45 protein-coding genes and 1 pseudogene (1 of these 46 running past the window's edge) are annotated in these 57,671 nt (G+C 63.6%); 27 read left to right on the top strand and 19 right to left on the bottom strand.

Annotated elements, in window-relative coordinates:
• Positions 1-807, bottom strand: partial view of an L-serine ammonia-lyase gene (locus tag ACW9H9_RS05865; protein WP_457342260.1) — the 5' portion only. 570 nt of this gene lie to the left of the window's left edge; the window shows 807 of its 1,377 coding nt (coding positions 1-807); its start codon is at positions 805-807; its stop codon lies beyond the left edge, outside the window.
• A 137-nt stretch (positions 808-944) separates the two neighbouring features.
• On the opposite strand from ACW9H9_RS05865, the gene ACW9H9_RS05860 reads away from it, so the two are divergent.
• The 7 genes from ACW9H9_RS05860 to ACW9H9_RS05830 all read left to right on the top strand — a co-directional run bounded on the left by ACW9H9_RS05860 (position 945) and on the right by ACW9H9_RS05830 (position 6,422).
• Positions 945-1,907, top strand: coding sequence for a LysR substrate-binding domain-containing protein (locus ACW9H9_RS05860; protein ID WP_457342261.1), 963 nt, complete (start codon positions 945-947; stop codon positions 1,905-1,907).
• Between the two features lie 195 nt (positions 1,908-2,102).
• Positions 2,103-2,513, top strand: a complete 411-nt coding sequence (locus ACW9H9_RS05855) for an HPF/RaiA family ribosome-associated protein (RefSeq protein ID WP_457342262.1) — start codon at positions 2,103-2,105, stop codon at positions 2,511-2,513.
• Between the two features lie 149 nt (positions 2,514-2,662).
• Positions 2,663-2,965, top strand: coding sequence for a DUF3649 domain-containing protein (locus ACW9H9_RS05850; RefSeq protein WP_457342263.1), 303 nt, complete (start codon positions 2,663-2,665; stop codon positions 2,963-2,965).
• Positions 2,962-4,536 (top strand): PepSY-associated TM helix domain-containing protein, encoded by a 1,575-nt coding sequence (locus tag ACW9H9_RS05845; protein WP_457342264.1) that lies wholly within the window; start codon positions 2,962-2,964, stop codon positions 4,534-4,536. The genes ACW9H9_RS05850 and ACW9H9_RS05845 overlap by 4 nt, the downstream gene beginning before the upstream one ends.
• Positions 4,537-4,863 (top strand): DUF3325 domain-containing protein, encoded by a 327-nt coding sequence (locus ACW9H9_RS05840; protein WP_457342265.1) that lies wholly within the window; start codon positions 4,537-4,539, stop codon positions 4,861-4,863.
• A gap of 12 nt (positions 4,864-4,875) precedes the next feature.
• Positions 4,876-5,448, top strand: a complete 573-nt coding sequence (locus ACW9H9_RS05835) for an RNA polymerase sigma factor (protein ID WP_457342304.1) — start codon at positions 4,876-4,878, stop codon at positions 5,446-5,448.
• On the top strand, positions 5,445-6,422 hold the full coding sequence (locus ACW9H9_RS05830; RefSeq protein ID WP_457342266.1) for a FecR family protein: 978 nt from the start codon (positions 5,445-5,447) through the stop codon (positions 6,420-6,422). Before ACW9H9_RS05835 ends, ACW9H9_RS05830 begins: the two co-directional genes overlap by 4 nt.
• A gap of 147 nt (positions 6,423-6,569) precedes the next feature.
• Here ACW9H9_RS05830 and ACW9H9_RS05825 read toward each other — a convergent pair whose 3' ends face one another.
• Both ACW9H9_RS05825 and yejK read right to left on the bottom strand, forming a co-directional pair.
• Positions 6,570-6,923 (bottom strand): glutaredoxin family protein, encoded by a 354-nt coding sequence (locus tag ACW9H9_RS05825; RefSeq protein ID WP_457342267.1) that lies wholly within the window; start codon positions 6,921-6,923, stop codon positions 6,570-6,572.
• Positions 6,923-7,927, bottom strand: coding sequence for a nucleoid-associated protein YejK (gene yejK, locus ACW9H9_RS05820; RefSeq protein WP_457342268.1), 1,005 nt, complete (start codon positions 7,925-7,927; stop codon positions 6,923-6,925). Before yejK ends, ACW9H9_RS05825 begins: the two co-directional genes overlap by 1 nt.
• A gap of 397 nt (positions 7,928-8,324) precedes the next feature.
• Between yejK and ACW9H9_RS05815 the strand changes: the two genes are divergently transcribed.
• Positions 8,325-8,606, top strand: coding sequence for an HU family DNA-binding protein (locus ACW9H9_RS05815; RefSeq protein ID WP_003188840.1), 282 nt, complete (start codon positions 8,325-8,327; stop codon positions 8,604-8,606).
• A gap of 64 nt (positions 8,607-8,670) precedes the next feature.
• Here ACW9H9_RS05815 and rlmF read toward each other — a convergent pair whose 3' ends face one another.
• The 5 genes from rlmF to ACW9H9_RS05790 form a co-directional block, all read right to left on the bottom strand.
• A complete protein-coding gene (gene rlmF / locus ACW9H9_RS05810) occupies positions 8,671-9,693 on the bottom strand; it encodes a 23S rRNA (adenine(1618)-N(6))-methyltransferase RlmF (protein WP_457342269.1) in 1,023 nt (340 codons plus the stop codon).
• A 127-nt stretch (positions 9,694-9,820) separates the two neighbouring features.
• Positions 9,821-12,667, bottom strand: a complete 2,847-nt coding sequence (locus ACW9H9_RS05805; RefSeq protein ID WP_457342270.1) for a valine--tRNA ligase — start codon at positions 12,665-12,667, stop codon at positions 9,821-9,823.
• Positions 12,668-12,797: 130 nt separating this feature from the next.
• A complete protein-coding gene (locus ACW9H9_RS05800; RefSeq protein WP_457342271.1) occupies positions 12,798-13,193 on the bottom strand; it encodes a DNA polymerase III subunit chi in 396 nt (131 codons plus the stop codon).
• A gap of 7 nt (positions 13,194-13,200) precedes the next feature.
• A complete protein-coding gene (locus ACW9H9_RS05795; RefSeq protein ID WP_457342272.1) occupies positions 13,201-13,629 on the bottom strand; it encodes a DNA polymerase III subunit chi in 429 nt (142 codons plus the stop codon).
• A gap of 54 nt (positions 13,630-13,683) precedes the next feature.
• Positions 13,684-15,174, bottom strand: coding sequence for a leucyl aminopeptidase (locus ACW9H9_RS05790; protein ID WP_457342273.1), 1,491 nt, complete (start codon positions 15,172-15,174; stop codon positions 13,684-13,686).
• A 283-nt stretch (positions 15,175-15,457) separates the two neighbouring features.
• Between ACW9H9_RS05790 and lptF the strand changes: the two genes are divergently transcribed.
• The 10 genes from lptF (at position 15,458) to tadA (ending at position 25,733) form a co-directional block, all read left to right on the top strand.
• On the top strand, positions 15,458-16,576 hold the full coding sequence (lptF, locus tag ACW9H9_RS05785) for an LPS export ABC transporter permease LptF (RefSeq protein ID WP_457342274.1): 1,119 nt from the start codon (positions 15,458-15,460) through the stop codon (positions 16,574-16,576).
• Positions 16,569-17,648, top strand: a complete 1,080-nt coding sequence (gene lptG / locus ACW9H9_RS05780) for an LPS export ABC transporter permease LptG (RefSeq protein WP_457342275.1) — start codon at positions 16,569-16,571, stop codon at positions 17,646-17,648. Before lptF ends, lptG begins: the two co-directional genes overlap by 8 nt.
• Positions 17,649-17,801: 153 nt before the next feature.
• Positions 17,802-19,601: a translation elongation factor 4 gene (lepA, locus tag ACW9H9_RS05775; RefSeq protein WP_457342276.1), complete on the top strand. Its 1,800-nt coding sequence runs from the start codon at positions 17,802-17,804 to the stop codon at positions 19,599-19,601.
• Between the two features lie 5 nt (positions 19,602-19,606).
• On the top strand, positions 19,607-20,461 hold the full coding sequence (lepB, locus tag ACW9H9_RS05770) for a signal peptidase I (RefSeq protein ID WP_457342277.1): 855 nt from the start codon (positions 19,607-19,609) through the stop codon (positions 20,459-20,461).
• 147 nt (positions 20,462-20,608) lie between these two features.
• On the top strand, positions 20,609-21,298 hold the full coding sequence (rnc, locus tag ACW9H9_RS05765; protein WP_457342278.1) for a ribonuclease III: 690 nt from the start codon (positions 20,609-20,611) through the stop codon (positions 21,296-21,298).
• The gene (era, locus tag ACW9H9_RS05760) at positions 21,291-22,193 is read left to right on the top strand and encodes a GTPase Era (protein WP_457342279.1); all 903 of its coding nucleotides are present in this window, start codon (positions 21,291-21,293) and stop codon (positions 22,191-22,193) included. The genes rnc and era overlap by 8 nt, the downstream gene beginning before the upstream one ends.
• Before the next feature lie 79 nt (positions 22,194-22,272).
• Entirely contained in the window at positions 22,273-22,959 is a 687-nt protein-coding gene (recO, locus tag ACW9H9_RS05755) for a DNA repair protein RecO (RefSeq protein WP_457342280.1), read from the top strand.
• Positions 22,960-23,009: 50 nt separating this feature from the next.
• The gene (pdxJ, locus tag ACW9H9_RS05750; protein WP_457342281.1) at positions 23,010-23,753 is read left to right on the top strand and encodes a pyridoxine 5'-phosphate synthase; all 744 of its coding nucleotides are present in this window, start codon (positions 23,010-23,012) and stop codon (positions 23,751-23,753) included.
• Between the two features lie 103 nt (positions 23,754-23,856).
• Positions 23,857-25,236, top strand: coding sequence for a multicopper oxidase family protein (locus ACW9H9_RS05745; protein ID WP_457342282.1), 1,380 nt, complete (start codon positions 23,857-23,859; stop codon positions 25,234-25,236).
• Complete coding sequence (gene tadA, locus ACW9H9_RS05740; protein WP_457342283.1) at positions 25,236-25,733, top strand: tRNA adenosine(34) deaminase TadA; 498 nt, start codon at positions 25,236-25,238, stop codon at positions 25,731-25,733. The genes ACW9H9_RS05745 and tadA overlap by 1 nt, the downstream gene beginning before the upstream one ends.
• A gap of 5 nt (positions 25,734-25,738) precedes the next feature.
• On the opposite strand, the gene cmoB is transcribed toward tadA, so the two are convergent.
• The 4 genes from cmoB to lon form a co-directional block, all read right to left on the bottom strand.
• A complete protein-coding gene (cmoB, locus tag ACW9H9_RS05735; RefSeq protein WP_457342284.1) occupies positions 25,739-26,695 on the bottom strand; it encodes a tRNA 5-methoxyuridine(34)/uridine 5-oxyacetic acid(34) synthase CmoB in 957 nt (318 codons plus the stop codon).
• Positions 26,692-27,435, bottom strand: coding sequence for a carboxy-S-adenosyl-L-methionine synthase CmoA (gene cmoA, locus ACW9H9_RS05730; RefSeq protein ID WP_457342285.1), 744 nt, complete (start codon positions 27,433-27,435; stop codon positions 26,692-26,694). Before cmoA ends, cmoB begins: the two co-directional genes overlap by 4 nt.
• Before the next feature lie 120 nt (positions 27,436-27,555).
• Positions 27,556-27,948 (bottom strand): protease inhibitor I42 family protein, encoded by a 393-nt coding sequence (locus ACW9H9_RS05725; protein ID WP_457342286.1) that lies wholly within the window; start codon positions 27,946-27,948, stop codon positions 27,556-27,558.
• Positions 27,949-28,097: 149 nt separating this feature from the next.
• On the bottom strand, positions 28,098-30,518 hold the full coding sequence (lon, locus tag ACW9H9_RS05720; RefSeq protein ID WP_457342287.1) for an endopeptidase La: 2,421 nt from the start codon (positions 30,516-30,518) through the stop codon (positions 28,098-28,100).
• Between the two features lie 353 nt (positions 30,519-30,871).
• Here lon and ACW9H9_RS05715 point away from each other — a divergent pair, with 353 nt between their 5' ends.
• The gene (locus tag ACW9H9_RS05715) at positions 30,872-33,208 is read left to right on the top strand and encodes a putative bifunctional diguanylate cyclase/phosphodiesterase (RefSeq protein WP_457342288.1); all 2,337 of its coding nucleotides are present in this window, start codon (positions 30,872-30,874) and stop codon (positions 33,206-33,208) included.
• A gap of 76 nt (positions 33,209-33,284) precedes the next feature.
• On the opposite strand, the gene ACW9H9_RS05710 is transcribed toward ACW9H9_RS05715, so the two are convergent.
• On the bottom strand, positions 33,285-35,699 hold the full coding sequence (locus tag ACW9H9_RS05710) for a glucose/quinate/shikimate family membrane-bound PQQ-dependent dehydrogenase (RefSeq protein ID WP_457342289.1): 2,415 nt from the start codon (positions 35,697-35,699) through the stop codon (positions 33,285-33,287).
• Between the two features lie 378 nt (positions 35,700-36,077).
• Entirely contained in the window at positions 36,078-38,102 is a 2,025-nt protein-coding gene (locus tag ACW9H9_RS05705; RefSeq protein ID WP_457342290.1) for a TonB-dependent receptor, read from the bottom strand.
• A gap of 225 nt (positions 38,103-38,327) precedes the next feature.
• Here ACW9H9_RS05705 and ACW9H9_RS05700 point away from each other — a divergent pair, with 225 nt between their 5' ends.
• Positions 38,328-38,561, top strand: a complete 234-nt coding sequence (locus ACW9H9_RS05700; protein ID WP_457342291.1) for a VF530 family protein — start codon at positions 38,328-38,330, stop codon at positions 38,559-38,561.
• Positions 38,562-38,565: 4 nt separating this feature from the next.
• Positions 38,566-39,195 (top strand): Pr6Pr family membrane protein, encoded by a 630-nt coding sequence (locus tag ACW9H9_RS05695; protein WP_457342292.1) that lies wholly within the window; start codon positions 38,566-38,568, stop codon positions 39,193-39,195.
• 39 nt (positions 39,196-39,234) lie between these two features.
• Here the strand turns inward: ACW9H9_RS05695 and ACW9H9_RS05690 are convergent, their stop codons facing one another.
• Complete coding sequence (locus tag ACW9H9_RS05690; protein WP_457342293.1) at positions 39,235-40,002, bottom strand: siderophore-interacting protein; 768 nt, start codon at positions 40,000-40,002, stop codon at positions 39,235-39,237.
• On the bottom strand, positions 39,999-40,574 hold the full coding sequence (locus ACW9H9_RS05685; RefSeq protein ID WP_457342294.1) for a PadR family transcriptional regulator: 576 nt from the start codon (positions 40,572-40,574) through the stop codon (positions 39,999-40,001). The genes ACW9H9_RS05690 and ACW9H9_RS05685 overlap by 4 nt, the downstream gene beginning before the upstream one ends.
• Before the next feature lie 468 nt (positions 40,575-41,042).
• Here ACW9H9_RS05685 and ACW9H9_RS05680 point away from each other — a divergent pair, with 468 nt between their 5' ends.
• The 5 genes from ACW9H9_RS05680 (at position 41,043) to ACW9H9_RS05660 (ending at position 46,710) form a co-directional block, all read left to right on the top strand.
• On the top strand, positions 41,043-41,543 hold the full coding sequence (locus tag ACW9H9_RS05680) for a CS1 type fimbrial major subunit (protein WP_457342295.1): 501 nt from the start codon (positions 41,043-41,045) through the stop codon (positions 41,541-41,543).
• A gap of 111 nt (positions 41,544-41,654) precedes the next feature.
• The gene (locus tag ACW9H9_RS05675; RefSeq protein ID WP_457342296.1) at positions 41,655-44,174 is read left to right on the top strand and encodes a CS1-pili formation C-terminal domain-containing protein; all 2,520 of its coding nucleotides are present in this window, start codon (positions 41,655-41,657) and stop codon (positions 44,172-44,174) included.
• Between the two features lie 58 nt (positions 44,175-44,232).
• The gene (locus ACW9H9_RS05670; RefSeq protein ID WP_457342297.1) at positions 44,233-44,973 is read left to right on the top strand and encodes a molecular chaperone; all 741 of its coding nucleotides are present in this window, start codon (positions 44,233-44,235) and stop codon (positions 44,971-44,973) included.
• Positions 44,974-44,996: 23 nt separating this feature from the next.
• Positions 44,997-45,485, top strand: coding sequence for a CS1 type fimbrial major subunit (locus ACW9H9_RS05665; RefSeq protein WP_457342298.1), 489 nt, complete (start codon positions 44,997-44,999; stop codon positions 45,483-45,485).
• A gap of 13 nt (positions 45,486-45,498) precedes the next feature.
• Positions 45,499-46,710, top strand: coding sequence for a hypothetical protein (locus ACW9H9_RS05660; protein WP_457342299.1), 1,212 nt, complete (start codon positions 45,499-45,501; stop codon positions 46,708-46,710).
• Between the two features lie 14 nt (positions 46,711-46,724).
• Here the strand turns inward: ACW9H9_RS05660 and ACW9H9_RS05655 are convergent, their stop codons facing one another.
• Both ACW9H9_RS05655 and ACW9H9_RS05650 read right to left on the bottom strand, forming a co-directional pair.
• Positions 46,725-51,539 (bottom strand): NEL-type E3 ubiquitin ligase domain-containing protein, encoded by a 4,815-nt coding sequence (locus ACW9H9_RS05655; protein ID WP_457342300.1) that lies wholly within the window; start codon positions 51,537-51,539, stop codon positions 46,725-46,727.
• Between the two features lie 69 nt (positions 51,540-51,608).
• Positions 51,609-52,544 carry a tyrosinase family protein gene (locus ACW9H9_RS05650; RefSeq protein ID WP_457342301.1) on the bottom strand — a complete coding sequence of 312 codons (936 nt, stop codon included), beginning with the start codon at positions 52,542-52,544 and terminating at the stop codon, positions 51,609-51,611.
• Between the two features lie 133 nt (positions 52,545-52,677).
• Between ACW9H9_RS05650 and ACW9H9_RS05645 the strand changes: the two genes are divergently transcribed.
• A complete protein-coding gene (locus ACW9H9_RS05645; RefSeq protein ID WP_457342302.1) occupies positions 52,678-57,069 on the top strand; it encodes a hypothetical protein in 4,392 nt (1,463 codons plus the stop codon).
• Between the two features lie 14 nt (positions 57,070-57,083).
• On the opposite strand, the pseudogene ACW9H9_RS05640 reads toward ACW9H9_RS05645, so the two are convergent.
• A pseudogene (locus ACW9H9_RS05640) lies at positions 57,084-57,344 on the bottom strand (transposase); the annotation flags it as partial.
• Positions 57,345-57,671: the final 327 nt, after the last annotated feature.

Genomic DNA, 57,671 nt, shown 5'->3' with positions numbered 1-57,671 from the left:
GTTCACCCATTCCATCGCCGACAAGGTCGATGTGATGACGTTGGGCTTGCCGATTTCCAACAGGTTACGGTGCAGTTTCGCCGCCCGGCGCGGCACATCCAGGCCACCCGGCAAGGTGCCCTCATGGCGCAGCCCTTGGTCCACGCAGTCGCGCATCACCGACCATATGTGCAATAGGCCGCTGCGAATCTCGGCATCGCTGCGCCACGCCCGTTCGTTGGCCATCATCAATTCGCCAACTCGCAGGCCATGGGTGTTGCACAGGGCCAGCAGTTCGGCGGCGCTGCCGAAGTCATACGGCAATTGCACGTCGTGGGTTGCCGAGGTACCGACCGCCGCTTGGTCGGCGTCGAGGATGAAACCGCCGCCCACCGAGTAGTACGTTTGCTCGCTCAGCAGGCCGTTTTCACCGTAAGCGTGCAGGGACATGGCGTTGGGATGGTAGGGCAGGCTCTCGTCCAGCAGCAGGAGATCGTGCTGCCAGTGGAAGGAGATGTCTGTGGTGCCGGCGAGCAGCAGTCGGCCCGATTCGCGCACCTGTTGGATTCGCGGGCCGATGCAGGTGGGGTCGATGCGGTCGGGCCATTCGCCCATCAAGCCCATGACGCACGCACGATCGGTGGCATGGCCCACGCCGGTGGCGGACAGCGAGCCGTACAGGCGCACCTGCACGCGGCGGGTTTCACCCAGCAGATGCAGCTCGTGCAGCCGTTGAGCGAAGGTGGCCGCTGCCCGCATCGGGCCGACGGTGTGGGAGCTGGACGGGCCGATACCCACTTTGAAAAGATCGAAAACACTGATAGCCATACTAAAGCCTTACAAGCAATGGTGTAGGAATCGCTGCCATTTTTTGTAGGACAAGCGCAATCGGCGTGATACTGAGCCTCTGGCACGGGGCTGACCAACGAATTATCCTAAGACACCCTTTAGCAGGACTAAACCCTATGGCCCGTCCCCTTCATGGCCAGATGCACGTTTGGCTGCACGTCTTTGCCTGTGCTGCGCGGCATTTGTCGTTTACCCGGTGCGCCGAGGAACTGCACATCACGCCGGGCGCGGTGAGTCAGCAAATCCGGCAACTGGAGGAGCGCCTGGGCTATCGCCTGTTTCATCGACTGGCCCGCGGTGTGGAACTGAGCGCGCAGGGGCAGCGGCTCGCGGTCACCGTCACCGAGGCCTATGGCAGCATTGACGCCGAATTGCAGCGCCTCGATGCAGGCATGATCAGCGGCACCTTGCGCCTGCGCTCCATTCCCTCATTTCTGAGCAAGTGGCTCACCCCGCGCCTGCCGCGTTTGCAGCAGCGGTTTGCGCAGATCCAGTTGCGCCTGGTGGCCGAGGACAGCAGCGTGGCGCTGCACGAGGGCGATTTTGACCTGGCCATCGACCTGAACGACGGCAGTTACCCGGGCTTGTTGTCCACCGCGTTGCTCGACGAACAGATATTCCCGGTATGTGCCCCCGGCCTGTTGCGCGGGCGACCGCCGCTGCATGGTCCGGCTGACCTGGTGCATTTCCCGTTGCTGCACGACATCACCGCCTGGCGTGGGAGTTATGAATACGCCGAGTGGGAGTTTTACCTGAACGCTATCGGCTACGAGAACGCCGACGTACGACGCGGGCACACGTTCAATCGTAATCACCTGACCATCGAGGCGGCGATTGCCGGCATGGGCGTGGCGATCGCCCGACGCACCTTGCTCAACGACGAGCTGGAGCGCGGCACGCTGATCGTGCCGTTTGGCCTGGCGGTGCCCAATCACAAACGCTACGTATTGATGTACGCGCCGGGTGCGCTGAGCCATCCGGGCGTGCGGGCGGTGCATGACTGGCTGGTGGAAGAGGCGGGGATTTTTCGCGGGCTGCACCCGGTGGGAGGGGGCCAATTGCAAGAAAATCAGGCATAAGAAGATGTAACCAACTCCCCACCCTAACAGCGTTTTTGGTTGTAGTCAGGGTTAATTTGCGATGTGGGAATTTTCTTTTTTTAGGGGTTGAAATGTTTCTGCGTCTGCTCAATCTTGTCATCAAGAGGTCATGGTTTTACCGCCCGGTAAAGCAGGTGTGACCTCCCGCGAGCTAGCTGAAATAAGGGATGAACTATGCAAATCCAAGTCAATAGCGATAACCATATTGAAAGCAGCATCCGACTGGAGGAGTGGGTACGCACCACCATTGAGAGCACGCTCGACCGTTACGACGAACACCTGACCCGCGTCGAGGTTTACCTGCGCGACGAGAACGGTGACAAGCCCGGCCCTCATGATTTGAGCTGCCGCCTGGAAGCCCGGCCAAAAGGCCATCAACCCGTGTCGGTGAGCCACAAGGCCGATAGCCTGGAACTGGCGATCGACGGCGCGGCCACCAAGCTCGAACATGCCCTGGAGCATCTGTTCGGCAAACTGCAAGGCAAGCCTCGCGCTGCAGGCCGCGCTACACCGGACCGCAAGGTGGACGATAACGGGTTGGAAGAGGAGTTTTTGGAGAACGAACAGGCTGCCCTCAACAGCTGACCGTTTTTTGAACCCCATCGAAACGGGCCTGCCAATGCAGGCCCGTTTTCATTTGCGGCGCCGCCAGCGCAGGGCGTTTCATCCGCTGCTTTTGCTTATGAGAATATTTATCATTAATATTGCGCGCCTATAATCTTGGCGGCGCGTGCATGAAACACCAGACCTCACTTGCGGTTTCCTACCGTCTTGCCGTCGCCTCGCGCGTGCTGGCGGCGGTGGCTGGTGGTTATCTGTTGGCGTCGCTGGCCAGTGTGTGCATGGCTTTCTGGCTGCCCGTCAGCCGTGCCGACGCTGTGATCAGCGGGATGTTGAGTTCATTTGTGTTCTACCTGCTGGCGGTGATCTGGTGTTTCGCCTGCCGCAGTGCCTGGCGCGCCTGGTGGGGCGTGTTGCTGCCCAGCGCGCTGCTGGCCGCGTTGGCGGGTGCGGGCTATTGGATGACGCGTCCATGAAGGAAGGTTTTCGCCAGGCGATGGCCTGGTTGCACACATGGGCGGGGCTGACCTTTGGCTGGCTGTTGTTTGCGATTTTTCTGACCGGCACCTTGTCGTATTTCAAGGACGAAATCACCCACTGGATGCAGCCCGAAGTGCAGGCTTATCCCCTGGATGACACCCGCAGCCTGGGCGTGGCCCAGGCCTGGTTGCAGGCCCAGGCGCCCGACGCCGTGCGTTGGTTCATCAACCTGCCAAACAGCCGCGAGCCGGGTTTGCAGGTGAGCTGGCAAGAAAAACCCGCGCCAGGCCAGCGTGGCTCCTTCAGCCGCCAGGTGCTCGACGCCACGACCGGCCAGCCCGTGCAGGCCCGGCAAAGTATGGGCGGCGAGTTTTTCTACCGTTTCCACTTCCAGTTGCAAATGCCTTATCCCTGGGGCCGCTGGCTGTCGACCATTGCGGCCATGGTGATGTTTGTGGCCTTGATCACCGGGATCATCACCCACAAGAAAATCTTCAAGGACTTTTTCACCTTCCGACCGCGCAAGGGCCAGCGCTCCTGGCTCGACGGGCATAACGCGGTCGGCGTGCTGGTGTTGCCGTTTCACTTGATGATCACTTACAGCAGCCTGGTGATTTTCATGAGCATGGTCATGCCAGCGAGCATCCTCGCCTCTTATGGCAACGACACCCAGGCGTTTTTCAACGAGGTATTCCCGGCCACCAACAACGCCCCGGCACTAGGGCAGCCTGCGCCCTTGCTGGCGTTGCAGCCCCTGTATGCAAAGGCCCGTGAGCAGTGGGCGGGGGGGCAGGTCGGGCGGCTGGTGGTCAATAATCCGGGCGATGTGAACGCGTCGGTCAATGTGTACCGCTCAGGCTCCGACCGGGTGGTGCACGATTTCTCCAGCGTGGTTTCCTTCAATGGCAGCACGGGCGAGCGGTTGCGTGTCAGTAGCGAGCTGTCCGTGCCAGCGGTCATCAGTGGCAGCTTTTACGGTTTGCACATGGGCCATTTCGCCAGCCCGGTGCTGCGCTGGTTGTATTTCATCTGCGGGCTGGCCGGAACGGCGATGATCGGCACGGGCCTGGTGATCTGGCTGGGCAAGCGTCAACTCAAACACGCCAAAACCTTGGTGATGCCCTTTGAGTTGCGCCTGGTGGAGGTGCTGAACGTCACCAGCATGGCGGGGCTGGTGATCGCCATTGCGGTGTTTTTCTGGGCCAACCGCTTGTTGCCGCTCGGGGTTGCCGAGCGCCCTGACTGGGAAGTGAACGCCTTCTTTATCGCCTGGGGCCTGAGCGGTTTACACGCGATGGTACGTCGTGGTCGCCGTGGCTGGGTGGAGCAGTTGAGCCTGGGGGCCTTGTTGCTGGGCGGTGTGCCGCTGCTTAACGCGCTGACCACCTCGCACCCTTTGTGGGTGTCCTTGGCGAGTGGCGACTGGGCCATGGCGGGTTTTGACCTGACGTGCCTGGGCAGCGGGGCTTTTCTCGCGTGGGCCGCGTGGAAAATGCAGCGTCGCAGCCTCGCCCGTCCACAGGTCCAGCGCGCTCGCACACACGCATTAAGCGGCGGGGTGCACTGAATGTTGTTGGCGCTGTTGCTGTGTTACGCGGGGTTCACCGCGCTGTGCTTGTCCATGGACCGCCACCATGGCGAACTGCTGCGCGGCAAACCCTCGCCTCACCGGCGGCTGGGCCTGCGGGCGGGGGGCTGGGTGCTGCTGACGCTATCGGTGTGGCCTGCGGTGCAGGTCGCCGGTTGGAGCCAGGGGTTGGTGCAGTGGTGCGCAGTCCTGATGCTCAGCGCGCTGCTGTTGGTGTTGCTGTTGCCGTATCGGCCAAGGCTGGCCTTGATCCTGGCGGGCCTTGGCCTGCTGACCAGCCCGGTTGCGGCGTTCGCGACCCTTTGAGCCCATCGCATGATGATCACCACGCCTCCCGACGCTGACGAACAGCCCGCAGAAACCGCCCACGACCGGGCGCATTTTCTTCAGGTGTTTTTGTCCCAACGCTCGCAGATGGAGGCGTTGGTGAGCCGTCGCGTGGGGTGCCGGGCGACGGCGGCAGACCTGGTGCAGGACCTGTTCCTGCGCTTCTGGCGCCGGCCGCTGGTGCAAGTGGAAGAACTGAGCACCTACCTGTTGCGCTGCGCCGGCAACATCGCGATCGATCACCTGCGCAGCGAAGGCGCGCGGGTGCGCAGCAGCGAAGGGTGGTTGCCGGACCAGCAACCCGGCCAGCACTGCGAGCCCCAGGCCGCGCTGGAAGCGGGTAATGACTTGCGCCACGTCGAGGCTGCGTTGCGCAGCCTGCCCGAGCGTACCCGGCATATTTTCCTGCTTAACCGCATTCATGGCCGCACCTACGCCGACATCGCCAAGGCCATGGGCGTGTCCCAAAGTGCCGTAGAAAAACATATGATGCGGGCCCTCGAAGCCTGCAAGGCCAGCCTTCGCGAGCCGCCCTCTTTACGCACGCCAGGGAAAGCACCGTGATCGCCATTCCGACCCCCGCCCAGGAGCAAGCCGCATTGACTTGGCTGAGCCTGTTGCACGATCAACCCAGCCGTGGCGACCAGGCGCGGTTCAGCCTCTGGCTGCGGGCCGATCCCGCCCACGTCGAGGCCTATGCCCGGGCGCAGGTGGTGTGGGAAATGAGCGAAGTGCCTGCGGGCACATTGGCGCAGGAAGACGCGCTGGCATTACAGGGTTATCTCAACGCCATGGACACCTCGCGACGTTCCCGCGCGCGCCGCTGGTCGGGCGGGCTGGCCATGGCCGCGTGCCTGCTGGTGATGCTGGCCATGGGCGCAGGTTGGCAACCCTCGCGGTGGGTCGATGACCTGGGCGCCGATTATGTGAGTGCGCCCGGCGAGGTAAAGACCGTCACCCTGGCCGATCAAAGCCAGGTGACGCTGGACGCCGACAGTGCGATTGCCGTGGATTTCAGCCGCGGCGAACGGCACGTCCAACTGCGCCGTGGCGCCGGTTTTTTCAGCGTGACCCACACCGGGGATGCGTTCGTGGTACAGGCCGGCAGCGGCGAGGCCCGGGTGTTAGGGACGCAATTTGAAGTGCGCCTGCAACCGGCGGGGGCCCAAGTGACGGTGCTGTCCGGGCGGGTCGGTGTCACGCCGTCGAAAACCGGCCGACAGCAAATCCTTACGGCGGGCCAGCAAGTGGCCTACGCAGACGGGATCGCCGATGACCTGCACACCGTCGACAGCGAATCGCGCCTGGCCTGGCGCGACGGCTGGCTCAATTACTACAAGGCGCCGCTGGCAGAGGTGGTGCAAGACCTGCGTCGTTATTACCCCGGGCGCATCGTGCTGCTCAACGATGAAATGGGCGCCCGCCGGGTCAGCGGCAGCTTCCCAAGCAAAGACCCGCAAGCCGTGTTGCAGGCCTTGCAAGCGGTGCTGGGGTTTGAACAACACCGTTTGGTGGGGCGGATGATTGTGCTGCGCTGAACCGCAGGCTTTGGAATACGGTGGTTCGTTTGACTGCAATGAGGCCGCCCCGATCCCGAGTGGGTGGCCGAGAACAGCGGTGCACTGGTTCACCCTCGAGTGCTTGTGTTCGCCCATACGGGTGCAACCATCTGCAATGACGCCGCGCTAGCGGGAGAGGGCGCGGGTGATCGCGTTGGGGTCGAAGTCGCGAATCAACGTGCCGTTCACGTCCACGAACGGAATTCCGCCGCCGCCCAGGGCCTGGTAAGCCTTGCGGGCGGTGGCGTCTTTTTCGATATCCATGGCCTGGTAGGGAATGCCTTTCTGGTCCAGGAACCGGCGGATCTGTTTACAGTACCCGCACCACTCGGTGGCATACAGCACGACACGGGCGTTGGTCCGCACCTGTTCGGGCGCCACTTGCGAGGGGTTGAATACGCGCTCGATCTTGCCCCAGTGCTGGGCGACCACCACCACCAGCAACACCAGTGCGACTTTTTTCAGTACCCCGCCGAGCATCAGTTGCGGCGCTTGAGCTGGTCGGTCAGTTGAGTCGGCAGGCCCTTGATGATCAGGGTGCCAGCGGCTTCGTCGTACTCGATCTTGTCGCCCAGCAGGTGCGCTTCAAAGCTGATGGACAAGCCTTCGGCGCGCCCGGTGAAGCGGCGGAACTGGTTGAGGGTGCGTTTGTCTGCCGGAATTTCCGGCGACAGGCCGTAATCCTTGTTGCGGATGTGATCGTAGAAGGCCTTTGGCCGGTCTTCATCGATCAGCCCCGACAACTCCTCCAGGCCCATCGGCTCGCCGAGCTTGGCCTGGCTGCTGGCGTAGTCCACCAGGGTCTTGGTTTTTTCGCGGGCCGACTCGTCCGGCAGGTCTTCGCTTTCCACAAAGTCGCTGAACGCCTTGAGCAGGGTACGGGTTTCGCCCGGGCCGTCGACGCCTTCCTGGCAGCCGATAAAGTCGCGGAAATACTCCGAAACCTTTTTGCCGTTCTTGCCTTTGATAAACGAGATGTATTGCTTGGACTGCTTGTTGTTGCGCCATTCGGACACGTTGATCCGTGCCGCCAGGTGCAACTGGCCCAGGTCCAGGTGGCGCGAGGGGGTCACGTCCAGTTCGTCGGTCACTGCCACGCCTTCGCTGTGGTGCAGCAGGGCGATGGCCAGGTAGTCGGTCATGCCTTGTTGGTAGTGGGCAAATAGCACGTGGCCGCCGGTGGAGAGGTTGGACTCCTCCATCAGCTTTTGCAGGTGTTCCACCGCCACCCGGCTAAACGCGGTGAAGTCCATGCCCTCGTCAAAATACTCCTTCAACCAGCCGCTGAACGGGTGCGCACCAGACTCGGCATGGAAAAACCCCCAGGCCTTGCCTTGCTTGGCGTTATAGCTCTCGTTGAGGTCGGCGAGCATGTTCTCGATCGCGGCCGACTCGGCAAGTTCCGAGTCGCGGGCGTGCAGAACTGCGGGGGTGCCGTCGGGTTTTTTGTCGATCAGGTGGACGATGCAGTGACGGATCGGCATGGGCTTCTCGGCTGGTTGAGTGCGAGGCGGGGGCCTTGCGCAAAAAGTCGTCAGTGTACCGTAACCACGGGCCCCGGCGCTGTTTGAAGGGCGGTTGGGCGGGTATCTGACGGGCTATATGTCTTTTTTTCACGGTTTAGAGCGATAAAGCTGACCAAATGGGCATGTAGAGGCGGATATTTCCCCGTCTCTGTGCTAGCTTTGCCCGGTCTTACGCGATGTATTGGCGTTAAGCGTGCATTCAGCATCTGTCAGGTCGAACCAAACCCCGTTTCAGGCATCTATAACCCCGATCTCTCGCGGTTATGCCCGGGGATGCCAGGCCTTGACGGTCGGGCTCGACGGCTGACACTGCACTCTGCAATCCATATGAATTTGATAGGGAAGGAACACCACAATGGCTATTACTAAAGACCAACTGATCGCTGACCTGGCTGAAGCGGTAGACGCACCGAAAACCACCGTGCGCGCACTGCTGGACCAACTGAGCCAGGTTGTTGCTGATCAGCTGGAAAACGGCGGCGAAATCACTCTGCCAGGCGTTGGCAAACTGAAAGTGACCGAGCGTCCTGCCCGTACTGGCCGTAACCCTTCGACTGGCGCCGCCATCGAAATCGCTGCCAAGAAAGTTATCAAGCTGGTTGTGGCCAAAGGCCTGACCGACGCTGTTAACAAGTAAGACGCAGTAAAAAAAACCGTGCACCGGAGCGATCCGGGCACGGTTTTTTGTTGCCCGGGATTTATCAGGCCTTGCGCGCCCAGCCTTGGCGCCACACCTGTTGTTCGTTTTGGGTCTGAAAGGTCCAGGCCACAAAACGGCTCTGTTTCTGCCCCTGGGACATCTCCACCACCTGGCTTTGCAGCACCCCGGCCTTTTTAAGCGCGGTTTCGATGGCGGGCAGGTTGGAGGCTTTGGACACCAGCGTGCTGAACCACAGCACCCGGTGGCCGATCTGGGCGCTCTCGGCGATCAGTTGCGTGACAAACCGCGCCTCGCCCCCTTCGCACCACAACTCCGCCGCCTGGCCGCCAAAGTTCAGCACCGGCAACTTGCGTTTCGGGTCGGCCTTGCCCAGGGCGCGCCATTTGCGCTCGCTGCCGCGCGTGGCCTCGTCCAGGGAGGCGTGGAAGGGCGGGTTGCACATCGTCAGGTCAAAGCGCTCGCCGGTTTCCAGCAGGCCCAGCAGGATCTGTTTGGGGTTGGGTTGCTGGCGCAGTTGGATGAACTTGCTCAAGCCGTTGGACTGCACGATGGCCTTGGCGGCGGCCAGGGCCGTGGTGTCGATTTCCGAACCGACGAAGTGCCAGCGGTAGTCGCTGTAGCCGATCAGCGGGTAGACGCAGTTGGCGCCCATGCCGATGTCCAGCACCTTGACCGGCGCGCCCCGCGGGATCTGGCCGTCGTTGACGCTGGCCAGCAGGTCGGCCAGAAAGTGCACGTAGTCTGCCCGGCCGGGCACGGGCGGGCACAGGTAGTCGGCGGGGATGTCCCAGTGCTGGATGCCGTAAAACGCTTTGAGCAAGGCCCGGTTGAACACCCGCACCGCGTCGGGGCTGGCGAAGTCGATGCTTTCCTTGCCGTACGGGTTGATGATCACGAATTTGGCCAGTTCCGGCGTGGTCTTGATCAGCGCTGGGAAGTCATAGCGGCCCTGATGGCGGTTGCGCGGGTGCAAGCTGGCTTTTTCCCGGGGGGCCGCAGGGGTGGCCGGCGTTGCGGGTTTGGGCTTCTTGCGCGGCGGTTTTGGCGAGGTTGGGGCGGTCATGGCAATGGTCAATTCTGGGGTTGCTGCAAAAGTGGCGGGCATTGTCCCACATTCGCGCGGTGTGCTTGGCCAAATGTGCGGGCAAAAAAAAGAGACCCGAAGGTCTCTTTATTACGCGGGGCTGGCCTTACAGGCTGGAGATCCGTGCATGTTGCTCCGCTAGCTTGCCCAGGGCCTGTTCGGCCTCGGCCAGTTTGGCGCGTTCTTTTTCGATGACTTCAGCCGGGGCCTTGTCGATGAAAGCGGCGTTGGACAGCTTGCCGCCCACGCGCTGCACTTCGCCTTGCAGGCGCAGCAGTTCTTTGTCCAGGCGAGCCAGTTCAGCGTCCTTGTCGATCAGGCCCGCCATCGGCACCAGCACTTCCATCTCGCCGACCAGTGCGGTGGCGGACAGCGGCGCTTCGGCACCGGCTGCCAGGACGGTGATCGACTCCAGCTTGGCCAGCTTTTTCAGCAGTGCCTGGTTTTCAGTCAGGCGACGCTGGTCTTCAGCGTTGGCGTTCTTCACGAAAATCGCCAACGGCTTGCCCGGGCCGATGTTCATCTCGGCGCGGATGTTGCGCGTGCCGAGCATCAGGGTCTTGAGCCACTCGATATCGTCTTCGGCGGCCGCATCGATGCGTGCTTCGTTGGCCACCGGCCACGGTTGCAACATGATGGTCTTGCCCTGGATACCGGCCAGCGGCGCCAGGCGCTGCCAGATTTCTTCAGTGATGAACGGCATGAACGGATGCGCCAGGCGCAGCGCCGATTCCAGCACGCGCACCAGGGTGCGACGGGTGCCGCGCTGACGTTCGATCGGCGCGTTTTCGTCCCACAGCACAGGTTTGGACAGTTCCAAGTACCAGTCGCAGTACTGGTTCCAGATGAACTCGTACAGGGCCTGCGCGGCGAGGTCGAAGCGGAACTGGTCGAGTTGACGGGTCACTTCGGCTTCGGTGCGCTGCAACTGCGAGATGATCCAGCGGTCCGCCAGGGACAGCTCGACCGCTTCGCCGTTCTGGCCGCAGTCCTCGCCCTTGTCCAGCACGTAGCGGGCGGCGTTCCAGATCTTGTTGCAGAAGTTGCGATAGCCTTCGACGCGGCCCATGTCGAACTTGATGTCGCGGCCGGTGGACGCCAGCGAGCAGAAGGTGAAGCGCAGGGCGTCGGTGCCGTAGCTGGCGATGCCGTCGGCGAACTCGTCGCGGGTCTGCTTTTCGATCTTCTTCGCCATTTTCGGCTGCATCATGCCCGAGGTGCGTTTTTGCACCAGGGTTTCCAGGTCGATGCCGTCGATGATGTCCAGCGGGTCCAGGACGTTGCCTTTGGACTTGGACATCTTCTGGCCCTGGCTGTCACGCACCAGGCCGTGCACGTACACGGTCTTGAACGGGACTTGCGGGGTGCCGTCGTCGTTTTTCACCAAGTGCATGGTGAGCATGATCATCCGGGCGACCCAGAAGAAAATGATGTCGAAGCCGGTGACCAGCACGTCGGTGGGGTGGAAGGTCTTGAGGAACTCGGTCTTTTCCGGCCAGCCCAGGGTGGAGAAGGTCCACAGGCCCGCACTGAACCAGGTGTCGAGCACGTCGTTGTCCTGGTGCAGCGCCAGGTCGGCCGGCAGGTTGTGCTTGGCGCGCACCTCGGCTTCGTCGCGGCCGACGTAGACCTTGCCCGCTTCGTCGTACCAGGCCGGAATGCGGTGGCCCCACCACAGCTGGCGGCTGATGCACCAGTCCTGGATGTCGCGCATCCAGGAGAAGTACATGTTTTCGTACTGCTTGGGCACGAACGCGATGCGCCCGTCTTCCACGGCGGCAATGGCCGGCTCGGCCAGTGGCTGGGTGGACACGTACCACTGGTCGGTCAGCCACGGCTCGATGACGGTGCCGGAACGGTCGCCCTTCGGCACTTTCAGGCCGTGGTCGTCGACGCTCACCAGAAGGCCGGCGGCGTCGAAGGCGGCGACGATCTGCTTGCGTGCTTCAAAGCGGTCCAGGCCCGCGAACTCGGCCGGGATCTTGCCGTCGATGCTGTCGTTCAGCGTGCCGTCCAGGTTGAACACCTGGCAGGCCGGCAATACCACGGCGTTTTTGTCGAAGATGTTCAGCAGCGCCAGGCCGTGGCGCTTGCCCACTTCGTAGTCGTTGAAGTCGTGGGCCGGGGTGATTTTCACGCAGCCGGTGCCGAATTCAGGGTCGCAGTAGTCGTCTGCGATGATCGGAATGCGGCGGCCCACCAGGGGCAGTTCGACGAATTTGCCGATCAGGGCCTTGTAGCGCTCGTCTTCGGGGTTCACGGCGACAGCGGCGTCACCGAGCATGGTTTCGGGGCGCGTGGTGGCCACGATCAGGTAGTCGTTGCCCTCGGCGGTCTTGGCGCCGTCGGCCAGCGGGTACTTCAGGTTCCACAGGAAACCGTTCTCGTCGTGGTTTTCCACTTCGAGGTCGGAAATCGCCGTGTGCAGTTTGGTGTCCCAGTTGACCAGGCGCTTGCCGCGGTAGATCAGGCCGTCTTCATGCAGGCGCACGAACGCTTCTTTCACGGCTTCCGACAGGCCGTCGTCCATGGTGAAGCGCTCGCGGGTCCAGTCGACGGACGAGCCCAGGCGACGGATCTGACGGCTGATGTTGCCGCCGGAGTGGTCCTTCCATTCCCAGATTTTTTCCAGGAATTTCTCGCGGCCCAGGTCGTGGCGGTTCTGGCCGGTGGCTTCCAGCTGACGTTCCACCAGCATCTGCGTGGCGATACCGGCGTGGTCGGTGCCCGGCTGCCATAGGGTGTTGCGACCCTGCATGCGGCGAAAACGGATCAGGGCGTCCATGATCGCGTTGTTGAAACCGTGACCCATGTGCAGGCTGCCGGTGACGTTCGGCGGCGGGATCATGATGGTGTAGGAATCACCTGCGCCTTGCGGAGCGAAATAATTCTCGGACTCCCAGGTCTGGTACCAGGAAGTTTCGATGGCGTGCGGCTGGTAGGTCTTATCCATGCGCGGCGGGACCCTAATTGGCATTAATTCAGGAAAGCCGACAAGTATAGCGGGGAGGGAGGGGGGCAAGCTAGGCGTGGCGAACTGCAAGCCGTCAGCAACGCTGGCGGCCTTTTCTTGCAGCGTGCGGCTAGTTGCTGGTCGCGGCGGCGATCAGTCGTTCCATCCTCGCCTCCAGGCGGCGTTTGATCTCGGTTTCGATGTGGGGGGCGAAATCGTTGATGACGTCTTGCAGGATCAGTTGCGCGGCGGCGCGCAGTTCGTTGTCCAGGTGCAGCAGCAGGGCGTCGGGCGCTTTTTCGGTGGCGGGGGCGGCCACCGGGGCAGGTTCCGCCGGGGTTTCGACGGGCTGGGGGGCGACCGGCTTGGCACCGACCATGTCGAACAGCAGCGGGATCTGCACCTCGCCATTGACCGGGTCGGTCAGCAGGGGCGGTTGCAGGTCATCATCACCGAGCAGCTTGCGGATCGACTCCAGGTCGTCCAGCAAATGATCAGGGTCTTTTAGCGGGTTTGAAGTGTCCATCGTGTGCTCAAAGTCGTTGTAGCCGGTGATCTTGCAAAGAATAGCCCTGTTCGCGGTAGAAGCGGAAACTCTCCCGCGCGGCCTGACGAATCGCCGGGTCTTCCACCACCACCTCCGCCACGCGGGCGAATGCCTGCGCAAAGGCCGGGACTTTCAGGTCCAGGTTGACCAACAGGTCGGTATGGTTGCCGCAGGTGTCGCCCAGCCCCAGCACCACCAGGCCGTCTGGCTCGGACTCGGCAGGGCCGTGGGGCACGAAGCTTTCGCCCTTGAACCGCCACAGGCGGGCGTCGAGGTCGTCGCGTTGGGCGCTGTCGCTGCAATGCAGGTAGATGCGGTGGCCCATGCGCCAGGCTTTTTCGGTGAGTTTGCAGGCAAAGTCCAGGCGTGCCGAAGGGTCGGCGCTGGGCAATATATAAAAGTCGACTTGGGTCATTGCGGTTCCTGAGCCCGGGGCGGCCTGGTCGCTGCCGCCCCGGAGTCTTCAGTGTCAGGCCTTGGCGCGGTCCAGCAGGTACTGGGTCAGCAGAGGCACCGGACGGCCGGTGGCGCCTTTGTCTTTGCCGCCGCTGGTCCAGGCGGTGCCGGCGATGTCCAGGTGCGCCCAGTTGAAGTTCTTGGCAAAACGCGACAGGAAGCACGCGGCGGTGATGGTGCCGGCTTTCGGGCCGCCGATGTTGGCGATGTCGGCGAACGGGCTGTCCAGCTGTTCCTGGTACTCATCGAACAGCGGCAGTTGCCAGGCACGGTCGTCGGCAGCCTGGCCAGCGCTGAGCAGTTGCCCGATCAGCTCGTCGTTGTTGCCCAGCAGGCCCGAGGTGTGGGCGCCCAGGGCGACCACGCAGGCGCCGGTCAGGGTGGCGATGTCGATCACCGCCTGTGGCTTGAAGCGTTCGGCGTAGGTCAGGGCGTCGCACAGCACCAGGCGGCCTTCGGCGTCGGTGTTGAGGATTTCCACGGTCTGGCCGCTCAGGGTGGTGACGATGTCGCCCGGACGGGTCGCGCCGCCGCTCGGCATGTTTTCGGCGCAGGCCAGGATGCACACCAGGTTGATCGGCAGCTGGAGTTCCAGCACCGCACGCAGGGTGCCGAAGACACTGGCGGCGCCGCCCATGTCGTATTTCATCTCGTCCATGCCCAGGCCCGGCTTGAGGCTGATGCCGCCGGTGTCGAAGGTGATGCCTTTGCCGACGAGGGCGTAGGGTTTTTCGGTTTTCTTGCCGCCGTTGTACTGCATCACGATCAGGCGGGGCGGCTGGTCGCTGCCCTGGCCTACGGCATAGAACGAGCCCATGCCCAGTTCTTTGATTTTTTTCTCGTCCAGGACTTCGACTTTCAGGCCCTTGAACGCTTTGCCCAGGGCTTTGGCTTGCTCGCCCAGGTACGTAGGGTGGCAGATGTTCGGCGGCAGGTTGCCCAGGTCGCGGGTAAAGGACATGCCGTGGGCGATGGCCTGTGCGTGGGTCACGGCACGCTCGACTTCAGCCTGGGCGGCCTTGATGGTCAGCAGGGTGATTTTCTTCAGGGTCCGAGGTTCGGCTTTCTGGCTCTTGAACTGGTCAAAAATGTAGCCGCTGTCTACCAGGGTTTCGGCCAGCAGGCGGGTCTTGCCGTAGCTGTCGCGGCCTTTGACCACGACGTCGTCCAGCGCCAGCGCTGCCTCGCTGCCGCCCAGGCCCTTGAGGGTGTTGAAGAGGGCGCTGATGATCTTGCGAAACGGGCGGTCGCCCAGCTCGGCGTCTTTGCCCACGCCCACCAGCAGCACGCGCTCGGCCTTGAGGTTGGGCAGGCTGTGCAGCAGCAGGCTCTGACCGACTTTGCCCGCCAGGTCGCCGCGCTTGAGGACGGCACTGATGGCGCCGCCGCTCAGTTCGTCCAGTTGTTTGGCGGCAACGCCCAGCTTGCGGCCTTCGCCGACAGCGACCACGAGGGTGGCGGTTTTCAACGTTTCGGGGCTAACGCTTTTTACAACCAATTCCATTTTCGGGTCCCTTATTAAAGGTCAGTGAGCACGAGGTCTGTACCCCGGCCTTAAAGCTCGGCGGCCTGTGGGCCGCCTGCGACAAAGCCCGCAGTTTGAACCTCGCCGCCCGAGCCTGACAACCCTTGGCGCACGCTTTGTGCACGCGTGTGAGCAAGCGCAGTGACAGGCGCGATCAATCACATGATAATGCCCAATCTTTTTAGGCGACCTGTGCCAACAGGTCGACTCGATATGCTTGCTTGTTTGGCCGCCTTAGCCTGACAACCCTGGAGTGTCTGGTTTGATCGTCTTCCGTTATCTGTCCCGCGAAGTCCTGTTGACCCTGAGTGCCGTGAGTGCGGTGCTGCTGGTTATCATCATGAGCGGTCGCTTCGTCAAATACCTCGCCCAGGCCGCCTCGGGCGCCCTGGATCCGGGCTCCCTGTTCCTGATCATGGGCTTTCGCCTGCCGGGCTTCTTGCAGCTGATCCTGCCGCTTGGCCTGTTTCTGGGGATTTTGCTCGCCTATGGCCGGCTGTACCTCGAAAGCGAAATGACCGTGTTGTCGGCCACCGGCATGAGCCAGCAGCGCCTGCTGGCCATGACCATGATCCCGGCCACCGGCATCGCCCTGATCGTGGCCTGGCTGAGCCTGAGCCTGGCGCCTCAGGGCGCGTTGCAGTTTCAGCTGGTGCTCAACAAGCAGGACGCCCTGACCGAGTTTGACACGTTGGAGCCCGGTCGCTTCCAGGCCCTCAACGATGGCTCGCGGGTGACGTACACCGAGCAACTGTCGGATGACCGTGCCAACCTCGGCGGCGTGTTCATCTCCCAGAAAAACCTCGGCCAGAACCAGAAAGATCGCGGCATTTCGATCCTGGTGGCCGACACCGGCCGCCAGGAAGTGCGCCTGGACGGCAGCCGTTACCTGATCCTGGAAAACGGCTATCGCTATGACGGCAGCCCCGGCCAGGCCGACTACCGGGCGATCAAGTACGACACTTATGGCGTGATGCTGGCCCGGCCCGACGTGAGCGACGAGGTCACCGACCGCGACGCCATCCCCACCCCGGACCTTATCGGCAGCAAGGAACTGCGCTCCATCGCCGAACTGCAATGGCGTATTTCCCTGCCGCTGCTGGTGTTTATCGTGACCTTGATGGCGGTGCCGCTGTCGCGCGTCAACCCGCGCCAGGGCCGCTTCCTCAAGTTGCTGCCGGCCATCTTGTTGTACATGGCTTACCTCACCATCCTGATTTCCGCCCGTGGCTCCCTGGAGAAGGGCAAGCTCTCGCCGGTCCTGGGCCTGTGGTGGGTTCACGGGGTTTTCCTGCTGATCGGGCTGGGGCTGCTTTATTGGGAACCGTTGCGTTTGAAGATGCAGAGTCGTCGCAGCATGAAGGAGATGGCTCGTGGTTAAGCTCGACCGCTACATTGGCAGCAGCGTACTGATCGCAATCCTTGCGGTATTGGGGATCATCCTGGGCCTGGCCTCGTTGTTCGCCTTTATTGATGAAGTGGGCAACGTCACCGACACCTACACCGTCACAGACGTATTGAGCTATGTCGCCCTGACGGCGCCGCGTCGTCTCTACGACATGATGCCGATGGCCGCGCTGATCGGCTGCCTGATCGGCCTGGGCAGCCTGGCCAGCAACAGCGAATTGACCATCATGCGGGCGGCGGGTGTTTCCGTTGGCCGTATCGTCTGGGCGGTGATGAAACCCATGCTGCTGCTGATGCTGGCCAGTGTGCTGGTGGGCGAGTACGTGGCACCGCCTGCCGAAACCACGGCTCAGGCCAACCGCGCCCTGGCCCAGGGTTCCGGTGATGCGCAGAGCTCCAAGCACGGCCTGTGGCACCGCCAGGGCGACGAATTCATCCACATCAACGCCGTTCAGCCGGGCGGGCTGTTGGTGGGGGTCACCCGTTACCACTTCGACAAGGAGCGGCACCTGTTGTCGTCCAGCTTCGCCAAACGTGCGCAATATGGCGATGAAAAGTGGCTATTGAGCGATGTCACCACCACGTACTTCCGTGATATCGGCAAGGGCCCGCAGTCCAGCACCGAAGTGATCAATGTGCCGACCGAGCAATGGGACGTGTCCCTCAAGCCGCAATTGCTCAGCACGGTGGTGATGATCCCGGAAAGCCTGCCTATTTCGGGGTTGTGGAGCTACATCCACTACCTCAAGGACCAAGGCTTGAGCAACGGCCGCTACTGGCTGGCGTTTTGGGTCAAGGTGTTGCAGCCGGTGGTAACGGCCGCGCTGGTGCTCATGGCCATTTCGTTCATCTTTGGGCCGCTGCGTTCGGTGACGCTGGGCCAGCGGGTGTTTACCGGCGTGCTGGTGGGCTTCACGTTCCGTATCGCCCAGGATCTGTTGGGCCCGTCGAGCCTGGTATTTGGCTTCTCGCCGCTGTTCGCGGTGCTGGTGCCCACGGCCATTTGCGCCCTGGCCGGGTTCTGGCTGCTGCGCCGGGCCGGTTGAGCCTGCGCTTATGAACAAACAATGCCCCGCTCGCAAGACCGGGGCATTTTTTGTTCTCTGACACCATGGATGACGTCTGGCCTGAGCATCAGGTACAATTCCCGGCTATTTTTCGGCGGGCAATCAGCCTGCAGCCTTTTTGAGTGTTGACCCGTGAGTGATTTGAGTCATATCCGCAATTTCTCCATCATCGCCCACATTGACCATGGCAAGTCGACGCTGGCCGATCGATTCATCCAGATGTGCGGCGGCCTCGCCGAGCGTGAAATGGAAGCCCAGGTGCTGGACTCCATGGACCTCGAGCGCGAGCGCGGGATCACCATCAAGGCCCATAGCGTTACCCTGTATTACAAAGCAAAAGACGGCATCACCTACCAGCTCAACTTCATTGACACCCCGGGCCACGTCGACTTCACCTACGAAGTCAGCCGTTCCCTGGCGGCCTGTGAAGGCGCCTTGCTGGTGGTCGACGCCGGTCAAGGCGTCGAGGCGCAATCGGTTGCCAACTGCTACACGGCGATCGAGCAAGGCCTTGAAGTGATGCCCGTGCTGAACAAGATCGACCTGCCACAGGCCGAGCCCGAGCGCGTCAAGGACGAGATCGAGAAGATCATCGGCATCGACGCCACGGACGCCGTCACCTGCAGCGCCAAGACCGGCCTGGGTGTCGACGAAGTGCTTGAGCGCCTGGTGCAGACCATTCCCGCGCCGACCGGCGACATCGAAGGCCCGCTGCAAGCGCTGATCATCGACTCCTGGTTCGACAACTACCTGGGCGTCGTGTCTCTGGTACGCGTGCGCAATGGCCGTGTGAAGAAGGGCGACAAGATCCTCGTCAAGTCCACCGGCAAGGTGCACCTGGTAGACAGCGTGGGCGTGTTCAACCCCAAGCACACCGCCACCGTTGATCTGAAAGCCGGTGAAGTGGGCTTCATCATCGCCAGCATCAAGGACATTCACGGGGCGCCGGTAGGTGACACCCTGACCTTGAGCGCCACCCCGGACGTGGAAGTGCTGCCGGGCTTCAAGCGCATCCAGCCGCAGGTGTACGCCGGTCTGTTCCCGGTCAGCTCCGACGACTTCGAGGACTTTCGCGAGGCGCTGCAAAAGCTGACCCTCAACGACTCCTCCCTGCAATACACCCCGGAAAGTTCCGACGCGTTGGGCTTTGGCTTCCGTTGCGGCTTCCTGGGCATGTTGCACATGGAAATCATCCAGGAGCGCCTTGAGCGCGAATACGACCTGGACCTGATCACCACCGCGCCAACGGTTATTTTTGAGCTGTTGCTGAAAACCGGTGAAACGATTTACGTGGACAACCCGTCCAAGCTTCCGGATATTTCCGCTGTCGACGACATGCGTGAGCCGATTGTACGGGCCAATATCCTGGTGCCACAGGAACACCTGGGCAACGTCATTACCCTGTGCATCGAGAAGCGTGGCGTGCAGCACGACATGCTGTTCCTGGGTAACCAGGTGCAAGTGACCTACGATTTGCCGATGAACGAAGTGGTCCTGGACTTCTTCGACCGTCTCAAATCCACCAGTCGCGGCTATGCTTCGCTGGACTACCATTTCGATCGCTACCAATCAGCTAATCTGGTCAAGCTGGATGTACTGATCAACGGCGACAAGGTCGATGCCCTGGCGCTGATCGTGCACAAGGACAACGCGCACTACAAAGGTCGGCAACTGACCGAGAAGATGAAAGAACTGATTCCGCGCCAGATGTTCGACGTCGCGATCCAGGCCGCCATTGGCGGGCAGATCATTGCGCGGACCTCCGTCAAGGCACTCAGAAAGAACGTACTGGCTAAATGCTACGGCGGTGACGTGAGTCGTAAGCGCAAACTGCTCGAGAAGCAAAAGGCCGGTAAAAAACGCATGAAGCAAGTAGGCAACGTGGAAGTTCCACAAGAAGCCTTCCTTGCGGTGCTCAGGTTGGATAGTTAGGTCCTATGTCACTAAATTTCCCGCTGTTGCTGGTCATCGCCGTTGCCGTTTGCGGTCTCTTGGCGTTGCTCGATCTGGTGTTCTTCGCCCCGCGTCGGCGGGCGGCCATTGCGTCTTATCAGGGCAGCGTCAGCCAGCCCGATGCCGTGGTGGTCGAGAAGCTCAACAAAGAGCCCTTGCTGGTTGAATACGGCAAGTCGTTCTTCCCGGTGCTGTTCATCGTGCTGGTGCTGCGTTCGTTTCTAGTGGAGCCGTTTCAGATCCCGTCGGGGTCGATGAAACCTACCCTGGACGTGGGCGACTTCATCCTGGTGAACAAGTTTTCCTATGGCATCCGCCTGCCGGTGATCGACAAAAAAGTCATCCCGGTCGGTGATCCGCAGCGCGGCGATGTGATGGTGTTCCGCTACCCGAGCGACCCGAACGTCAACTACATCAAGCGTGTCGTGGGCCTGCCGGGCGACGTGATTCGCTACACCAGCGACAAACACCTGTACGTCAATGGTGAGCTGGTGGCTGAAAAGCTGCTGGGCGCCGAGCCGAACACCCTGGGCAGCGCCGAGCTGTACCAGGAGAAACTCGGCGAGGTCGAGCACGAAATCCGTAAGGAAATGAGCCGTTACCGTTCGCCGCCCGACACGGAATGGAAGGTGCCCGCCGGGCACTACTTCATGATGGGCGACAACCGCGACAACTCCAACGACAGCCGCTACTGGGATGACCCCAACATTCCCAAGGACTTGCTGGGCATGGTCCCCGACGAAAATATCGTCGGCAAGGCCTTCGCGGTCTGGATGAGCTGGCCGGAACCCAAGCTCAGCCACCTGCCGAACTTCTCGCGGGTCGGGCTGATCAAGTAAGACAGGCGGCGCTGTTGATACAGCGCCGAATGCTTTTCTGGGGTGCAGACAATCGTCTGGCCCCCAGCAGCACAACCAGGATTTGAATTTGAACACAGCGTTAATCGTCGATGGCCTTTGGCGCCACGTACTGAATGTGGGTAAACCGTGAGCGTTTCTTTGAGCCGTCTCGAGCGTCAGCTCGGCTACACCTTCAAGGACCAGGAATTGATGGTCCTTGCCCTGACACACCGCAGCTTTGCCGGGCGTAACAACGAGCGCCTGGAATTTCTCGGTGATGCCATCCTCAACTTTGCCGCTGGCGAAGCCCTGTTCAACCGTTTCCCCCAGGCCCGCGAAGGCCAGCTGTCGCGCCTGCGTGCGCGTCTGGTCAAGGGCGAGACGCTGGCGGTGCTGGCCCGTGGCTTTGGCTTGGGCGAGTACCTGCGCCTGGGCTCGGGTGAATTGAAAAGCGGTGGTTTTCGTCGCGAATCGATTCTGGCCGATGCCCTGGAAGCCTTGATCGGCGCCATCTACCTGGACGCCGGCATGGAAGCGGCCAAAGCGCGAGTCATCGCCTGGCTGACGTCCGAAATCGACAGCCTGACGCTGGTCGACACCAACAAAGACCCCAAGACCCGCCTGCAGGAATACCTGCAATCACGGGGCTGCGAGCTGCCACGTTACGAAGTGGTGGACATCCAGGGCGAGCCGCATTGCCGGGTGTTCTTTGTCGAATGTGAAATCACTTTATTGAATGAAAAAAGCCGAGGTCAGGGTGTGAGCCGTCGTATTGCCGAACAGGTAGCGGCCGCCGCAGCACTGATTGCCCTGGGCGTGGAGAATGGCCATGACTGATTCAACCGCAACGCGCTGTGGCTATGTTGCCATCGTCGGCCGTCCCAACGTGGGCAAGTCCACGTTGCTCAACCACATCCTGGGACAGAAGCTGGCGATCACCTCGCGCAAGCCGCAGACCACCCGCCACAACATGCTGGGGATCAAGACCGAGGGCGACGTGCAAGCGATCTACGTCGACACCCCGGGCATGCACAAGGGCGGCGAAAAGGCCCTGAACCGCTACATGAACAAGACCGCGTCGGCGGCCTTGAAAGACGTGGACGTGGTGATCTTCGTGGTCGACCGCACCAAGTGGACCGACGAAGACCAAATGGTCCTGGAGCGCGTGCAGTACGTCACCGGCCCGTTGATCGTCGCGCTGAACAAGACCGACCGCATCGAAGACAAGGCCGAGCTGATGCCGCACCTGAGCTGGCTGCAGGAGCAACTGCCCAACGCGCAGATCATCCCGATCTCGGCCCAGCACGGCCACAACCTCGACGCCCTGGAGCGCGTGATCGCCGAGCACCTGCCGGAAAACGACCACTTCTTCCCGGAAGACCAGATCACCGACCGCAGCAGCCGCTTCCTGGCCGCCGAGCTGGTGCGCGAGAAAATCATGCGCCAGTTGGGGGCCGAGTTGCCTTACCAGATCACCGTCGAAATCGAAGAATTCAAGCAGCAGGGCGCCACCCTGCACATCCATGCGCTGATTCTGGTCGAACGTGACGGCCAGAAAAAAATCATCATTGGTGACAAGGGCGAGCGCATCAAGCGCATCGGCACCGAGGCACGCAAAGACATGGAACTGCTGTTTGATTCCAAGATCATGCTCAACCTGTGGGTCAAGGTGAAAGGCGGCTGGTCCGATGACGAACGCGCCTTGCGTTCGCTGGGCTACGGCGACCTCTAACCCGGTACAAACCTGTGGTGAGCGGGGCAAGCCCGCTCACTGCACGCCGCCTGAGGCCATTGCCGCCAACGAGCCTTTCATGTCCTCGACCCCGCCCAGCCAACCTGCCTACGTCTTGCACACCCGCGCCTACCGCGAGACGAGCGCGCTGGTGGACTTTCTCACGCCTCAAGGCCGCCTGCGCGCGGTACTGCGCAGCGCCCGTGGCAAAGCCGGCACCCTGGCCCGCCCGTTCGTGGCCCTGGACGTGGAGTTTCGCGGCAAGGGCGAGTTGAAAAATGTCGGCCGCCTGGAAAGCGTCGGCACCTCGGCCTGGCTTAACGGCGAGGCGCTGTTCAGCGGCCTCTACCTCAACGAACTGCTGATCCGCCTGCTCCCTGCCGAAGACCCGCACCCAGGCGTGTTCGATCACTATGCCGCCACGCTGCTGGCGCTGGCCGAAGGCCGTCCGTTGGAGCCGTTACTGCGGGCGTTCGAATGGCGCCTGCTGGACGACCTGGGCTACGGCTTCTCCCTGAGCGAAGACATCAACGGCGAGCCCATCGCCGCCGACGGCATGTACCGCCTGCAAGTCGATGCGGGCCTGGAGCGGGTGTACCTGCTGCAACCCGGCCTGTTCCAGGGCACTGAATTGCTCGCCATGAGCGAGGCTGACTGGCGCGCGCCGGGCGCGTTGTCGGCGGCCAAGCGCCTGATGCGCCAGGCCCTGGCGGTGCATTTGGGCGGGCGGCCGCTGGTCAGTCGCGAGTTGTTTCGAAAGCCCTGACATCCCCGTGTATGCTGTGCGGCGATTCCTTCCCTCTTGGAGCGCTTTTTGTGACCACCAGCAATCGCATTCTTCTCGGCGTGAACATCGACCACGTCGCCACCCTGCGTCAGGCCCGTGGCACCCGTTACCCAGACCCGGTCAAGGCCGCGCTGGACGCCGAAGAAGCAGGCGCCGACGGCATCACCGTGCACCTGCGCGAAGACCGCCGCCACATCCAGGAACGTGACGTGCTGGTGCTCAAGGACGTGCTGCAAACCCGCATGAACTTTGAAATGGGCGTGACCGAAGAAATGATGGCGTTCGCCGAACGCATCCGCCCGGCGCATATCTGCCTGGTGCCGGAAACCCGCCAGGAACTCACCACCGAAGGCGGCCTGGACGTGGCAGGCCAGGAGGCGCGGATCAAGGCGGCGGTGGAGCGCCTGTCGAAGATCGGCAGTGAAGTGTCGTTGTTCATCGACGCCGACGAGCGCCAGATCGAAGCCTCCCGCCGCGTAGGCGCGCCCGCTATCGAACTGCACACGGGCCGCTATGCCGACGCCACCACCCCGACCGAAGTCGCCGAAGAACTGCAACGCATCGTCGACGGTGTGGCCGTGGGGCTGGCCCAAGGGTTGATCGTCAACGCGGGTCACGGCCTGCACTACCACAACGTCGAAGCGGTGGCCGCAATCAAGGGCATCAACGAACTGAACATCGGCCACGCGCTCGTGGCGCATGCACTGTTCGTCGGTTTCAAAGGCGCAGTGGCCGAGATGAAAGCCCTGATCCTGGCCGCCGCCAAGGCCTGAAAACCGGGCTGCGGCAACCGGCGCGCTTACTGTTTCGCATATGCAGGTGTATCGTATTCGCCTTTTGCGGGTCCCGGACCCGCGGCCGATACGTGAGGTTGTTGTGTCCCAGTCCTTTTCCCGTCGACAAATCCTTGGTGGCCTCGCCGGCCTTGCAGTGGTGGGTGTCGGTGCTGGCGGCGGCTACCGCTACTGGCTCGGGAAAGTGGCGCAGGCTAACGCGGGCCACGATTACCAACTGATCGCGGCCCCGTTGGACATCGAACTGGTGCCGGAGCACATCACCCCGGCCTGGGCCTTCGGCCCTTCGGCGCCCGGCACCGAGTTGCGGGTGCGCCAGGGCGAATGGCTGCGGGTTCGCTTCATCAACCACTTGCCGGTGGCCACCACCATTCACTGGCACGGCATCCGCTTGCCGCTGGAGATGGACGGCGTGCCCTACGTCTCCCAACTGCCGGTGCTGCCGGGGGAGTATTTCGACTACACATTCCGCGTGCCCGACGCTGGCAGCTACTGGTATCACCCCCATGTGAACAGCAGCGAAGAACTCGGCCGTGGCCTGGTCGGCCCGCTGATTGTCGAAGAGCGCCAGCCCACCGGCTTCAAACACGAACGCACCCTGAGCTTGAAAAGCTGGCACGTGGATGAAGAGGGCGCCTTTGTGCCCTTCAGCGTCCCGCGTGAAGCGGCGCGCGGCGGCACCGCCGGGCGCTTGTCGACCATCAATGGCGTGCCCCAGGCCGTGGTGGAATTACCCGCCGGGCAGATCACCCGCGTGCGCCTGCTCAACCTCGACAACACTCTGACGTACCGCATCAACATCCCCGACGTCGAGGCGCAGATCTACGCCCTCGACGGCAACCCCATCGTGCCTCGCCCGCTGGGCAAGGAATACTGGCTGGGCCCGGGTATGCGCATTTGCCTGGCGATCAAGGCGCCACCGGCAGGCGAGGAACTGTCGATCCGCAATGGCCCGGTGCGCCTGGGCACGTTGCGCTCGGTGGCCAACAGCGATGCGCCCAGCGACTGGCCGCCCGCGCTGCCCGCCAACCCCATCGCAGAGCCGGACCTGGCCAATGCCGAGAAACTCAACTTCAATTTCGAGTGGGTCGGCTCCGTGTCGGTAGACACCGACAACCGCCCGCCGAGCCTGTGGCAGATCAACGGCAAAGCCTGGGACATCACCGACAAGACCTGCGCCGACCGCCCGATCGCTAAGCTTGAGAAAGGCAAAAGCTACATTTTTGAATTGAAAAACATGACCCAATACCAGCACCCGATCCACCTGCACGGCATGAGCTTCAAAGTCATCGCCTCCAACCGGCACAAGGTCGAGCCGTACTTCACCGACACCTACCTGCTGGGCAAGAACGAGCGCGCCCGCGTGGCGTTGGTGGCGGATAACCCGGGCGTCTGGATGTTCCACTGCCATGTGATCGACCACATGGAAACCGGCCTGATGGCCGCGATCGAGGTGGTGTGATGCGTCAGATTCGCCCCGCCGCCATCATCGACCGCAGTCGCGACCAGTACTTCATGCGCGAGGCCCTGGACCTCGCGGTACAAGGCGCCGCCCTAGGCGAAGTGCCGGTGGGCGCGGTGCTGGTGCAGAACGGTGAAATCATCGGGCGCGGCTTTAACTGCCCTATCAGCGGCAGCGACCCCAGTGCCCATGCCGAAATGGTCGCCATCCGCGCCGCCGCCCAGGCGGTGAACAATTACCGGCTGCCCGGCAGCACGCTCTACGTCACGCTGGAACCGTGCAGCATGTGCGCGGGCCTGATCGTGCATTCGCGCATCGCCCGTGTGGTGTACGGCGCGTTGGAGCCCAAGGCCGGGATCGTGCAAAGCCAGGGGCAGTTCTTTACCCAAGGCTTTCTCAACCATCGCGTGCTCTATGAGGGCGGCGTGCTGGCCGAGGAATGCGGCACGGTGCTCAGCGATTTCTTCAAGGCCCGCCGCGCCAAACCGGCCCTCTGAGGCGGTTATTTTTTGGCGACGATCACTGCCCGCATCGGCGCGGGCAGCCCTTCGATGGTCTTGCTGTGATCGTTGGGGTCCAGAAAATCGCTCAGCGACTGGTACTTCATCCAGTCCGTCGCCCGTTGTTCCTGCACCGTGGTCACGCTCACATCCACACAGCGCACATCAGTGAACCCGGCGCGGCGTAGCCACAGCATCAGCGCGGGCACCGACGGCAAAAACCACACGTTGCGCATCTGCGCGTAGCGGTCTTCGGGCACCAGCACCTGCTGCTGGTCGCCGTCTACCACCAAGGTTTCCAGCACCAGCTCGCCGCCTTTGACCAGGCAGTCCTTGAGCGCCAGCAAATGCTCCACGGGCGAGCGGCGGTGATAAAACACGCCCATGGAAAACACCGTGTCGAAACCTTCCAGGTTCGCGGGCAAGTCTTCAAACGGAAACGGCAGGTGCCAGGCCTTGGGGGCCGATAAAAAACGCTGCACCGCCTGGAACTGGCAGAAGAACAACCAGTTGGGGTCCACCCCGATCACGCTGTCGGCCCCGGCGCCGAGCATGCGCCACATGTAATAACCGTTGCCGCAGCCCACATCCAGAATGCGCTTGTCGTTGAGGTCCAGGTGCGGTGCGACCCGCGACCATTTCCAGTCCGAGCGCCATTCGGTGTCCACGTGCACCCCGAACAGGTCGAACGGGCCCTTGCGCCAGGGGCTCAGGCCCATCAAGGCGGTGCGCATCTGCGTGCGCGTGGCGTCGTCGCACTCGGTGTCCAAGGTCAGGCCGCTGCGCAGGTCGATGTGGCTGGGCATCACGGCGGGCAAGGCGTCCAGCGCACTCTGCCAGCGCGCTAGGTCGCCATGGCCTTTTTCCATTTTCGCGTCGAGTTGCGCTTGCACGCCTTGGGCCCACACGGCCAGCGGAGTGCCCACCAGGTGGCGGGCGAGGGGGGACAGATCAATCATGGCAAGGCAATCAACGAGGCAAAGTTAAGACACTGGAACCACGGCACGACCTTCGAGAACCCGGCCGCCAGCAGGCGTTCGCGGTGTTCCTGGAGGCTGTCGGGCTTCATGACGTTTTCGATGGCGCTGCGCTTCTGGGCAATTTCCAGTTCGCTGTAGCCGTTGGCGCGTTTGAACGCGATGTGCAGGTCGGTGAGCAGGGCGTGCTCTGCCTCATCGTTAAAGCGCAGCTTTTCCGAGAGGATCAGCGCACCCCCCGGCAACAGCGCCTGGCGGATCCGCCCGAGCAGCGCCAGGCGTGCGTCGGGGGCGATGAATTGCAGGGTGAAATTGAGCGCCACCACCGAGGCAGGCGCAAAGTCGAGCGCCAGGATATCGCCCTCGACCACCTCCACCGGCAGCAACTCCTGGAACATCGAGTCCTGCCCGTTGAGGTATTGGCGGCAGCGCTCGACCATCGCCGCCGAGTTATCCACCGCGATCACCCGGCAACCGTCGGTGCGCACATGGCGGCGCAGGGCCTGGGTCACGGCGCCCAGCGAGGCGCCCAGGTCGTAGAGCACGCTGTGGGGCTGGGCAAACTGCGCGGCGAGCACCCCCAGGTTTTCGACGATGGTCGGGTAGCCGGGCACCGAGCGCTTGATCATGTCGGGGAACACCCGCACCACATCTTCGTTAAAGGCGAAGTCCGGCACCTGGGACAAGGGCTGGGCGAAAAGGCGATCGGGTTCTTTGCTCACGGCGGTTCCGGCGACGAGGGGGAAAAGGCCGGTATTTTAGCCAAGTTGGCCCTGGGATGCGCGGGTTGTCTGATGGGCCGCCGGGGCCGTGATGCCCGAGCGCATCCGCCCCGGGCCTTTTCAGTTCACCGTGATGGCGCAGTCGAACGTCTCGGCAGGCTCGGCTTCCGGTTCCCACGGTTGCTGGGAGGTCAGGCGCAAGCGGCCCTGGCCCGGTGCAAAGGCCTGGAAGCGCCAGGTGGAATGGCCGCCCGCGCCGACCAGGCTGCCGTCTTCGGGGTTGCTGTACACCTCGGGGCTCAGCGCGCGCAGCACGCCGCCGGCCGAATCCTGGATGGCCCAGCGGTAGCCGGTGGTGGGGTTGCTGGGCAGGGTCAGGATCAGGTTTTGCCCGGTCTTCAACGCCAGCGGGCAGGCGCTCTGTTTTTCCACGGTGACGTTTTGCTTCGGCGCGCTGGCGCACGCGGCCAGCAGGGCAAGGCTCAGGGGAAGAAGCAGGCGGGCAGCGGTCATGGGGGCTCCGTTGATTCACGACGAAGGCCGAGCATAACCGAAGATGAGACAGGGTGTGACAAGAGGGTTCAGGGCGACTGTCTGGGCCTTACGCGCTCAAGCGTAGAAGCGGGCTTGCCCGCGATAAGGCCCCAGCCTTTAACGATCGATCAGAACAACACCTTCGCCACGTCCGCGAAGCGCTTGGCAAAGTGCACGGTCATCCCTTCCTTGAGGTAGTCCGGCAACTCTTCATAGCTGCCGCGATTGGGCTCGGGCAGGATCAGTTCGTGGATCTTCTGGCGCCGCGCCGCAATGACCTTTTCACGCACCCCGCCAATCGGCAGCACATGCCCGGTCAGCGTCAGCTCGCCGGTCATGGCCACGCCTTTTTTCGGCGGCTGGTTACGGGCCAGCGACAACAGCGCACTGGCCATGGTTACCCCGGCGCTCGGGCCGTCTTTGGGCGTGGCACCTTCGGGCACGTGCAGGTGCACAAAGGCTTCGTCGAAGAACTTCGGGTCACCGCCAAACGACTTCAGATGCGACGTGATGTAGCTGTAGGCAATCTCGGCGGACTCTTTCATCACCTCACCCAACTGCCCGGTGAGCTTGAAGCCGCGGTTGAGCGTGTGAATACGGGTGGCCTCGATGGGCAGCGTGGCCCCGCCCATGCTGGTCCAGGCCAACCCCGTGATCACGCCGGTGCCGGACAAGACCTGCTCGTTGCGAAACACCGGAATGCCCAGCGAGGTTTCCAGGTCCTTGGGCCCGATCTTGATCACGCTGTCCGGCTCGTCCAGCAGCCGGACCACGGCCTTGCGCACCAGCTTGCCCAGCTGCTTCTCCAACTGGCGCACCCCGGCTTCACGGGCGTAGCCGTCGATCAACGCGCGCAGGGCACTGTCGTTGATGCTCAGGCTGGTCTTGGCCACTCCGGCTTTTTCCAGTTGCTTGGGCCACAGGTGGCGCTTGGCGATGGCGACTTTTTCTTCGGTGATATAGCCCGACAGGCGAATCACTTCCATGCGGTCCAGCAGCGGGCCCGGGATGGAGTCCAGGGTGTTGGCGGTGCACACGAACAGCACCTTGGACAGGTCCAGGCGCAGGTCCAGGTAGTGGTCGAGGAATTCGACGTTCTGTTCCGGGTCCAGGGTTTCGAGCAACGCCGAGGCGGGGTCGCCCTGGAAGCTCTGGCCCATCTTGTCGATCTCGTCGAGCATGATCACCGGGTTCATCACTTCCACATCCTTGAGCGCCTGCACCAGCTTGCCCGGCAGGGCGCCGATGTAGGTGCGCCGGTGGCCCTTGATCTCGGCCTCGTCGCGCATGCCGCCCACGCTGAAACGGTAGAACGGCCGGCCCAGGGATTCGGCGATGGACTTGCCCACGCTGGTCTTGCCCACGCCCGGCGGGCCCACCAGCAGCACGATGGAACCGGCGACTTCGCCCTTATAGGCGCCCACCGCCAGGAACTCGAGGATGCGGGTTTTGATGTCGTCCAGCCCCGCGTGGTGCTTGTCCAGCACCTTGCGGGCGTGTTTGAGGTCGAGTTTGTCCTCGCCATACACGCCCCACGGCACCGAGGTGGCCCAGTCCAGGTAGTTGCGGGTGACGGCGTATTCCGGCGAGCCGGTTTCCAGGATCGACAGCTTGTTCATCTCTTCGCTGATGCGCTTTTGCGCCTGGGGCGGCAGCACCTTGCCCGTCAGCCGCTGCTCGAACTGCTCGACGTCGGCGCTGCGATCGTCCTTGGTCAGGCCCAGCTCCTGCTGGATGACCTTGAGCTGTTCCTTGAGGAAAAACTCACGCTGGTGCTCACCGATCTTGCGGTTCACCTCGGCGGAGATCTCCTTTTGCAGGCGCGCCACTTCCACTTCCTTGCGCAGCATCGGCAGCACTTTTTCCATGCGCTTGAGCATGGGCACGCAGTCCAGCACTTCCTGCAGCTCGTTCCCGGTGGCCGAGGTCAGCGCGGCGGCGAAGTCGGTCAGGGGCGAGGGGTCGTTGGGGCTGAAGCGGTTGAGGTAATTTTTGAGCTCTTCGCTGTACAGCGGGTTGAGCGGCAGCAGTTCCTTGATCGCATTGATCAGCGCCATGCCGTACGCCTTGACCTCGTCGGTCGGCTCGCTGGGCTGGTGTGGGTATTCGACTTCCACCAGGTACGGCGGGCGATGGTGCTTGAGCCAGGTGCGGATACGCACGCGGGTCAGGCCCTGGGCCACGAACTGCAGCTTGCCGTTTTCGCGGCTGGCGTGGTGCACCTTCACCAGCGTGCCGTACAGCGGCAGGCTGGAGGTGTCGAAATGCCGGGGGTCTTCGGGCGGCGTTTCCATAAAAAACAGGGCGAGGGAGTGATGGTCGGACTTGCTCACCAGCTCCAGCGTCTCGGCCCAGGGTTCTTCATTGACGATCACCGGCAGCACTTGCGCCGGAAAGAACGGCCGATTGTGGATCGGGATGATGTAGACCTTGTCCGGCAGGTTCTGCCCGGGCAGGGCCAGGCCGGTATGGACCGAGGCGCCTTCAGCGTTTTCGGGGTCGGCGTAGTCGTTCAGGTCGATATCGGGGAATTCTTGCTGGTTGCTCATGGGGCACCTGCATGGGGAAGTATGCAGGTTAGATGGGGCGAGTCCGCGGTGGTTTCAATGGGCAGGTCCCGTTCGCAACAATTTGTCAGCTATCGGTGGCGGGGAAACCCTGCACGCGCGGCCCGGCTGGCTCTGGCTGGCGGCCCCGGCGATAGGGAATTGTCGTCAATAAAATGACAGTAAATAACCCGGATTTACTGGGTGCGCTTCTGGTGATCGGCAGCTAGTCTGACTTATTCAAATATCTGCAAATTCAAGATGTTTTTTTGACGCCATGTCAGCAGTTGCGAGGGACGCGTATGACACAGGGAGGCTGGGGCTGGAGGGGGCGGGCGTTGCCAGAGGGCACGAACATGAAGTGGCGCCATACGTTTCAGACACGTATCGCCGGGGTACTGGCGCTGTTGTTGCTGGTGGTGATTACGGCGGTGTACGTGGCCGTGAAGACCGCCACCACCCACGCCGTGGAAAACCAGGCGCACGTGCAACTGGAAACCGGCAGCCAGGTGTTCGAGCGGTTGCTGGACCTGCGCGGCAGGCGCCTGCAATACGGCCTCGACTGGCTCACCGCCGACCAGCCGTTTCGCGACGCCGTCGCCGGGGGCAACCCCGCCGCGATCCTGACCGCGCTGCGCTGGCATGGCACGGGCCTGGGGTCCAGTGAGGTGCTTGTGCTGGGCCTCGATGGCCGGGTGATCGCCAGCACGCTACCGGCGTTCACTGCCGACGAGCCCTTTGCGTATAACCAGGTGCTGCACGACGCGCAGCGCAACGGCTTGCAGATGTTGATCGGCGCCTTGAATGGCCGCCCTTACCTGTTGGTGCAAAAGGAAGTCGTCAACCCGCTGCCCATTGCCCGGGTGGTGATGGGGTTCCCCATGGACGATCTGTTTGCCAATGAACTGCGTTCCATGAGCAATCTGGAAGTGTCCTTCATCGGCATCCAAGACGGCGTGCCCGGCACGCTGTTCAGCACCCAGCCTGATGCGTTTGACGCCACGGTCATCAGCGAACTGCAAAGCCTGCAAAACCAGCAGGCGCCCCGGTTCAACCTGTTTCACGGCCAGCGTTATCTCAGCCAGGTGCTGCTGTTGGCCAACACCGGTCACAGCGGGGATGTGCGCGTGTTGCTGCAAAGCCCGCTGGCGCATGCCCTGGAATCCTTTGCCCCGCTGGACCACCAGTTTCTGGCCATCGCCGTGGTGGTGTTGATGGTGTCGTTGGCGGCGGCGTTGCTCCTGGCGCGGCGGGTGTCGCGGCCACTCGACACGCTGGTGCAGGCCGCCGAGCGTATCGGCGCTGGCGACTACCGCACGCCCGTGCGGGTGCGCAGCCACGATGAGTTCGGCCTGCTGGCGCGTGCGTTCAACGCCATGCAAACCGCCATCGGCGTGCGGGAGCAGCAGTTGGCGCATAACGCCTTGCACGACTCGCTCACCGGCTTGCCCAACCGCGCCCTGGCCATCGAGCGCCTGGGCAGTGCCATCAGCGCCCGTCGGCCCGTGGTGTTGCTGTACCTGGGGATCGAAAATTACCGGGTGATCAACGAAGGCTTCGGCCCTGAAGGCGTCGAGCAAATGTTGCGTGAAGCCAGCCGTTGCCTGGTGTCGAGCCTGTCGGCCGGTGACACCGCCGCGCGCATCACCGGCAGCGAATTCTTGCTGTTGCTGGAAAACACCGGCATCAACCGCGCCGTTGCCCTGGCCGATCGGCTCTACGCTCGCCTTACTGAACCCCAACGCATCGGCGGGCATGAGCTGCGCCATGAAGTGAGCATTGGCATGGCCGCCTACCCCACCGACGGCCAGCAGGTGGAGGAGTTGGTCAGCCGCGCCGCCATTGCCCGTCACGACGCGGCGGCGTTGCCGGGGTATCTGCAGATCTACCAGCAAGACCGCGACCTCGCGCACCAGCGCCAGATCACCCTTATCCGCGACCTGCGCCGGGCCGCGGCCGAGGGCGAATTGTTTTTGTGTTTTCAGCCCAAGCTCGACCTGCACAAGGGCCACGTCCGCCAGGCCGAAGCCTTGTTGCGCTGGCAGCACCCGACATTGGGCCTGGTGTCGCCGGGCGAGTTCATCCCGCTGGCCGAGCGCACCGGCAGCATGGGCAGCCTGACCCAATGGGTGATCGAGGCGTCGATCCGCCAATTGGCCGAGTGGGGCGGGCGCGGCCTGCACGTGCAGCTTTCGCTGAACATCTCGGTGGACGACCTGGCCGATGACAGCCTGGCCGTGCGCGTGACCCAATTGCTGTCACAGCACGGGGTGTCGGCCGGGCAGCTGGTTTTTGAGCTCACCGAAAGCGCGATCATGCACGACCCGCAGCAGGCCCTTCGCGTGCTGGAGCAACTGCGCGGCTGTGGCATCAGCCTGTCGGTGGACGACTTTGGCACCGGCTATTCGTCACTGGCGCAACTGCAGCGCCTGCCGGTGCAGGAACTGAAGATCGACCAGTCGTTTGTGCGCAACCTGGAAAGCGATACCGGCGACGGCGTAATCGTGCGCTCGACCATCGAAATGAGCCACAACCTGGGGCTCAAGGTGGTCGCCGAAGGGGTGGAGTTCGAGCCCAGCCTGAAGCTGCTCAAACAGTGGAAGTGCGACACCGCCCAGGGCTACCTCATCAGCCGGCCGCTGAATGCGATGGCGTTCGAGATGTGGATGATGCGCGAGCGGGTGCCGGTGTAAGGCACCCGAACATCGGGCTTTAAAAGAGCAGGCTCCGCGTCCCAGTCACAAACGCGGAGCCTGAGCCTGCCGGGGGTCAGTCCGGCAGTTTGAACGCCATCACATAGTCACCCTGCTTGGTGCCCAGTGAGCCGTGCCCGCCAGCCATCACCAGCACATACTGCTTGCCGTCCTTGCCGGTGTAGGTCATCGGGGTGGTTTGCGCGCCCGCAGGCAGGCGGCCTTCCCACAGTTGCTTGCCGTTTTTCACGTCATAGGCGCGCAGGTACTGGTCCAGGGTGCCGCTCAAGAACGCCACGCCACCGGCGGTGGTGAACGTGCCGCCCAGGCTGGGCACGCCCATGGTCAGCGGGATCGGCACGGGCGAGCTGTCGCGCACGGTGCCGTTCTTGTGCATCCACAGGGTCTGGTGGTTGGTCAGGTCGACGGCCGCCACGTACCCCCACGCCGGTGCCTGGCACGGCAGGCCCATCGGCGACAGCAGCGCTTCGAGGATCACGCCATACGGCGCGCCTTTGTTGGGCTGCACGCCTTGGGTTTCACTCACGCGCGGGCCTTGCTTGGCGATGTCGGCTGCCGGGATCAGTTTGGATTTGAACGCCATGTAGCTGGGGTTCACAAACGCGATCTGGCGCACCGGGTCCACGGAAATGCCGCCCCAGTCAAACACGCCGAAGTTGCCCGGGTACACGATCGAACCTTGCAGCGACGGCGGGGTGAACGGGCCGTCGTAGCGCATCGACTTGAAGTCGATCCGGCAGATCAACTGGTCGAACGGCGTCACGCCCCACATGTCACGCTCCTTGAGGGGCGGCGGCATGAAGTTGAGGTCGGACTTGGGTTGGGTCGGCGCCGTGTGATCGCCCGCCACCGCGCCCTGCGGTACCGGGATCTCGTTGATCGGCACCACCGGCTGGCCATTGCTGCGGTCCAGCACGTAGATGCTGCCTTGCTTGGTCGACGCCATCACCGCTTGCTTCACGCCGTCGGCGGTCTTGATGTCGACGAGCGACGGCTGGCCGCCCACGTCCATGTCCCAAAGGTCGTGGTGGGTGAACTGGTAGGTCCACTTCACATGGCCGGTGTCGATGTCCAGGGCGGTCAGGCCAGCGCTGTATTTCTCGGAGTCTGGCGTGCGGTCGCCGCCGTACTGGTCGGGCATCTGGTTGCCCATCGGCAGGTAAAGCATGCCGAGTTTTTCATCCACCGCGAACATGGACCACATGTTCGGCGAGTTGCGCGTGTAGGTCTTGCCCTCGGCCAGCGGGGTGGTGTCGTCCGGGTTGCCGCTGTCCCAGTTCCACACCAGCTTGCCGGTGTGCACGTCGAACGCGCGGATCACGCCGCTGGGCTCGTCGGTGGAAACGTTGTCGGTGACATGGCCGCCGATCACCACCAGGTTTTTTGTCACGGCCGGTGGCGACGTGGAGTAGTAACCGCCGGGGGCGAAGCTGCCGATATTGGCGCGCAGGTCCACCTGGCCTTTGTCGCCGAAGTCTTCGCACATCTTGCCGGTGTCGGCGTTGAGGGCGATCAGGCGGGTGTCGGCGGTGGGCACGAAGATGCGTTTGGGGCACGCATTCGGGGCGGCGGTGGGGCTGGCGCTGCCGGTGGGGCTTTGCTCGGAGGCGTAGGCGGCGTCATCGTGATACGACACGCCACGGCAGGTCATGTGTGCCCAGCCTTTGAAATTGTGCGCGCCCTGGCTGCTGATCTTTGGGTCGAAACGCCAGATTTCCTTGCCGGTGTCCGGGTCCAGCGCGATCACCTGGCTGTGGGGCGTGCACACATAGAGCATGCCGTTGACCTTCAGCGGGGTGTTTTCGGCAGTGGTTTCGCCGGGGTCGCCCGGGCCTGGGATGTCGCCGGTGCGATAGGTCCAGGCGGGCACCAGGGTGTGCGCGTTTTGCGGGGTGATCTGGGCCAGCGGCGAGTAGCGGTCGCCAAAGGCCGAGCGGCCGTAGGCGTTCCAGTCACCGTCGGGCTGGGCCGGCGCGGCGTTGGCCATGCCAGGGACGGCGTCGCGTTGCAGCTCGCCCGTCACCACCATGCCTGGGTGAGTGAACTGGCTGGCGACGGCGGCCGCTCCGGCCAGCACCACGGCCACGCTCAGCGCGCCGGTGCCCAGCGGGGCTGGCTGGGTGAACACCAGCGGGCGGCGAAACCAGGGCAGCAACATGACAATCCCTAAGGCAAACAACAGGGCCAGGCGCGGCACCAGTTGCCACCAGTCCAGGCCGACTTCCCACAGGGCCCACACGGTGCTGGCGAACAGCACCAGTGCGTACAGGCCCAGGGCCGCGCGACGGTTGGCCAGCAGCAACAGCCCGGTCACCGCCAGGCCGATACCGGCCAGCAGGTAGTACAGCGAGCCGCCCAGCAGGCTCAGCTTGATCCCCCCGGCCAATAAGGCCAGGCCCATTATCAACAGCAAGATCCCCAACAGCCTGGGCAAGAGTCGGCTCGGGCTTGAAGCACTGGCAGTGCTCATAGGTTTGTCTCTCCGTAACATTTTATGTAGACGCGCACGTGTTCACTGTAGATGACGATTCGGCGCGGGCTTGGTTCAGCGGTATTCAGTTTTTTGCGAGAAAGGCTGGGTTATCCACAGGCGAAAAACCGATCGCCAAGCGCCAGTTGCTCAAAGACAGCGCTGTCTTTAAAGGCTTGTAGCGAGGGGCAAATCGGGATCGACCGAGAGGTGAAACGTTTCAGTGGGTTGCGGGCAAGGATAAAGCCCCTCTATTGATAGAAAAAGGGGCATTCACAAGATGAATCCTTTCGGATTTGGTAACAGTCGCCCGAACGGGCGTTTATGCGGCGTGGCCAGAGGGGCGCGAGCCCCCCCAGCATGTTGCGCAAAGCGGCGTCAGAAGGTGGTGCGCAAGCCCACTTGCACGCTGCGCCCCGGTGCCGGGGCGATGTCACGCAGGATGGAACTGGCGTAGCGCACGGTCTGGTTGGTCAGGTTTTCGCCGTTGACGAACGCCAGCCACTGGCTGCCGCCCAGGTTGAAGCGATAGCCCGCGCTGGCGCCCAGGGTGGTGTAGGCGTTGGTGCCGCTTTCGTTGTCGGGCACGCGGCCTTGGCCGGCGGCGTGTTCCACATCGATACGCGCTTGCCAGCGGTCCAGTTCCCACAGCAGCCCGCTGTTCACGCGCAGCGGGGCGATGCGGGGCAGGGCTTCGCCGGTGTCCAGGTTGGTGGCGCGGGTGTAGTCGCCGGACAGCTCCAGGGCGAACTTGCCGTAGGCCCCTTCGCCCAGCTTCCAGTGATCCTGTGCTTCAAAGCCTGCGAAACGTGCACGCACACCCGAGTATTTGAATTCGGGAATGCCGCCTGCGTCTTCCTCGCCTTCATCGTTGAGCGTGCGCCCCGTGCCCAACAGGCCGATGTAGTTGGAGAAGTGGCTGTAGAACACGCCAAAGCTGCCCTTGTGGGTGCCGTTGTCAAAGCGCAGGGCCAGGTCGCTGGACACCGCCTTTTCCTTGGACAGGTTGGCGTCGCCTAATTCAAAGGTGCCGGTGGCCACGTGGGCACCGTTGGCGTACAGCTCGTAGAACGTCGGTGCGCGTTCGGTGTAGCCCAGGGTCGCGGCCAGCGACCACACCGGCGTCAGCGTGTACACCGCGCCGGACGACAGGCTGCCCGCGGTGAAGTCGCTGGTTTTGTCGGCGGCGGCGAAACGCTCGTTGCCCTTGCTGTCCGGGTTGATGCTGGTGTGTTCCAGGCGCGCGCCCAGGCTCAGTTTGAGGCGCTCGGTGGCCTGCATTTCTTCAAGGATGAACAGCGCGCCAGCGTTGGTGTCGGTCTGCGGCACGAAGGCTTCTTCGCCCAGCGCCGAAAACTCGTTGCGGGTGACCTGGGCCCCCACCACCCCGTTGAACGGGCCGATCGGCTGGTGGCGGGCTTCCACGCGGGCTTCATATCCCTTGTTTTTGAACGTGGTGCCGACCTCGCCGCCTTCGATCTCGCGATGCTCGTAGTCGGTGTAGCCCGCGTCCAGCTTCACCGAGGTGAACGGGCCTTGCAGGTTGCGGATCTCGGACGCGAAGGCGTAGTGATCCTGCTTCATGCGGATGCGCACATCCTGCTCGGCGGGCGAGCCGTAGTTGCTGTCGTAATTGCTGTAGGACAGCCCGGCGTAACCGTCGTCCCAGGTGTAGGAACCGCCCACCGCGCCGCCGTCCTGGCGCCCGCTGCTGTTGCCCAGGCGGCCGTGCTTTGCGTCGTCGTCTTCGCTTGGCGGCGCGTGGCGGTCACGGGCAAAACCGGGGATTTTCAGGTCGTTGAACTCGCGGGCATTGGCGTCCAGGTGCAAGGCGAAGGTGCCGTTGCCCGCCTCCAGTTTGCCTGCGCTGCTGCGGGTGGTGTCGGCGCCGCCGTAGCGCAGCTCGCCAGCCCCGTGAATGCCTTCGATGGCTTCGGTGGGGATGCGGTTGTCAAAGGTGTTGACCACCCCGCCAATGGCGCTGCCGCCATACAACAACGCGGCCGGGCCGCGCACGATTTCGACGCGGTCGACGTTGACCGGGTCCAGCGGCACGGCGTGGTCGTAAGACAGTGACGAGGCGTCCAGCGCGCCCACGCCGTTGCGCAACAGGCGAATGCGATCGCCGTCCTGGCCCCGAATGATCGGGCGGCTGGCCCCCGGGCCGAAGTACGACGAGGACACGCCGGGCTGTTTGTTGAGGGTTTCACCCAGGCTGCCTTTTTGTTGCAGCGTCAGGTCATCGCCTTCCAGCACGGTGGTGGGCGAGGCCAGTTGCGGGCTGCCCAACGGGTTGCCGGTGATCACTTGGGGTTGCAGTTCCAGGGCATGGGCCTGGGCACACATCAACACGGCGGCGGCAAGCGGGGACAGGCGCCAGAGCAGGGGAGAAGAAAGAGACATCGGTCATTCCTTAGGCGGCGCACAGGGGTGCGCCAAGTCAAAAAACCAGGCGGCGACGGTAACGAGACGCATACATTTGATCGTTATGGTTACAATATAACATCTCTTTTTGTGTCGGGAAGGGGAACTTTTTCCAGCGGCTATAGTGAAGGCGGTGCTTCCACCGGCCCGACCCGTCGGCTAAGGTGCGCGGCTTCGTTTCTTCTTTTTGCAAAAAGGCCCGGCATGACCGCAACAAGCAACGACCCGCTGCACGGCGTCACCCTGCAACACGTCCTCACCACCCTGGTTGAGCATTACGCATGGGAAGGCCTGGCCGAGCGCATCGACATTCGCTGCTTCAAGAGCGACCCGAGCATCAAGTCCAGCCTGACTTTTTTGCGCAAGACGCCTTGGGCGCGGGAAAAAGTCGAAGGCTTGTACGTGAAGCTGATGCGCACCAAACGCCCGCAGGACTGAGCGCGTGAGCGGTTATGTGGCGCTGGCGGCCCTGGCCGGTTGGGCGGGGTTGGCGATTCAGCAGTACCTGATTTTCTATTCGCGCTGGAGCGCCGAGGCCAGCCTGCTGGGCGGCCTGGTCAGCTTCTTCAGCTTTTTCACCGTGCTCACCAACACCCTGGCGGCGGTGGTGTTGACGCACGCGTGGGTAGGCCGCCCGGGCGCCGCGCGCCGGTTTTTCCTGAGCCCGGTCATCAGCAGCGGTATTTGCGTGAGCATCCTGGTGGTGGGGCTGGCCTACAACCTGCTGCTGCGGCATTTGTGGCACCCCCAAGGCTTTCAATTTATCGCCGATGAGTTGCTGCACGACGTGATGCCGCTGCTGTTCCTGGGCTATTGGTGGCGCTGCGTGCCCAAGGGCAGCTTGCGCGTGAGGCACATGGCCGGCTGGGTGATTTACCCGGTGGTGTATTTTGCTTATGCGCTGCTGCGCGGGCATGAACTGGGGCAGTACCAGTACCCGTTCATCGATGTGGACACGCTGGGTTATCCCCAGGTGTTCGTGAACGCGGGCGGCATCTTGGCGGGCTTTGTGCTGGTGGCGCTGGTGATCGTGGGCCTGGACCGCGTGCTCAAATCACCCCGCGCGCGGTGATCGTCCCCGCGCCTGTGGGAACGATCCAACGCAGGCGGGTTAGGCTTCGTCACTGCCCTCGGCACGCCAGTAACCCACGGCCTTGAGGTATTCGTCGTCAAGCCCGTGTTGGTCGAGCAGCACGCGGCGCAGCTGGCGCGACACTTTGGTTTCGGTCGCCACCCACGCGTACAGCTTGCCGGCCGGCACTTTCAACTGGCTGACGGTGTGCAGCAGGTCGTCGGTGCCGCGCACCACCCAGATCACCTCCACCATCGCTGCGCTGTGCAGCGCTTGGCGCTCCTTGAGATCGGCCACCTCGATCACCGCCAGCACCGTGCGCCCGGCCGGCAGTTCTTCCAGGCGCCGGGCGATGGCGGGCAAGGCGGTTTCATCGCCGATCAGCAGGTAGCTGTCAAAGATGTCCGGCACGATCATCGAGCCCCGTGGCCCGCCCATGTACAGCGGCTGGCCCACTTGCACCTGTTCAGCCCAGGTCGAGGCGGGGCCGTCGCCGTGCAGCACGAAGTCGATGTCCAGTTCGCCCAGGGCGGCATCGAAACGCCGTGGCGTGTAGTCGCGCATCGGCGGTTGCGGGCCGTCGCCCTTGATGCTGAAGGTGGGGCTTTCCAGCGCCGCCTGTTCGGCCGCGTTCTGTGGGAACAGCAGCTTGATGTGGTCGTCGCTGCCCAGGCTCACGAAGCCCGCCAGTTGCGGCCCGCCCACGGTGATGCGGCGCATGCGCGGGGTGATGTCCACCACCCGCAAGACTTCGAGGCGGCGACGGACAATCTCGTGACTGACGCGGTGGATCACTTGCGTATTCATTGGCTTTTCCCCTGGGAAGACGGGACGGCCGGGCCGTCGACAATGGCTTGCGCGGTGCCGTTGAGCAGGCCCGCGACACGAACGATTTCTTCCGGGCTCCAACGCCCGTGGTGCAACTGCAAGGCATGGCGCAGGTTGTGCACCGCCTCGTGGATTTCGGGCGGGCGGTCATGGCCACGCAACGAGCGCTTGCTGACGTCGATGCGCATGCGCACGCCGTCCAGGGCCACCGCCTGCTCACTTAAAAAGAGACGACCGGCGTCCGTGATGGTGTAGCGTTTTTTGCCGCCTTCGGCGTCGCCGGTGATCCACTCGCTTTCTTCCAGAAACGTCAGGGTGGGGTAGATCACCCCGGGGCTGGGGCTGTAGGCACCGTCGAACAGGCCTTCGATCTGGCGGATCAGGTCATAGCCGTGGCACGGCTGTTCGGCGATCAACGCCGCCAGCAGCAATTTCAGGTCGCCCGGTGCGAACACCCGGGGGCCACGGCCACCGCGTTCGCGGCCCGGGCGTTTCTCGAAGCCGTCGCGGCCTTCGTGAGGGTGGGGGTGATGGGGGTGATGCTCTCTCATGTGTGCGCCTCTCCGTTATGGTTAGATACAACTTAAGATATATCTTAAATGTGTAGCAAGCCCACCAGACCAACGGTAGTGGTCCCGCCCTGATCACCGCCTGTGACGCAAGCCTTGTCCTACGTTATTGATCGCCACTTGGGCATTCACCAACTTGGGTGAATGTCATACCGTTCTTACAGCCTTTTAGTGAACATAAAAGTTGCATGTTTACGCCTATGTAGTCTGAGTCTTACAGGAACTTTTAAAGTTTTGGCAAAATGCCACTTTCTTCCTATCAAGTGCATCGTGCTCGGGCTACGTGCGAATGGGAAACTGCTGGCTTACCGGTTTTTTTTACCGCTGGATACTTGTCTCGCTTTGAACGAACGGCAAGTTCGTCAATGCAACTTATTGGAAAGTTTCGAGTTTTCGAGCGTTTCAGTAATTTCTAAAACTTTGATTTTTATTAGAAAACAGGTATCCAACATGTTCAAAAAAACTGCCGTTGCCGCCTCGCTGCTGGCCATCGCCGTTAGCTCTACCGTGGCGTTTGCTGCCGAGGACGCGCGCACGTCCATCCAAATCAAAGCGGATATCCCGACCAAGCAGTTTCATGCTCAGCCGCGAGACCCCAACTTTGGTAAAGATGAAACCATGAACTACAACCCGGTCAGCGGTGAACTGAGTTCCCTGCGTGCCACCTTTGACGTGAAAAACACCGACGGTTCGGTGCATGCCTATATCGAAGGCGGCCCTACGGCTGCTGCGCTGTACAACGGCAGCAACAGCATTGCACTGACCAACACCTTCAACGGCGTCGTGCTCACCGCCACGCCGCAAGAAGTGGTCGATGACCCGCAATCCACCCCGGGCACCCAGGCAGACCTGGTGATCACCCCGGCCAAGCCGCTCGACACCCAGAACGGCCTCTACACCGCCAACTACACGGTGATTTTCGACGCCGTACCGCGCGCGCCGTTCCTCTAAGCCCTGGCTGCACCCCGTGGCGGCTCACGCCACGGGTTCATGAACAGGGCGGGTGTGTTCACTCGCCCTGTTCAACAGTCCCGACTGCCTGTATTGACGAGTATTCCGTTCATGTTTTCAAAGACGCCTATCGCGGGTGCGCTCATGCTATCGCTTTGCGCGAGTGCCCTGGCTGCAACGCCAGTCGCCACCACGGCGGGCAGCCTGCTGTCGCAGTCCAAGGGGTTGCCGGCAGAGTTTGAACAGCACTTCTTTGATGTGCCCCTGGCCGTGCGCGTGGAGCTGGACCAACAGTTTCTCGGCGAAGCCATGATCGTGCTGGGCCGGGATGATCGCATCACGCTGCTGGAATTCACCGACACCGCCGACAGCGCCTTCACGCCTGCCGAGCGCGACACCTGGCAGCAAATCCTGCAACCGGGCCTGCCCCTGGGCGGCTGCGAAGGCACGTGCCCCGCGCAGTTGCTGGCGTTGCACTACAGCCTGGAAAACTCGCTGGTGTCGATCCTCACGCAAAACGTGGAACGCAACAGCGAAGCCAAGCGTTACTACGACCAGCCCGAGGCGGGCAGCCTGGGCCTGATCGTCAACAACCAGCTCAACCTCAACGGCGGCCAAGGCCAGGCCGTGGGGGGGCGTTATGGCCTGGAAGCCAGTTCCAGCCTCGGCAACTGGAGCCAGGCATTCAACCTGCAACTGTCGCGCTTTGGCGGCACCGACACCCAGCTGTACCACGCGGTGCACGAGCTTTATACGCAGCGCGAAATGCACGGCAATTTCCTGCGCCTGGGCTATTTCATGCCCGGCTCCGATGGCCTCACCCGGCAAGTGCGCTCGTTTGGCGCCAACCCGGACACCGCGGTGGGCGTGATGTTTGCCAGCTCCGACAGCCTGCTCATCAACAACCCCAAGCCCAGTGTCTACCCGATCTACGTCACCGCCAGCCGCCAGGCCGCGGTGGAGATCTACCGCAACGGCTTGCTGATCAACACCCAGCCGGTGTCCGCCGGTTTGCAGACCCTCGACACGCGGCCCTTGCCCGGCGGCATCTACGAAGTGGAAGTGCGCCTGGTCGAAGACGGCCTCACCACCACGACCACCCAAGAGCTGGTGTACAAGCCCAACAACTGGCGCAACGCCGACGAGCGCTTTCGCTACAGCAGCTTCCTGGGGCGTGAAACCAAACTGCTGAGCAACTGGGATGAACAATCCAGCGGCTTCATGACCTACGGCGCGGCGCTCAACTACCTGGCCCACCCCCGGGTGATCCTGGGCGCCACCACACGCAAGGTGCGTGAAAAAATGCAGTTGGGCACGTCCATCGACTGGACCCTGGCCAACAGCCTGAGCCTGTATGCCAACGTCTACCAGACCCAGGACCACGGCACCGGCCTGGACCTGCAAACCCTGTACAGCTACGGCAGCGGCAGCCTGGTGTTCAGCCACAACCGCAGCTGGCTGGACACGCGCCGCACCTACGAGCTCCTGCCCGACGGCACCCGCCTGCGTCCGCGTACCGTGTTCATCGGCCAGACCAGCAACTCGTCGCTGGCGCTCAACCATCGCCTGAGCAACAAAAGCTCGATCAACTCACGGCTTGCCTACAGCCAGGGCAACCTCCAGGGCTGGGGCCTGGACCTGGGCTGGAGCGAGCGCACCTCGCTCTTGGGCAACGACGCCAACTGGCGGCTGTCGGTGTTCGACCGCCCGGCCACCGCCAGCACCGGCGACAAGCGCAACCGTGGGGTGGACCTGAGCGTGAGCATCGCCCTGGGAGCGCCCGGCGAGCAATGGTCGGCCAGCCTTGGCACCCGCACCGCCCGCGACGGTCGCCGCGACAACAACGGCTCGCTGACCTACCAGCGCAGCCTTGAAGGCCACGCGCTGCAAAGCGTGTCGGGCACGCTGATCGCCGACACCTATGGCGTGGGCCTGTCGGGTCGCACCAGCTTCCAGACCGACCACCTGTACGGCGATGCCTTCGCCCAGCGCTCCTCCTTCAACGACCAACTCACCGGCGGCCTCAACCTGAGCAGCACCGTGGCCGTGGGCGGGCAAAAGATGGCCCTGAGCAGCCAGCACCAAGGCAGCGGGGCCGGGATGATCATCGATGTAGAAACCGACCTCGACGCCATCACCCTGCGCGCCGATGACCTGTCTGGCGGCAGCACGCGCTTGCGCCCCGGGCGCAACTTTGTGCCCATCACCGCCTACCGCAACAGCACGCTGGCCTTCGACTTTGACGGCAACCACCCGCCCGCCGCCAACATCCAGCCGGCCCGAAGCAACTACCACCTGAACAAGGGCGGAGTGGACTACCGCAAGATCAGCGTGATGCGCACCGTCACCGTGCTGGGCCGCCTGCTCGACGAGCAGGGCAACCCGCTCAAGGGCCACCACGTGATCAACCACGCCAGCCGTGGGGTGAGCGAGGTGGACGGGTTCTTCTCCATGGAAATGAACACCGGCGCACCGACCTTGGAGGTGCGCTACGCCAACCAGTTGCTCTGCCAGTTCCGGCTCGACCCGAACACCGCGCGCCAGGAACGCGACGTGTTGCTGATCGGCGACCTGCGCTGCACGCCAGACACCCTCGCGGAGGCTGTCCACGGTGCGCAGACCGCCGGTTGAGCCGGTACGCACTCCCGCGGGCCGTGGTGGCCCGTGTCAAACAATGAGGTTGCAAGTGATGAAACGTTTTGGATTGTTGTGCGCTGCATATCTGTTTTCTGTCGGGGCGCAGGCCGGTCCGCAAATCAACGTGGGGGTGGTCTACGACTACCTGGACGCGGATAAAAGTACCTTCATGAAGCGCGTCTTCAACGGCGGCACCTCCACCGCCTTCGTCAAGGTCAACATCCTGGAGATGATCTACGCCGCCGACGGCAGCTACCGCGAAGTGGCGCTGCAAGACCACGTCGGCGGCACCGCCCGCGATGGCTTGATGGCCAGCCCGGCGCGGCTGATCGTGCCCGCCAACGGCACGCAGGGCACGCGCTTGCTGTTTATGGGCAACCGCGACAAAGAGCGCTACTTCCGCGTGCGCTTCGTGCCCGTGGTGCCGCAGAGCGAAGACGAGTTTGCCCTGAGCGAGGAAGAACGCGCCGACTACAAAGACAGCCTCGCCGCCGGTGTGCGCGTGCTGGCGGGCTACGGCACGGTGTTTTTCGTGCGCCCCGGCAACACCCGTTTCGACACCCAGGTGCAAGACATCGCCAACCGTTATGCCCTGCGCAATAACGGCAACAGCGTGGTGGTGGTCGACGAATTCAAGGACTGCGCCGCCGGCAACCCGCGCGACTGCCGGCCCACCGTCAAGCACCACGTCATGGCCGGGCGCAGCTTCAGTTTTGACAAACAAGCGGGGCGCGAATACCGCTTCAGCCTGATCGAAGGCGCCGCGAAAAAAACCATCGAGATCAAAGGCTGATCCCCCGCCACAGGTGAAAAACGATGTTCAAGCTATTGGCCTGCGTGGCCTTATCCTCCGCTTGCCTGCTGCTTGCACCCTGCGTGCAGGCGGCCGTCGAGCGGGAAACCTTTGAGGTGTTTGTAGAGATCCCTACGCCGGACTTTTACGTGTTGCCGGTGGACCCGGGGCTGGTGCAACAGGAGCAGCGCCTGGACTACAGCCCGGTGTCGTCCGAGCTGCGCCCGTTGCGTGCGCAGTTCGATGTGAAAAACATCGGCGGCGCCATCGGCGCCCGGCTGGAGGAGCCGCCCTTTATCTACAACGGCGCTGATCGCATCGACCTGCGCGTGAGCTTCAACCAGCAGGAGTTGAGCCTGGAGCGCCGCGAAGTGGTGCCCACCGCCGATGCACGGCCCGGCAAGCGCGTGCCCCTGGACATCGTTGCAATCAAACCGGCGGACGATTACCGCCCCGGTCACTATTACGGCACGGTGCGGGTGGTGTTCGACGCCACGGCGCCGGGCTTTTGAAGGGATGCCTCTCATGACGTTCATCCGCTCGGCGTTATGCGCCGTGGCCCTGATATTGCCCGCAGCGGCGCAGGCGCTTACCCAAGACATCACCGCCCGCTTCCGGCCGGATCCGTCCAATGCAATGGTCAACAGGTTCGTCAACACCACCCCCGAGAGCGGGATATGCCCCTGGCACATTCCGGAGCGCTGCAAGGCCCTCGGTATTTTCAGTATTCGCACCGAGGACATACAGTTCTCGTCCAACGGGCCCATCGAGGGCAACCATACCGACCCGCGCAAAGGGGCGATGTTCAAGGTGCCCAGCGAGTGGCGAGATGTGACGGTCAATCATGCGGTGACCGGCAAGAGCGAAACGGTGCGGATGCGCATCGCCGGGATCGGCGGGCGATGGGACTTGCCCTTGGGGTTCAACCACTCGTTATGGGAGCGCGGCGCCATTGGCTGGGTCTATCCCAGTGCCCCGTGCATCGGCACCGGCTATGGCACCGGCAACAGCCGGATCTTTTTATGGTCGTGGATCGTGCCGCTCAACGCCAACGCATGTTCGATGCGTGCGGTGGGGGATATCCCGCAGCTGTCCTACCCGGTGTTCGAGTACTCCTATGAGCTTAAAACGCCCAACCCCCTGACCATGGACAACGGCCTGTACACCGGCTCGCTGACCTACACCCTGGGGCCGCACGCCGACATCGATTTTGGCGACATCATGATGCCCAGCGACAACCTCATGGTGTTCAACTTCACCCTGGACGTGGACCACCACCTCAAGGTCGAAATCCCGCCCGGCGGCAACCGCGTGCAGCTTGAACCCCAGGGCGGCTGGCAAGCCTGGCTGCACAGTGGGCGCAAGCCGACGCGGTTGTTCCGTGACCAGACCTTCAACCTGTGGGCCAGCACCCACTTCAAGATGACCCTGGAGTGCGGCGAGCCCGTGGGCAACACCTGCAGCGTGCGCAATGCGGCGGGGCATCAAGTGCCGTTCGATGTGGCCGTGAGCCTGCCGCCGGGCTTGAGCGACAGCCTCGGGCGGCCGGTCAGCCGGCTGCCCTTGCGCCTGGATGGCAGCGGCACCCATTTGTTTGAGCCCAGCCGCTATATCGACCGCAAACCGAGCACGTTGCATTTCGAGATCGGTACGGACGGTGTCTCGCAAATGCTCGACCACGGCAGCGGCACCCCCTATACCGGCACCGCCACGGTGGTGTGGGATTCGGAGGTGTAGCCCCCGGGCGCTCGCTACAAACGGGTCTCTGGCCCTGCGTCCAGCGCGGCCAGCGCCTCAAACGTCAGCCGCCGTGCCAGGCTCTTTTCACTCGGCACACCGCCTGCGCCCTCCAGTATCTGCTCGTAGGCCTGCGGGTCCATTTCGGCCCCCGTCAGCACCTGCGCATGCGGCACGCCCAGTTCGTCCGCCAGTGCCAGCAACGGCGCGGTCAGCCCGGGCCGTGCTTCGGGGCGGGCGTGGGCCCAGGCCTTTTGTGCAAACAGCAAATCATCGATGCGCTCCCCCACGGCGGCATCCCGGTCGGCGCTGGCCCGAAAGGCGCCGGGGTGGCTGTCGCGCAGGTGTGTCTCCCAGAACGGCTGCTGCAACAGGCCGTCCACCAGGCCGTTCCCGCGCTCCAGCGCCAGCAGCGCGTTGTAGGTGTTGTTGATCTGCAAGTCGCTCACCTGGGCGGTGCCGCGATAGGTCATGTGCCCCGACACCCAGGGCAAATCCAAGCGCGCTTGCAATGCACTTTGATACGCCAGGTACACCTCCACTTCATCCACGCCGCCCGGTTGCCCTTCCACCAGTTGGGTACTGAAGTGCATGCCCCAGCCGCCCTGGTCGCGCGGCGCCACCCGCAGGGCGATGTCTTTGCGCACCTGTTCGTTGAGCCGGTCCAGCCGCGTCTTGCCCTTGGCCAATTGCGTCAGGCGCCGGTGCCGTGCAGGCCCAGGCGGCAGGGCATGGGCCTCGGCCAGCTCCACCTCAAGGCCCATCGCATTAAAAATATGCGCGCCCGCGTCGGCGCACGTCACCGGGTTGCTGGCCTTGAGGAACAGGCGCTTGCGCAGCACCTCGTCGCCGCCCATGGCGTGCAACATGCGCCACACCTTGGCCGTCAATGCCTGGCGCCCGGCGTCGTAGCGCAGGCGGTCTTCCGGGTCTTCGAACTGCTCCGGTTGTTCCAGGCTTTTGATCACTTCAAAAAAGCCCTGCGAGCCGTGTTCCTGTTCCAGGTCGTGCCACAGCTCGATCAGCGCGGGCTGGGCTGGCGCCGGTTGGTCGCGCAGCCAGAAGTCGGCGTCACCCCGGGGCGGATAGCTGCGGTAAGGGTCCAGGCCGGCGGCCAGGCGGTAGCTCACCAGGTGTTCTTCGGCGTCCAGGGTCAGCCGGTGACGGTCCAGGCGGGTGTTGGCCACCCATTGCGCTTCGGGCTGCCAGGGCAGAAAGCGCGGCACGGTGCGGATGGGCGAGCCGGACAGGTCGAGGTGAAAATGCGCAGGCCTTGGGTGCTCGAACAGCCCCGGCGGCCACTCGGTGATGCCGGTATGGCGCAGCACCAGCGAGCGCAGGTGCGGCATGCCGCCGACGTCGGGCGCTTGGGTCAGTCGTGGGTTGTTTGACAGCGCCAGTTGCCGCAGGCGGTCCATCGAGGCCAGGCGGCCCAGGCTCAGGTCGTCCCATTGGATCGGGTTGTCGCTCAGGCCCAGCTCGCTGAGGTAATGCAGGTGGGGCACAGCGTCGGGCAGGCGGGTCAGGTTGTTGCTGCGCAGGTCCAGGTGGAGCAGGTGCGGGAAGTTGACGAGGAAGCGGCAGTCGGCGTCGAGCAGGCCGGTGTCGATCAGGTCCAGGTGCTGCACATGCTCAAAGCTGGCCCGCAGGGGCGGCAGGTTGGCGAGCAGGCCCTGGAGCGGCACGCTGTCGAGGGTCACGCCGATGCCGTGCTCGTCGGCGTGCAGGTTGTGCTCCCACGTGCGGATCAACGCTTGTGCCAGGTCCAGGCGGGTGCGGTCGGCGCCTTGGGGCTCGTGGGGGAGGCGGGTGGTGACCCATTGGCGCAGGTCTTCCTGCAAACGGTTTTTCTCGGCCTCCAGCTCGTCGAAGCGGCGCCGTTGCAGCGGGTTTTCCAGGGTCAGCAGGTAGGCGTCCCGCTCGCTTTGCGCCGCGTAGGGGTACACCGCCTCGACCCGCTCGCTCAGCGGGCGCGGCAGTTGCGGCACGGTCCATTGCCGGGTGCGGCGCATGGGCATTTGCCGCAGCACCAGCGTGTCGGGCACCGGCGGCGTCGGTTGGGTTTGCAACAGGGTACGCCGCGCTTGTGGCGCGTTGATGGTGTCGATCAGCCAGGCGTGCAAGGTCGCGCCGTCGTTGCCCGCGGTGCCCAGTGTGTGGCGCTCGGCGTCGGGCAGGGCGTGCAGGATTGCCGCGTAGATATCCACAGGTGCGGGCAACAAGGCCTGCTCCTCGTCATACAGCTGGTAATCGCCCGCTTCGCTTCTGACCAGGTGCCGCACCCGTGGAGCGCCGCGCGGGCCCGCAGCGGCACGTACCGCGCCGGTCAGCCTGTGTTTGCGCACCTCAAGGCGCGTATTGCCCAGCGCATCGCTGTGGCGGCTCAGGGTGTTGAGGATCATTTGTTCGCTGTCGGCCGTGAGCCGCGCAGGCTCCAACAACCCCTCAAACGCATGCGCGCCACGGGCTTGAAGCAGCTGCTCGCGGGCCAGGTTTTTCAGGCGCAGCGGCAAGCGTTGTTCGGTGTTCATCACCTGTTGCTCGGCGGGCGTCGCCTGCTCCACCACACTGCGTACCAGGCTGGTGGGCAGCTCGGGAAACTGTTCGCGCACCCGCTGCCCGTAGAGTGAATCGACCTGTTCGCTGTTGGCGTACAGGTAGTCGAATACCGACGCCCGGCGCTGTTCCAGTTCGTGCGCCAGGCGCTCGCGCAGCGCCTTGGCATCGGCCTTTTCGCCCAGCAGTACGCGCAACTGCCCAGCGTCGAGAAACCCCACGATGCGCTCTGCCAGCGCTCCGGTGTTCAGGTCCTGGCGACTGATGGCCAGCCGGTGCGGTGCGTCGGGCTCGCCAAACCCCAAGGGCTCGCCGCGCAGGTCGGCTTCTTCGTACACATCTATCGCGCAGTCGGCCGGCCAGCCCGGCAGTTCGCACGCCAGGTGAGGGCTCCAATAGGTGTGTTCGTCCACCGCTTCACCGCTGCGCAGGCGTTGCGGCAATTGTTCGACCTGGTGGCTGAGTTCCAGGCGCTTGAGGCTGTCGAGCAGCAGCGGCGGGGCGGGTTTTTTGTGCACTTGGGTGGCGCGTAATACGTCAATGTCCACGCCGCTGGTGCGTTGCAGGCGCGCCAGTTGCGCGTCATCCAGGGTGGCCGCGTAGGGCGTCACGCGGCGCAGCAACGGGTAGTCGCTCAAAGCGCCGGGGCGGGCGTCGTGGTGCACCGGCGGGGCATAGGCGTCAGCCCGCCTGGGGTGCTGGATGCGGTGCACGCCGCTGGCCGGGTCGAGCTTCACCGCATAGTGCTCACCTTCCAGCGCCAGCAGTGTCTGGCCTTGGTGCGTGTGCAGGCCCAGGGCATCGGGACGGGACGTGGCAGGCAGCGTCGTTGTTTGCGCATACGGGCGCAAGTCCGGGTTCCACAGGCGCGTGGCCTGGTTGACCTGCACCGGTATCAACTGCTCGACAAACGCCGACGGCAGCCGTTCAAGCAACTGCGCGGCGGCGCCAAAGGCGGCCAGTTGCACCCCATCGCTGACCACCCCCACCAGGTGCTCGGCGGCTTCCAGGGCCTGGCCTTCGGCGAGATCGACCACGCCTTCGACGATTTCGTCGAGCAACTGGTAGGCGGTGTAGGCCAGCATCAACTCCCCCAGCAGCGGCACGAACGGGGTGATCACCAGCAAGGCCGCATTGAAGAGTGCCGACACGGTCTGCTCGAAACGGTCCCACCAGGCCCAGCGGGCGCGGCGGTCGGCGTCGGCGGTGGGCACTGCCCATTCACGGGCATCGTTGAAGATTTTGTCGAGGCTATATGCATACAGGCGAGGCCACAGGTCGCCCTCGATGCGCACCGCTGCAAAGCCCAGGTGCGGTTGTGAAAGGCGGCCAAAAAAAGCCTGGCGCTGCTGCTGGTCGACGAAGCGGCTGAAAAATGTGCAGTAGGTAGCGTCGCGCAGTTTTTCGCGCAGGTCGGCCATCAAGGCCAGGGTGCTGGGGTAGTCCTTCACCGGGTGCTGGGGGGCGTGGGGGATGTAGGCCACCACGGGGCTGACGTCGCGAGCGGTGTCCAGGTCGGCGGCGATCAGCAAGATGCCGGTGAGCACCGTGCCCAGCATGTGCAGGCGATAAAACTGCATCACCCCGCGCTCGCCCTTGAGGGTGCGTTGCAGCAGGTAAAAGGTGGCGGGGCTGATGGCCTGTTGGTGCAGCGCCATCAACGCGGCGGCCTTGAGCGTGGCTTTTTGGCTGGCAATGACGGTTTCGGCCAGCGCCTCGGGCAGCAGGTGCTGCTGGAGATGACGCTGATACCTTGCGCCGATGTCCAGCTCGCGGCACAGGGCGATGAACTGCGCGAGGCTCATCTTGCGCTCCACGGGCCGGGTGACGAAATGGCCGCGCGCGTCGGGGCGGCTGATGTAGCAGGAGCTGTCGGCAAACCGCTGCGTGTCGGCGAAGTTGTGCAAGGCCGCGTCCAGCAATGACACCGTGTGGCTGGTGGTGCCGGGGATCACCGCGCCCGTGGTGAGGTGCAGGAACAGGCAGGTGTCGTGCACGTCATCCTCGACCTGATAGCGCTGCTTCAGGGCTTTTACCAGTAAGGGTTCGGCGAAGGCGTAGACGTCCTGCACCTGTTGCAAGTAGCGGTCCACGGCGTTTTGCGTGGTCCAGGCGTGGGCGTTGGCGGCCTTGAGCGGGCGGTGATCGACCGTGCGATACCACGGCGCCAGGGTGAGCGGCGCTGCCGCCAACGCCCGCGCCCGGTGCCCGCTGGTGTCCAGCAGCCAGGGCGGGGTGTTGTGTTGGATCAGTTCAAGGTGCGGGGTGGGCATGCTGAAAACCTGCGGTCATGGCAAAGATCACCAGCCTATTGGCCCGCCCGGCGGCCAGGGATTACATAGTTACACCGTCTCGCCGTTCTCTACGGGGGCGCAGGCCTGCGGTGGTGGCGAGCAGGCGGCTGGCACGGCAGTGAACAGCCCGTAGGTGTAATCCAGGCTTTCACTGGCCAGCACCTGTTGCACGGTCCAACTGCCCGGCCAGGGCGCGGGCCGCTCGGCGGCGTTGAACACCAAGGTGGCGCCCAGGTCGAACCCCGGCCTGTCTGTGGTGGGCAGGTAGGGCTGGGTGTTGGGGTGCTGGCGTTTCCAGCGCTCCCACAGCAGGTCCAGGTGGCAGTGGTGCAGGAAAAAGACCGGGTCGTTGGGCGAGGTGGGGAAGTTCATGTTGCCGCTGACCCAGCGGTGCACCGGGTCGTGCAGCATGCCTTCGGCAAAGTTCACCCAACTGTCGGGGCCGGGGGTGTAGGGCACTTTGGTCAGGGCGGTGAGCACCTGGTCGGCGTCGGGCAGGTGGGCGCCGGCCTCGGCGCCGAAGTCGCGGCGCAGGCCCGGGTCGCCCAGGTCCAGGTCCCAGATGCGCACTTCAAAGCGCCCGGTGTGAAACGCGAACGGGCCTGAGGTGATGCGGTTGTTCTGGTCGCTGTCGCCGTTGCCACCCAGAAAGCCCGGGGTGAAGGGGTCATTGGGGCCGGTGAGGGACCAGTCCCAGAACGGCAGGGTGATGCTGCGGTCGTTGGCCGCCGCTTGCAGGGCCAGTTCAAACTGACGCAGGAACACGCGGTGCCAGGGGAAAAACAGCGGGCTGCGATGGGGCATGGGCTCGAAAGCATCGCGCCCGCCCATGGCGTTTTTATGCACCTGCACGAAGTCGTCGTAGCGCTTTTGGTGGCCGGGACGCAGCACGCTGTCCACTTCGTTTTTCAACAGCAGTACGGCGGCGACAAACGCGTTTTTCTGTTCGCGGGTCATGTGGCGGTGGTTGAGTCGGATGTCCATGGCGGTTCGTTTCCTTGAGTGAGAGGCCAGCGCGACTATGCCGCGTGCCGGCGTGCCGTCGCGGTATTTGTGTAGGCCTGGCCGCAGTGGCCTGCGCGGTAGTGTTTGCGGTTTAGCCCGCACGGACCTGCCCATGACCACTCCCCAAGCCCCCCTTCGCGCGATCGAGGCGCTGTTCAGCCAGCCGCCCACTTTGCCCGCGGTGGCTGCGCTTTGTGCACAAACCTACCTGGACCAGCACTTCGCACCGCTTGCCTTGAAGGCCACGCAGGTGAGGGTGGGTGATCAACCGTTGGCCCACTGGCTGATGCAGCGATTGGCCGCTGCCACGCCGGTCCACCTGGTGGAAGGGGTTCACACAGGCGTGCAACGGGTGCGTGAGTTGCAGGTGCCGAGCGGCCTGTCGCTGGGCGAGCTGGAAGCGCTGATCAACTATTGCGGGTGCCGTCTGCTGAGCGAGTATGCCGAGCAGTTGCAGGCGTTCTGGCGGGCCACCGACGCCCAGGGCCTCAGCCGCTGGCGGCGCCTGGCCGTGGCGCTGTCGGGGTTGTGGCCTCCGGCACCGGAGGGCGCCACGTTTGCCACGGTGCATGTGCGCTGCCAGGACCGCGCCCCGCACGAGGCGCACATGCTGGCGCTGCTGATCAGCCGCCAGGCCGGGCAACTCCTGCTGTTGAGCCCCGCCAGCGGTATTCATCGGCTGGCACAACTGGACAACGCCCAGGCGCTGTTGCCCGCAGCCATGGACGCGCCCTGCGAGGCGCCGCTGGCGTGGTTCACCCAGCCGGTGTTGGGTGAGCCCTTCGAGGCCTTGGCGGCCAGCTACCTGGCGCGGCAGTTGCGCGAGATCGCCCGCATCGACCGCCGCAGCCCCGGCACCGTGGCGCATTACCAGGCGCTGCTGAGCCATATCACCGACCCCCGCCGCTGGTTTATCAACCCGTTGTCGCCGTGGCAGCAGCGCCTGCGCGACGAGTTGCCGTTGTGGTTGCTTCACGCCAGCGCCGACGACAGCCTGGCCTATGCGCGGTTGTTGCAGGCACTGGCGCAGGCTGCGCCCGGGCATTTCCTGCAAGGTATCGCGCCTATCCGCCCGTTTGCCGACGCGCGTTTGCAGGCCTGCCTCAAGCGCCATCCGCAAGCGGCCCAGCTGGCGGCGGCGCAGATCCAGCTGCGTTTTGACCGGGTGATTGCCGCTGCCGTCCCGCTGCCCGGTGGTTTTATCGCCGGTGAGATCGACCCCGTCACCCTGAGCCTGACCGACCTGGCCCTGGAAAACCTCGGCGGTTTTCCCCACGTGGCGAAAGCCATCACCGTCAATGGCAAACCGGCCCCGGCGGGGCTGACCTTTGAACTGCTCAAGGCCTGCGTGACCGCGGTGGACATCGGCCAGGCTTATCCCCAACTGCTCAAAAGCAAGCTGCAAGACGACCCTGTCGAAGTCACCCGCCGCTTGCGGTTGTTCAGTGAGCAACTGCGCATCCAACTGCCGATGCTGGCGCTGGAGTTGAAGATCAAGGGGCAGCACGGCGTTACCGAGGCCGGGTTTCGCCGCGTGCGCGCCGCCGTGCAGGCCACGCCGACCGGGCGCAGGCTGGACGGCCAGGCGATGGCCCTGTGGCCGCTGGCGTTCAAGGCGGGCGAGCAGACCGACGCCGTGCTGAACATGTTTGTGATCGGTCCGTACCACGGGCAGGACGGGCCGCACCTGTTATACCGCCCGTTGTCCGACACGCCGTTGCTGGAGTTCGCCACCCTCGGGGCCCTGTTGGACGCGATCCGGCGCGCCGGGCCGTTGCAGGACGATGTGCTGGCGTGGATCGCCCCCCGGCGCCAGGCGGTGTACGCCCACGGCGGTTTTCAGGAACCGCATGTGCGTCATTTTCAGCAGGGCGACGAATTTGCCACCTACGACAAACCGCCGCCGGTGCAGCTCGCCAAGACGGTGGCGGAGGGGGACCCGGCCCGGCAGGTGTTTACCGCCACCGTCAGTGCCCTGGTGACCCTGGCCGACCGCCAGTCGGTGAGCAATGCCGAGCAGCGCTGGGGGTTGCTGAAGGCGGGCGGCTGGCTGCTTTTTGGCCTGTTGCTGCCTTACCTTCGCGGGCCGCTGATGCTCGGTGGCTGGTTGTTGCAACTGGCCGACAGCCTCCAGCAGGATGTGGCCGCGTTGCACGGCGACGATGAACAAGCCCGCCGCGCCGCGCTGATGGACCTGTTGACCAACCTGATGCTGGTCCTCGTGCACCAGGCCAACCCCCGGCAGGCGCCGCCGGGTATCGAAGCGGCGCCGTCCGTGGCGGCTTCGCGCTGGGTGGCGGTGGCCGCACCCTTGAATCACCTGGCGCCCGGCAGTTGGGCGAATGCGCGCAACACCCTGACCGCCGACTTGCAGGCCCGCATCCGCCACTTGAGCGTACACACCGCGGCATTGCCGGTGGAGCCCGGCGGGCCCTGGCAGGGCTTGATGCGCGACCCGGCGTTGCCCGAACGCTGGCAGGCCCGTGTGGGCGAGCAACGCTTCTGGGTGACGTTCGAGGAGGGGCGGGCGCGGGTCATCAGCGCCGACGGCAGCGCCCTCGGCCCCTGGCTCAAACCCTTGGGGGGCGGGCGCTGGGACTTCGATCTGCAACTGCGCCTTTTGGGCGGCGCGGACCGCGAGCCCGCACGCCAGGGCGCCAGCAAGGCCAGCCTTGAGGCCGATTACCGGCAAGTCAGCCAGGACCGTGCGCGGGCGAATGTGGCCATGGCCGTGGCGCGCGAGCTGGCCAGCAAGCCCGTCGGCCAGATCGATGAACAGCAGCGCGCCCAGGCCCGTGAAAGCTACGTCCGGCACCTCAAAGACAAGGTGCACTTTGCGCTGCTGGAGTTGCAGCTTTTAAGACGCCTGCGTGACCTGGGCCCGCGTGCGCGTTATGAAGAGGACCTGTGCCAGGTGCTGGAATCGGTCATCCTCACCACCCGTTTGCTGGACGCCCACACCCGCACCCAAATGCTCGCCAGCAACGAGCGCCTTCGCCCGGTGTTCGATCAGCTCACCGACGAGAGCGCCGATGAGGCCCAGGCCGACATCAACCAGCAAGCCCACGCGCGGCTCAGCCTTGGCATGCGCGAACTGGCCGCGATCCACGACGACGCGATCCACTGGCGCACCCTGGAGCAGCGCTATCTGGACCAACTGGGGCAGGTGCCCAAGTACGGCCGCGACCGGGCGCGAGCCTTGAGCAGCGAGCTGCCCGCACGCCCGTCGATCATCGATTTGCAGACCCTGCAACTGAACACCCTGTGGGGCATCGCCATCGACGTGGCGGGCCCGCCGCTGGACGATGATTTTTTTGCGGGCATGAGCCAAACCATCAACCGTGCGCGCTGGGCCGGGCGTTCTCAGGCCGACCTGGGACAGCTTTCCAGTAGCGCGGTCGAGCGCATCGAACTGCTCGAAAGTATCCAGCAGGTGTACGCGCAGACCGACGACCGTATCGAGTTCTGGCAAGCCATGGCGCCGGATAAGTTCGACCTTGACTACCTGCAAAAACTGCGCGACCTGCTCGAAGGGCTGCGTTACAAGGTGGACCGGCAGTTGAGCGAGCTTTTGCAGCCCGAGGTCGACAGGCCGCCGGTGCGGCCCGCGCCGGGCCCGCGGCGCAAAAAAATCATCCGTATGCGTAACCGCGATTTGCTGGTGGCCCAGGTTAGCGAGCCGACGCTGGCGCTGCCGGGTGAAACTGCCGAGGTGCGAGATGCGGGCGGCGCGCTGATCGGCTCGTTCACCGAAGCCGAAGACGGGGTGTGGGACGCGGCCACGCAGCCCCGCACGCCCCAGGCCGATCAGGCCCTGGGCAACCTGATGAAAAAGGGCGAAGCGCTGCTGGGGGCTGTGGACAAGGCCATCGCCAGCGTCGAGGCCATGGTGGAAAAAGCCCATGACCCCGCCTCCTTGCAGGCGCTGCTGGAATCCGAAGCCCGTACCCGCCAGTGGGCTGCCGACAGCCTGGGGCGCACACTGCATGACCTGCAAGGCGGGCGGCTGGCGGCGGTGCAGCAAGCCAATGCGCGGGCCTTGCAAAGCCGGTTGCAGGCCGCCGTGGACCGCCTGCACGCCGCGGGTTTGCAGGCGCGCCTGCGCAGCACGCGCCACCGCCCGATCAGCCAGGACGACCTGGCGTTTTTGCACAGCCAGCATGAGGTGCGCATCAGCCGCCAGGGCGCGCGCGTGGCGCTCAAGGGGCGGCGCGATGATTACTTGCAGGTGTACCGGGTGAGCGATGTGCGCACCGACAAAGCCCTGTGCTACGCACACTTTCATTACACGCGCAGCCAGGGGCCGGACGACCACTTCACCGCCGCCCACCTCAAGAGCCCCGAGCAGGAGCGCCTGGGCCGCGTGGCGCAGGGCGAGGCCGAGGCGCAGGCGTTTGCCCGCATGCGCCTGGGGCAGACCGGGCGCGTGCGCCAGACCCTGGAGATTCGCCGGGCGCAGATCCAGTTGCCGCTGGCCCGGCGCTTATTTTTCAGCGTTGACTAGGGGCTGTTCCCGTTTCACATGGGTAGCCAGAAGAAGGCACAAGCCATAGCCACCACGCTTTCGTAATTTTTCTCAAGTTTGTCGAAGCGCGATGCAACCGCCCGATAATGCTTCAGCCGGGCGAATGCGTTCTCGACCAAGTGTCGATTTCGATAAAGGCCTTTATCTAGATCCGCGTTACCCTTCACTGAGTTGCGTTTCCTGGGAATCACGGCTTTGGCACCTTGTTGTTCAACCTGCTCCCGTATCGCCTCACTGTCATAGCCTGTTGGCGCTGGTGCGACTTTGACCCAGGCTGCCGGAATTCATTAACCCACCCGAATACTCAGTAAACGATGGCCTTGCGCGGGATTTCAGCTACTGAATATGGGTCAGTCAAAATCAGCAGCTTGGGGCAAAGTCGCACCAGCGCCAACACTTGCGGGTCTGCTTGCGCTTACCGGCGTACTCTGCGTCGGCGAAGGCCATTTGCTTCATCATCGAAAAGCTCGGCGATTGGTGTCGGGGGATTTTGCCAAATTAGGGAGCCTTTTCAGGATTTTCCTAGGGAAATCCTGAAGAAGACTTCCAAATATGGTGAAATACGCCGATCCCGTTGCCCG

It is taken from the genome of Pseudomonas sp. SDO5215_S409 (assembly GCF_054071325.1).
This window is presented reverse-complemented; position numbering and strand designations above follow the sequence as displayed.

What these genes read in the sequence shown, in the direction of transcription:
- ACW9H9_RS05860 (WP_457342261.1), top strand. Translation starts at nt 945, where the DNA reads ATGGCCCGTCCCCTTCATGGCCAGATGCACGTTTGGCTGCACGTCTTT.
- ACW9H9_RS05855 (WP_457342262.1), top strand. Translation starts at nt 2,103, where the DNA reads ATGCAAATCCAAGTCAATAGCGATAACCATATTGAAAGCAGCATCCGA.
- ACW9H9_RS05850 (WP_457342263.1), top strand. Translation starts at nt 2,663, where the DNA reads ATGAAACACCAGACCTCACTTGCGGTTTCCTACCGTCTTGCCGTCGCC.
- ACW9H9_RS05845 (WP_457342264.1), top strand. Translation starts at nt 2,962, where the DNA reads ATGAAGGAAGGTTTTCGCCAGGCGATGGCCTGGTTGCACACATGGGCG.
- ACW9H9_RS05840 (WP_457342265.1), top strand. Translation starts at nt 4,537, where the DNA reads ATGTTGTTGGCGCTGTTGCTGTGTTACGCGGGGTTCACCGCGCTGTGC.
- ACW9H9_RS05835 (WP_457342304.1), top strand. Translation starts at nt 4,876, where the DNA reads ATGATCACCACGCCTCCCGACGCTGACGAACAGCCCGCAGAAACCGCC.
- ACW9H9_RS05825 (WP_457342267.1), bottom strand. Translation starts at nt 6,923, where the DNA reads ATGCTCGGCGGGGTACTGAAAAAAGTCGCACTGGTGTTGCTGGTGGTG.
- yejK (WP_457342268.1), bottom strand. Translation starts at nt 7,927, where the DNA reads ATGCCGATCCGTCACTGCATCGTCCACCTGATCGACAAAAAACCCGAC.
- ACW9H9_RS05815 (WP_003188840.1), top strand. Translation starts at nt 8,325, where the DNA reads ATGGCTATTACTAAAGACCAACTGATCGCTGACCTGGCTGAAGCGGTA.
- rlmF (WP_457342269.1), bottom strand. Translation starts at nt 9,693, where the DNA reads ATGACCGCCCCAACCTCGCCAAAACCGCCGCGCAAGAAGCCCAAACCC.
- ACW9H9_RS05805 (WP_457342270.1), bottom strand. Translation starts at nt 12,667, where the DNA reads ATGGATAAGACCTACCAGCCGCACGCCATCGAAACTTCCTGGTACCAG.
- ACW9H9_RS05800 (WP_457342271.1), bottom strand. Translation starts at nt 13,193, where the DNA reads ATGGACACTTCAAACCCGCTAAAAGACCCTGATCATTTGCTGGACGAC.
- ACW9H9_RS05795 (WP_457342272.1), bottom strand. Translation starts at nt 13,629, where the DNA reads ATGACCCAAGTCGACTTTTATATATTGCCCAGCGCCGACCCTTCGGCA.
- ACW9H9_RS05790 (WP_457342273.1), bottom strand. Translation starts at nt 15,174, where the DNA reads ATGGAATTGGTTGTAAAAAGCGTTAGCCCCGAAACGTTGAAAACCGCC.
- lepB (WP_457342277.1), top strand. Translation starts at nt 19,607, where the DNA reads ATGTCACTAAATTTCCCGCTGTTGCTGGTCATCGCCGTTGCCGTTTGC.
- era (WP_457342279.1), top strand. Translation starts at nt 21,291, where the DNA reads ATGACTGATTCAACCGCAACGCGCTGTGGCTATGTTGCCATCGTCGGC.
- recO (WP_457342280.1), top strand. Translation starts at nt 22,273, where the DNA reads ATGTCCTCGACCCCGCCCAGCCAACCTGCCTACGTCTTGCACACCCGC.
- tadA (WP_457342283.1), top strand. Translation starts at nt 25,236, where the DNA reads ATGCGTCAGATTCGCCCCGCCGCCATCATCGACCGCAGTCGCGACCAG.
- cmoB (WP_457342284.1), bottom strand. Translation starts at nt 26,695, where the DNA reads ATGATTGATCTGTCCCCCCTCGCCCGCCACCTGGTGGGCACTCCGCTG.
- ACW9H9_RS05725 (WP_457342286.1), bottom strand. Translation starts at nt 27,948, where the DNA reads ATGACCGCTGCCCGCCTGCTTCTTCCCCTGAGCCTTGCCCTGCTGGCC.
- lon (WP_457342287.1), bottom strand. Translation starts at nt 30,518, where the DNA reads ATGAGCAACCAGCAAGAATTCCCCGATATCGACCTGAACGACTACGCC.
- ACW9H9_RS05715 (WP_457342288.1), top strand. Translation starts at nt 30,872, where the DNA reads ATGAAGTGGCGCCATACGTTTCAGACACGTATCGCCGGGGTACTGGCG.
- ACW9H9_RS05710 (WP_457342289.1), bottom strand. Translation starts at nt 35,699, where the DNA reads ATGAGCACTGCCAGTGCTTCAAGCCCGAGCCGACTCTTGCCCAGGCTG.
- ACW9H9_RS05705 (WP_457342290.1), bottom strand. Translation starts at nt 38,102, where the DNA reads ATGTCTCTTTCTTCTCCCCTGCTCTGGCGCCTGTCCCCGCTTGCCGCC.
- ACW9H9_RS05700 (WP_457342291.1), top strand. Translation starts at nt 38,328, where the DNA reads ATGACCGCAACAAGCAACGACCCGCTGCACGGCGTCACCCTGCAACAC.
- ACW9H9_RS05690 (WP_457342293.1), bottom strand. Translation starts at nt 40,002, where the DNA reads ATGAATACGCAAGTGATCCACCGCGTCAGTCACGAGATTGTCCGTCGC.
- ACW9H9_RS05685 (WP_457342294.1), bottom strand. Translation starts at nt 40,574, where the DNA reads ATGAGAGAGCATCACCCCCATCACCCCCACCCTCACGAAGGCCGCGAC.
- ACW9H9_RS05680 (WP_457342295.1), top strand. Translation starts at nt 41,043, where the DNA reads ATGTTCAAAAAAACTGCCGTTGCCGCCTCGCTGCTGGCCATCGCCGTT.
- ACW9H9_RS05675 (WP_457342296.1), top strand. Translation starts at nt 41,655, where the DNA reads ATGTTTTCAAAGACGCCTATCGCGGGTGCGCTCATGCTATCGCTTTGC.
- ACW9H9_RS05670 (WP_457342297.1), top strand. Translation starts at nt 44,233, where the DNA reads ATGAAACGTTTTGGATTGTTGTGCGCTGCATATCTGTTTTCTGTCGGG.
- ACW9H9_RS05665 (WP_457342298.1), top strand. Translation starts at nt 44,997, where the DNA reads ATGTTCAAGCTATTGGCCTGCGTGGCCTTATCCTCCGCTTGCCTGCTG.
- ACW9H9_RS05660 (WP_457342299.1), top strand. Translation starts at nt 45,499, where the DNA reads ATGACGTTCATCCGCTCGGCGTTATGCGCCGTGGCCCTGATATTGCCC.
- ACW9H9_RS05655 (WP_457342300.1), bottom strand. Translation starts at nt 51,539, where the DNA reads ATGCCCACCCCGCACCTTGAACTGATCCAACACAACACCCCGCCCTGG.
- ACW9H9_RS05650 (WP_457342301.1), bottom strand. Translation starts at nt 52,544, where the DNA reads ATGGACATCCGACTCAACCACCGCCACATGACCCGCGAACAGAAAAAC.
- ACW9H9_RS05645 (WP_457342302.1), top strand. Translation starts at nt 52,678, where the DNA reads ATGACCACTCCCCAAGCCCCCCTTCGCGCGATCGAGGCGCTGTTCAGC.